Below are 47,727 nucleotides of genomic sequence, written 5' to 3'. Positions count from 1 at the left end.
AAGCTAAGAACATCGGGAGCCGTGTACACGGAAACGGGTACGCACGGATCTAACTGAGAGGTGCGCGGGATAATACCCGCCATCGACTCAACCCATCTTAAAAGCACCAAAGTTGAAAAGACCCAGCGAATGGATGACCCAAATTCCCGATTTGGGCGCACTACCCGATAATGAACTCAAAATTTCTGTCGCTGCTAAGTCTACAAAATCTTCTGTCCAGAAGAAGCCTAAACCTACCGAGCCAGAATTTGTTGACCTCAGTCAGGTCAATACCAGAGATAATCGCTTTATCTGGGTGGCGTTAATTGCCATTGGTTTAACCATCTCGTACTTGCTTTGGTTGAGTTTTTCAGGAAACCCTGGCTGATATCAATTTTGGATTTTGCGAAAAGTTGCGTGCGGGGGTTCCCCCCGTTGAGCAAACTTTTTAAGACGGATTTTAGATTAAAATTCTTTACCAAAACGGTGTTCTAGGAATCTAAAACAATACTAATAAGTCAAGATTGGTTAGAAAGTTTGACTTTTGGGGAGACTTATGGTTTTAACTTCTTCAATTTTCGGAAAGATTTTCTTGTGGTTAATCAGACCATTTAGTTTTGTGTTGCCAAAAAGGAAATTTCTCTCGCCACTGATTAGTCGAAATCGAATGAACCGCCTCTTTCCCATCCGAAATCCGATTCTGTGGGTAGTGCTGTTAACATCCCTGCTACTGTCTGGCTGTGTGAAGTACGATGTGGGGATTAATTTTAATAATTCAAATAGTGGTGAACTAGTACAGCATATTAAGTTGGGAGAACGGCTAACCAGTTTTAGTGGCGATTATGTGTACGAATGGTTGAATACCATAGAACGCCGTGCCCGTCAAATTGAGGGTAAAGCGCAACGAGTTTCCCAAGAAGAAATCATCGTCACAATTCCTTTTAGCAGTGGTAGGGAATTGCAAGAAAAGTTCAACGGATTTTTTAACTCCCGTGCGAATCAATCCTCTGAGACTGTGCAGAGCGAATCTGATTCAGAACTGCCGAAAATTGAATCAAACGTCCTCTTGGAGCAGAACAATTTTTTACTTTTAGTCCGAAATCGGTTGATTTATGATTTGGATTTGCGATCGCTCTCTTTAATTGCTAGCAAAGGTAACGTCCTAGCTAATGCTGGTTCAATTCTCGACTTGGAATTTAGCTTGAAAACTCCTTGGGGAGCCAAAAACATTCAACAAACTGAAACTGGAATACAGCCAGAAAAAAATGGCAATCAACTAGTGTGGAAACTCCAGCCTGGTGAGCTAAACCACATAGAAGCTGTTTTCTGGCTTCCTAGTCCACTTGGTATTGGTGGGTTGTTAATTATCCTGTTTGTCTGGGGAGGATTGTACTTGAGATACAATTTCATGCCAGATCCCAGAATTCAGTTTCCTGCTAAAGTAGCCGCGATTCAGCAACAGTAGACTATAGCGCTTCTCGTTTGATTGCGATAGACTTTGACCTCACTTCCATTCCTCTCTCCTAAAAGAATACTGTTGGCGAATTGATAGGGGGTCTAACCCATCAGCCCCAATCCATCTTAATTTCTTTAATTTCAGTGCGTTTCAACGTACTTTAGCTATTAGCCCGCAATTTATTGCAGGGCGGGAAAGCAACGCAAAGCCGAGGTTTTAGGGCTGGGGGGTTTAACCCCTCAGATATTCGCCAACAGTATCGCGCTCCAAAGGAATCCCAAATTTTCTCACCTAGAGATGCTTTTAACCCATTCTTCAGTTGCAAAATCTCACCTGTATAGTGATCTAGATAAATCTGGCTGTAGCCAAACTTCCAGCTTTCCTGGAGTAGTTTTTTGCCCACTGCGATCGCATCTTCCGGTTTTATTGCTAGCAAAACGTAAGTTGTAACTTCATCTGGTAATGCCGCATCTGCTTTTTGCAGCAGTTGTGTTACATTAAGTGGCGATTTACCAGTAATGTTTTGGGAAACAAGGTTAGATGGATTGGGAGTAGAGGTGAGTGCATAAATTATAGATTGTGTGAAATCATAAAAATTCCAACAGAAGCCGGTGAAGCTAATTAATCCCAAAAAAACAGCTACTATAATCCCTGAGACTTTATGGATGTCAAAGTTGACTCGTCGTGGATGTGCATTCCATTTAATTTTGAAGCCAGAAATCACCAAACACAGCCAAATATTAGACGACAACTCTTGAATCCTCACAATAATTCCCCACACTCCAGTAACTAAAACCCTCTTTGTTGAGAGAATTTCTGAATAAACTCAAAATTGAGATTAGAGGAATTAGATGAGTCGCGTCTACCCCAATACAGAACTAATTATCGCCAAGCGTATATCCTTTGCCCAGTTGCTTGGGTACTTGACAATAGGATTCAAATGGCTCTGACAAGTTTTGCTGGCTATTTTGTCTAGCTTCTGCCCAAAGCTCTCTTTCCTGTTACGGCGTTAGGGTAATTGTCATAGCTGGCGATTGGTAGATGCTTCTAAATTAATGACAGTGATTATCAATAAATTTACCACGATTTATTCGTAACTATTGTTTGTTTTGAAGACAAAAAAAAGAGTATAGAACTGAAAAAATAGCAGAAGGGGTTAATATTGCAGAAAAAAAATTGTCTGTCATTGAAGACGTTATTACAACAGGTGGTTAGGTTGTAAAAAGTACAGAAGCGCTGCGGAATGCGGGAGCGATCGCGGACTTCGTAATTTGCGTCATCTGGCGTGGAAGTAAACAAGACAACAGTCTTGAAAAAGCTGGGATTCAAAAACTTCCTCTGTTTGACATGGAAGAACTTTCGGCATGGATGGAACTATCTTGAAGCCCACAGTTACAATATTTTTGAACAACGACCCTAAAAATACTTAGCTAATCAGGAGATATTTGGTGGTAAACATTCTACATATTGATTCCAGCCCCCGTGCTGAACGATCGCACTCAAGAGAACTATCTAAGGAATTCGTCAGTAGTTGGAAAGCAGCGCACCCTGAAGATGCGATCGCCTATCGAGATTTAGGGCATCACCCAGCTCCTCACGTTGATGAAGCTTGGATTGCAGCTGCATTTTCACCACCAGAAACCCATACTCCAGAATTAACTGAGGCAATCAGGATTTCTGAGGAGTTGGTAGATGAATTTTTAGCTGCCGATCGCTACGTCTTTGGAGTGCCAATGTATAACTTTAATATACCTTCCACTTTCAAGGCTTACATCGACCAAATCGTTCGTATTAACCGGACTGTTGCAATAGAAGCTCAAGGTTTTAGAGGGTTAGTCGAGGGTAAAAAGGCAGTTATCATTACAGCTAGCGGCGGTGACTATAGTGCAACATCCCCTGCTGCTGCCTATAACTTTCAAGAACCATACCTGCGGGCGATTTTCGGGTTTATTGGGCTTACAGATATTCAATTTATTAACGCTAATAGCCTGAATGAAGGTGATGCCCGTACCCAATCTCTATCAGAAGCACGGGCAGCAATTCAAGATGCGATCGCTCAGTGGTAAGAGGCAGAGGGGCAGGGGGAGATGAGGGAGCAGGGGAAGTAAATTCTTCCTCATCTCCCTCATCCCCCTCATCCCCCTCATCCCTTCAAGGTGACAACCGCTCAATTTTCCAAGTGCCATTATCTAAACGGCTATAGAGCAAGCGATCGTGCAGACGGCTAGAGCGTCCTTGCCAAAACTCAATTTTTGTGGGGATCACTCGTAAGCCTCCCCAATGAGGCGGTCGAGGAATCTCCTCATTTTCATATTTACTGTGAAACTCCTGCAAGCGTCGCTCCAAAACTTCTCGGCTTTCTATCACCTCGCTTTGATTAGATACCCACGCACCCAGGCGACTGTTGGCAGGGCGAGTGTGAAAATACTCGTCAGACTCAGTTTCGGAAACTTTCTCCACATACCCACTAATTCGGACTTGACGCTCCAGTTCTGCCCACCAGAAGACTAAAGCCGCCTGGGGATTTTCTGCAAGTTCTTGTCCTTTGTGACTGTTGTAGTTGGTGAAAAAGGCAAAGCCCCGTTGATCAAAATCCTTGAGTAACACCATTCTGGCTAAGGGCTTACCGTCTGGTGTAGCAGTAGCAATGGTCATGGCATTGGGTTCAGGAAGTTGCGCTGCTAGAGCCTGATCGAACCATTTTTTAAATTGGATAAAAGGATTGAGGTCAACTTCGAGTTCGCTCAAACCTTCCAAGGTATAGTCTTTGCGAAGGTCAGCTACAGTTTTGTCCATTGTGATTTTGTTCCTTATTATCAGATACGCTTATACTTGTCTTTGTTAAAAATATCTATGATGATGATCAACGCCATCAAGAATTTTTAAAATTCTCTCAAGGTATATCTAAAATAGGTTGCATAAGATGCGCCGTTCGGCCTCCCTTCAACGCCTGTTAATTTATGGTCTGAGCGGTCCCATTATCGCTCTCAATGTCTGGCTGCTGTCTGTGCTTTTTCGCTATTTCCAGCATCCCATTACCATCTTGAGCATTGCGGCGATTCTGGCTTTTCTGCTAAATTACGCGGTTAAGTTCTTTGAACGTGCTCGGATCACCCACACTCAGGCGGTGATCATAGTTTTACTTGCAACGTTAACCCTCTTTGGGATTCTGGGCATTACCCTAGTGCCGTTGATCATTGACCAAACAATCCAACTCTTAAATAAGATCCCTGATTGGTTAACCACCAGTCAAGCAAATCTAAAGCAATTTGAGATGCTGGCAGAGAAACGACATTTGCGAATTGATCTGAGTGTTGTGAGCAGTCAAATCAATGCCAACATTCAGAATGTGGTGCAACAGCTAGCTTCTGGTGCAGTGGGATTTGCTGGAACACTGCTGTCAGGATTACTTGACGTAGTGTTAGTTATCGTGCTTGCATTTTATATGCTTTTATATGGCGATCGCGTCTGGTATGGTCTAATCAATCTTTTGCCCTCTAATATTGGAGATCCTCTCGGCAGATCCTTGCGCCTAAATTTCCAAAACTTCTTCCTCAGCCAGTTGTTGCTAGGACTGTTCATGGTGCTAACCCTGACGCCAATTTTCTTAGTGATCAAGGTGCCCTTTGCCCTGTTGTTTGCCATGTTAATTGGTATTTCAGAACTCATTCCCTTTATCGGCGCGTCTCTAGGTATTGGTCTGGTGACGATTTTAGTACTTCTGCAAAATTGGTGGTTGGCAGTTCAAGTTGCGATCGCGGCAATTCTCATGCAGCAGCTTAAAGATAACCTGTTAGCGCCCAGGTTACTCGGCAACTTTATCGGACTGAATCCGATCTGGATTTTTGTGGCTATTTTGATGGGATTTGAGATTGCTGGGTTGTTGGGGACGCTTGTTGCTGTTCCCATTGCTGGTACTATTAAAGGCACTTTCGATGCGATCAAGAGCGGCAAGCCGAGTGACTTTGTATCAACTGTCACTGTTGCCCATGACCCGCCCCCCGATTAAGGAGCAGGGGGAGATGAGGGGGATGAGGGAGATGAGGGGGACAAGGAAGAATTATTGAACAAGTTTCTTCCTTAATGCCCAATGCCCCATGCCCAATGCCCCATGCCCAATCCCCAATCCCCAATCCCCAAGTCAAAAGTTGCACAATCTGATCTGACAATTCACAATGGTGATTGATTACAAATTTCAGAGGATACTGCTAGCAGGCGATTCCTGATCAAGCAAATGTATAAAGTACACGCTTTGCCAATAGTCAATGAGTTTAGTGTTGAATTTACGGTCTTCTGATTCTGATTAATTAACTTAAAACCCGTTGATGGAAGCTTCCGAGCTATTAGAAACAATCACACTCTTGATTTATCAAGCCCAGCAGGGGGAAATTGATCCTTGGGATGTCCAAGTGATTGAGGTGATTGACCGTTACTTAGAACTGATGGCACCGGAGGCAATAGGAAGAGGCTATGAAGCGGACTTGTCTCAATCTGGACAGGCATTTTTGTCAGCATCAATGCTGGTATTATTCAAAGCTAATACCTTGATGCAATTGTCAACAGTAGGAGATGCAGAAGATGGTGTAGTAGATGATGCTCTGTTATTGGGAGAAGACGGTGTATCACATCAGGGTCATCGTCTACCATTAGAACGGCAATTGCGTCGTCGTCCATCGGCAATGCCGCCACCAAAGCGCCGGGTGACTCTGCAAGAGTTAATCGAGCAATTGCAGATTATGGCGAACCAACTGAAACTGGTAGAAAAAGTCAGCAAACCTATCCGTCCCAGACGTCAGCCTAGCGTCCAAAGTATGCGGGAGGCGCTGGAGTTAGCTCACCAGGAAAATCTGACTGAAGTCGCCAGGGAACTAGAGCAGGTGTTGAATTTGTCAGCAACAGAGTTAAGTTTAGAAAAAAATTGGCTGAATTTAGAACAACTTGTAGAATTGTGGACTCAGACAAAGCTTCCCAATCAAAATGCGTCTGGACATGAGTCTAAATACAGTAATCTAGTTAGCGTTTTCTGGGCGCTACTACTACTCTCGGCTCAATCGAAAGTAGAGCTATTTCAAGAGGAGTTTTACCATGAGATTAAAATTCGCTTACTTAGAGATTCAGCGAATACCTGTGAACCTCTTGAACACCCGATGAACTAAGGAAGCCAAAAGTAGCTAGCCCTACAGATAATTTACAGATTTTTGATTCAGCCCCAAAATCCGAGTAAATTGAAATGATAAGCGATCGCTTATCATCTAAGTATAGTTATGGTTGCAATAACCACTAAATTACTGTTATCCCTGTTTTGAGAGATAACTTAGAGCAGAAATAAAAACTGATGATTAGCTTATCACTTGATAAAAGTAAACTGGCTTGTGGTTGAGGAATAAATTTTTATGAAAGCGATGATTCTCGCGGCTGGTAAAGGTACTCGCGTGCGCCCGATTACCTATACAATTCCCAAACCGATGATTCCCATCCTGCAAAAGCCAGTGATGGAGTTCTTGCTGGAACTGTTACGCAAACATGGATTTGACCAAATTATGGTCAACGTTAGTCATTTGGCTGAGGAAATAGAAAACTATTTTCGTGATGGTCAACGGTTTGGCGTGCAGATTGCCTATTCCTTTGAAGGGAAAATTGATGACGACGGTAAACTAGAAGGGGAAGCTATCGGTTCAGCTGGAGGAATGCGCCGCATCCAAGACTTCTCACCGTTTTTTGATGATACTTTTGTGGTTTTATGCGGTGATGCTTTGATTGACTTGGATTTAACTGCGGCGGTTAAATGGCATAGAGCTAAAGGAGCGATCGCTACTATTATTACGAAATCTGTCCCCAAGGAAGAAGTTTCTAGCTACGGTGTAGTTGTGACTGACGAAGACGGTCGCATCAAAGCTTTCCAAGAAAAACCTTCAATTGAAGAAGCCCTCAGCACCAACATCAACACAGGTATTTACATCTTTGAGCCAGAGGTTTTTAACTATATTCCCTCTGGTATAGAATATGACATTGGTAGCCAATTATTTCCCAAATTGGTAGAAATCAAAGCCCCTTTCTACGCCATCCCTATGGACTTTGAATGGGTAGATATTGGTAAAGTCCCAGACTATTGGCGGGCGATTCGCGGTGTACTGCTGGGTGAAATCAAAAATGTGCAAATCCCCGGTCATGAAGTCGCCCCTGGCATCTACACTGGCTTAAATGTCGCCGTAAATTGGGACAAAGTGGATATCACAGGCCCAGTTTACATTGGTGGTATGACGAGAATCGAAGACGGAGCTAAAATTGTCGGGCCAGCGATGATTGGCCCCAATTGTTGGATATGTAGTGGCGCAACAGTCGAAAACAGCGTGATTTTTGAATGGTCACGCCTGGGTCCAGGAGTCCGGTTAGTCGATAAGCTGGTGTTTGGACGTTATTGCGTGGATAAAACTGGGGCTGCGATCGATGTTCAAGCGGCTGCTTTAGACTGGCTGATTACCGACGCTCGTCAGACAGTACCATCACATACCCCTGTTGAGCGACAAGCGATAGAGGAATTGTTGGGGACAAATGTAAATTAGGGAATGGGGCATGGGGCATGGGGCATGGGGAATAGAGAGACAAGAGAGACAAGGGAGAGTGAGAATTTTAGATTTTAGATTTTGGATTAAAGAATTGAAATTTAATCCAAAATCGTCAATCCCTTCTCCCAAGGGGAGCCACTGCGGTGGACGGGTTCCCCGGCATAAAGGAGCCAGCGCGTTGGGCGGCTCTGCCGACTTGTAGCGACTGGCGTCAAGTGGCGTGGAAACCCCCTGTTCCCGCGCTGCTTCACCAAAATCCAAAATTGAATTGCCCAATGCCCAATGCCCAATGCCCCATGCCCAATCCCCAATGCCCAATTCTAACTATTTAGATACGTGTATCTTCTGAGACTCTGCTCGTAGGTTTGTAGCAGTCGCTGAGATTCCGCTAAGGTGATGCGCTTTTCTTCTAATGCTTTCTCGCAACGCTGGCGAATGTTTTCCACCATGTCTTCCGAGTCATACTGGACGTAGCTCACAACTTCGCTCATGGTGTCGCCTTTGACAACGTGTTCAATTTGGTAGCCTTTGGGTGTCAATTGGATGTGAACGGCGTTGGTGTCGCCAAATAGGTTGTGCAAATTGCCCATGATTTCTTGGTAAGCTCCATTCAAGAACATCCCCAAATAATAGGGTTCTCCAGGCTTGTAGGTGTGCAACTCTAAAACCGACTTGACATCGCGTAGGTCAATAAAGCGGTCGATTTTACCATCACTGTCGCAGGTGAGGTCTGCTAAAATTCCTCGGCGCGTTGGTTCTTCATCCAAGCGATGTATCGGCATAATTGGGAATAGCTGATCGATCGCCCAGCAATCTGGTGCTGATTGAAACACTGACATATTCACGTAGTAGATGGAAGCCATAATTTTCTCTAGGTCTTCCAGTTCATCGGGTACGTATTCTTGCTGTCTAGTAATGTTAAGAATTTTCTGACAACAAGCCCAGTAGAGGCGTTCGGCTTTGGCTCGTTCTCTGAGGCGTAAAATTCCTAAGTTGAAGCGGCTGATGGCTTCTTCTTTGAATTGGGCAGCGTCGTGATACAACTCTTGGTAATTCTCTTGGTTGATGGATTGGTAGCTTTCCCAAAGATAATTAATAATTGGGGATTCTCCCTCTTGTGGAGGTTCTGGCGCGTCGAGGGGGACATCGCTAGTACTGAGAACATCAAAAATCAGTAGCGATTGATGGGAAGCGAGCGCTCGTCCACTTTCACTAATCAGTGTTGGTACGGTAATTTGCCGTTCAGCACAGGTATCTTTTAACTCTGCCACGATGTCGTTGGCATAGTTCTGCATATTGTAATTTTTCGATGCATAGAAGTTGGTTTGGGAGCCGTCGTAATCTACGCCCAAGCCACCACCAACATCAAGGTATTTCATATCCGCCCCCAGCATCGACAATTCTACATAAATGCGGCTGGCTTCTTGAATGGCATCTTTAATTACATTAATGGCAGAGATTTGTGAGCCGATGTGGAAGTGCATCAACTGCAAAGAATCGAGGAGGTTAGCTTCCCGTAACTTGTCAACAGCCTCGATGATCTCAGGCATTGTCAAACCAAATTTAGCGCGATCGCCACTAGAGGCTCCCCAACGTCCCATGCCTTGGGTACTGAGTTTAGCACGAACACCTAATATCGGCTTAATACCTAACTGGCGATTGGCATCAATCACCAAATCAACCTCTTCAATCTGTTCTATGACGATGATTGGTGTTTGCCCTAGTCTTTGGGCTAACATTGCCGTTTCGATGTATTCTCGGTCTTTGTAGCCGTTGCAAACTAACAATGCTCCTGGTGTATCCAAGACAGCCAGAGCAATCATTAATTCTGGCTTGGAACCGGCTTCTAAACCAAATTGATGGGGCTTGCCAAATTTCACTAAATCCTCAATCAAATGCCGCTCTTGGTTGCACTTGACGGGAAACACACCACGGTAGATACCAGGGTAGTTGTAGCGGGCGATCGCTTTATTAAAACAAGCATTCAACCGCTCAATCCGATCTTCCAAAATATCGGAAAAGCGAATTAACATGGGAAGTCCCAAGTTGCGCTGTTTCATGGCGTTGACCAATTCAAACAAGTCTAGAGAACCCCCGCGATCGCCCTTGGGTGCAACGGTGACGTGACCAGCAGCGCTAATGGAAAAATAAGGTTGTCCCCAACCTTCAATCCGGTATAACGCTTCGCTATCCTCAATTTTCCAGGAGCGAGGTAAATCTCCTGTGGTAGGACTAGGTGGTAACAGTTTTTTGTGCTTATGATTTTTCACTTCAGATTTCTGTCCATTGGACGGTAGTACCACCTCGTCAGATGTAGCAGTTGATTCAACACCCATTTACTTCCTAACCTCTGTTTTTCACCCACAAATTAACAATTTAGCGCATTCATCTGGGAACGTATATGCACCTAAAGATAATTTCTGAGATAAACTCTGATTGGTCATTAGTCATTGGTCATTGGTCATTAGTCATTGGTCATTAGTACAAAACCCTTGGACTCTTGACAGAGGACGAAGAACAAATGACAAATAACAAAGAGAGTAGTCTGAGATAAGACTTCCTTAGCTCAGAACTTCGGGGACAATTGACTAAATAAAAAATTCATTAAGTTTTTGGAGATCGCTTTGGAACGCACATTCTTAGCAATTAAGCCTGATGGAGTACAGCGTGGATTGGTGGGGGAAATTATCCGTCGCTTTGAAACTAAAGGTTTTACCCTAGTTGGTTTAAAGTTCCTGAAAGTCAGTCGGGAATTGGCCGAACAACACTATGGTGTTCACCGAGAACGTCCCTTTTTTGGTGGTCTAGTGGAATTTATCACTTCTAGCCCAGTGGTGGCGATGGTATGGGAAGGTGATGGCGTCATTGCATCTGCCAGAAAGATTATTGGTGCGACAAACCCCTTAACAGCAGAGCCGGGAACGATTCGCGGTGATTTTGGCCTGAATATTGGTCGCAACTTGATCCACGGTTCTGATGCTCAAGAAACCGCGCAAGTGGAAATAGCCCTATGGTTTAAGGATGAAGAATTAGTTAATTGGCAACCACACTTAACGCCTTGGTTGCACGAGTAAAACATTAGGGAGTGGGGAGTGGGGAAGGTGGGGCCCCCTCTGGGGATAAGGGGTAATGGGGAATGGAGGGAGTAAATAAACAATTATTATTCTCCCTCATCTCCTTCATCTCCCTCATCTCCCTCATCTCCCTCATCTCCCTCATCTCCCTCATCTCCCTCATCTCCCTCATCTCCCTCATCTCACTTCGAGACTTCGCTCTTTTCTGGTTCTACTTGGGGTAATTGGGTGCCAATACGCTTGGAAAATCCCCAGCCTAAAATTAGGAAGATGGCAGGAATCATGATCCATTCTGGTGGAACTAAATCATCGTTCACCACTTTCAACAACAATCGCAAGCCCACTAACGCTACAGTTACATAGCCTGCATCTTCTAGGTTTTCAAATTCGTCTAGCCAACGGATAAACAATCCCGCCATGAATCGCAGCGTAATAATACCAACTGTTGCACCCGTCAGCACCAACCATTTTTCTTGAGAAACTGCGATCGCAGTTGTCACACTATCCAAAGAAAATGCCAAATCTGTAAATGCAATCACGGGTATCGCTTGCAACAACGAACTAAAACGCGGCTCGTGATGGCCATCGTCTTCACTTTCTTGAGAGGTAAAGTGTTGGAATACCAACCACAGCAGGTAAGCAGCGCCCAATAATTCAAATTGCCAAAATTGTTGCACCCAGGTGGCGGTAAGAATTAGGGTGATTCGCAGCACATAGGCAACGACTAAACCAAAGTTGAGGGCCTTACGCTCAAGTTCTTTGTCTTCTAGCCCTTGAGCGATCGCAGCCAGGGCGATCGCATTATCGGCAGATAACACCGCCTCTAAAAATATCAGGATCAGCAGAACTATCGGGGCTTCAACGCTGAAATGAAAGTTGAGGTAATCAAAAATTTGGTCTAGCATTCCGGGTTTCTCAAGCAGAAAAAATTAAAATTTGACAAGAACAGAGATTTTCATGTTAAGAAGCGCAATAAATTGCTACTCTAATTCAGCTTAACGTGGTTGTGGTGCATTTTGAAGGGGGTTGAATGTGTGCGATCGCAGTGCTACTAGAGGATCTTAAGTGTTATTTGATACATAAAACTTTTTAATATTTAGCTGAATGCGATCGTAATGGACTGCCGTCATTTCGCATCTAGAATTAGAATATGAGAACAAACATATCGTCATAATTTATGAATATTTCTTTATGAATGACACACTTCTACAACGCATTACTCATAATCCAGATATCTGCCACGGCAAACCCTGTATTCGAGGACTTCGTTATCCAGTTGAGTTTATTTTGGAACTGCTCAGTTCTGGTATGACTACTGAGGAAATATTGAAAGATTATGACGATTTAGAATTTAAAGATATTTTGGCTGTCTTCTTATTTACTGCGGCTCTAGCTTCCCGTTCCAGATATTCAATTTCTCTTTTCCACTGCTCAAGCCTGTTTTTTCGCAGTTGCAATTGATCTGCTGTAGGGTTTCTGGAAGGCTGGGTATTTGGATTAGGCAGAATTCCATAATTTTTAAGCCAAGTGGGGGTAAATTCCTGCACCTGCCAAAGATAAACATGATCGTGCTTATCACCACCTAGACAGCGAATACGTTTGACTGAAAGGGTGGATTCACCAAAAAGGATTTGCTCATTTGTGGAATTTTTAGGAAACAGGCGCGTCTCACCACCTCTTCCACGAAAGAATTCGACTACAAACCACTCACCAAAATCGAATATACAAACCTCTGTTGGGTCGCTACCATCATCCTCTAACAGATCAACATCATCTTGGATTTGATACCCTATGGCAATTTGTGATGTCTTGGGTAACAAGATGCGAAGCCGTTCAAAGCGGTTACTATAATTAGCCCAAAAGTCTCTGCGACTACGTAGCCGATTTGACTCGAAGTCTGGTAAATCGAGCTTGTTCAATATTAGATTTACTAACTTTTGGAAATCACCATAATTGATACCTCCAATCCACTCTCGAAGTCGTTGCCTTGCTGGATCTGAGAGTTTATACCAATTGTCACCATTTCTATAGTTATTTCGCAACCAATCAACCAGTAAAGAATGATTGTTTGCTATATCATTGGAAACATTAGTGAGCAAATGATTAACAGCTTTTATTTGCTGGCTATCTGACATTTCATCCAAACAACTTAACAGCCATTTTACCTGCTGCTGATTTGTAGAGCGAATTGTAGTAAAATAGGGAGTTATATCTTCTGTGAATTTGCTGAATAATGGAATCCAAACAGGTAAATCTTCTCTGATTGTGTTTAGTAATTCAGCTCGATTAACACGCTGTTCACAAGCAATTTTTGCTAATTCTCTACCTGCTTGTTTACTGCAAAGCGCCCGAATAATTTTAACTGATAGCAGGTGACTAACTAAGTCAGAATTAGCAAAGACATCAAAAGATTCAGCTAGAGACTCTGCTAACGCCTGTTCTTGCTGATCACCATAATAAAGAGCTAAACGCCACAATAGCTGATGTTGCAACCATAAATTAGAAATTGCTACCTTCCAAATAGCTGCTGATGTTTTCCTGCATCGGTCAAGATTTTGCTGATCCCACTGTGCTTTAGCATGGATGCAGTAAATCCAGTCCAACTGACTTACTTGATCAGCTTTAACCTGTTCAATAGCTTCCAATATTTTATCAACATTTGGTATTGATATTGTTGCATCTGGTAACTTACTTGCAAGCTGAATAAGTTGATTAGGGCTACACTGAGGAGTTTCAGGTAGGGAAGGAATGGAAAACTGAGAATTCAAGGTGTTTCTCCTTTAAAGAGAGGTTTTCAGGATATCTTTCTTTAACTCATCACTGCGAAACTGAAAGCGGAAAACTACCTTGCGATCGCCTGGATTATCACGTTTCTTGTCAGATTCAATTTCTCCACGACCAGCAGCTAATATTTTCTGACTTAAAGGTGCTTTGGTAGAGAAACTCATATCATAAAAAATGTATGTGTAAACTGATGATGCTCGCAACAAACTTAGTTGTAGATTGGTTTTGTCGTCTCCATCTGAGCTAGTATGACCTTCTATAACTACCCGGCTAATTTCCTGAGCAAATTCTGGTTTGGAGAAAATAACACCACTGTAAACAGGAATAAAGCGGCGTAGAAAGGCTTTACCTTCTGCTTTAAGTTCTGTACTTCCCTTGGCAAAAAGAATTGATTCTTGGATACTGACATCCCCATTATCGGGGTTGACTTTGACATTGATATTGTTGCTTTTCATCTGTCCCACAACATTACCAATTACTACCCGTTTTGGTACATCCTTTTCTGCAAGCTGGAGTAGTGCAGTGATAAACAGCAAAGCAAAAAACATTAGTAAACTAGACATCAGATCGGCAATAGACAAATAGATACTAGAGTCATCATCCTCTATAATTTCTGCATCAACTTCACTTCTGATAAAATCATCCATGATTGCTTCCTGCATTACGAAATTGGCGGTTATCATTTGCAGCAGCCAGGACTTTTGCTGTCTCTAGTAAATCTCCGCAAACTCTAGCCATAGAAGTATCTGCTTGTTGGAAAAAGTTTACCTGTGAATCAACACTCCTTTGCATAGAAACTTCAAGATGACTCTGCCAAGACTGAAGGCTATGGTCAAATTTTTGATTCAAATCCCTGTATGAATTGTCTACTATTTGCACTTGCTGACCAATACCACGAGCAAGATTTTCTAGTTGCATTAGTCGTTGTGCATCATTTAATCCAGCTGCACTAACTAATCTGTTAATTTGTTCGACAGACCTCTGAATGTTAATCATACTTTCGTCTATTTCTCGAGTCAATTCACTACGTCTTTGAAATTCCTCTCTGAAGACTTGATCAAGATTGTTCACAACCCCAGATAATCCTTCCTGTTGTCTGCCTAGTGTCCCCTCAAGTAAGTTGTTTTGTTCTTGAAAAAACATCTGTAAATTCGCTTGATATTCTTGCCGGAATGTTGTCAAATCTTCCTCTACTGTTTGGCGGGTGGCTGTCAGTGTTGCGTCGATATTTCCTAAAGTAGCCAGAAGATTATCCTTCGCATCATTCATCAATCCAGAGGCTTGATTACCCACTGTTTGTAGAGTATTAGTTTGCTCATGAAAGGTTCTATTTGCTTGGGTAAGAATTTGGATAATTCCAGTCTGAGTAGCTTGAAGCATTTGCTTTTCTACTGTTGCGCGTTCTTGTAGCGCTGTCTGAAGTTCCTCTCGAATTCCTCGGAAAGTAGCAGCAGCTTGCACTGCACTGGCTTCAAAAGCGCTTCGCTGGGCTGTCATTCCCTGGATACTCTGATCTACAGCTCGATTAATTTCGTGAGATGTTTGTTGTAGAATTCCGGTAGTTTCAGTTTGGAATTGACTCAAAGTTTGTCCCATATTGTTAGCAAATCCTTGAAGCATTTGCTTTTCTACTGCTGCGCGTTCTTGTAGCGCTGTCTGAAGTTCCTCTCGAATTCCTCGGAAGGTAGCAGCAGCTTGCACTGCACTGGCTTCAAAAGCGCTTCGCTGGGCTGTCATTCCCTGGATACTCTGATCTACAGCTCGATTAATTTCGTCGGCTGTTTGTTGTAAAACACCTTTTGTATCTGTTTGAAATTGATTTAGAGTGTTTCCCAAATTGTTAGCAAATCCCTGGAGTTCTACCAAAGTCTCTTTTTGAAAGTTCTGAATTGTCAAGATGGAACTTGCCAAATTTTGAGAGATACCACCGAGTTCCTTATGCAGGGTCAACACCGCGCTGGAAGCTTGCTGGGTTAACTCTGCACTTTTATCTAGTCGATCTGCAATGGGTTCGAGTACCTGAATTCGTAAATCTTTGATGAGTTCTTCTAAAACTCTCTGTCCCTGGTTTTCTTGAATTTCTCGGAGTTTTTTCTGTTCTTTGAACATTTCTCCCAAGGCTGGCTTAATCTGCTGACCTATAGCTTGACCTATAGCTTGGGCTGACAACTGATTTAAACCTGCAAACTGTTCTGCAATACTTCTACCTACAGATTGACCAATGGCTTCAGCACTCGGTTGATTTAAGCCTGAGAATTTATCTCCTACACGGATAAATGCCTCAACTAGATCACTATTGTTATTGTCTGTTGTTTTTAAGGTTGCGATCGCCTTCAATTTTTGACGCAAACTATCACGTCGTTCCTGCCGTACTGAATCACACCCAAACAAAACTAGAAGAAATAAGCTACCAGAACCAAGCCCCATCATGGAAGTAGAGAAAGCTGTTTTCATTCCCCCCAGTAGCTCTTTACTGGCAGTCATTAGTTGTTTGGGATCGTCTGTAGATAAATTGATTCCTTGGAGTCCCAGTTGTATACCATAAAAGGTTCCTAAAAGACCAATTGCAGTACACAAGGTTGTCACGAAGCGTAGGGAACTACGAGGTATTGCTTGGGCTAACACAGATGGATACTTTATCAGTACGAACTTGCCATCTTGTTGTCTGAATCTACTAGAGTCATCAGTTCCTAGATGGTCTTTTAACCAACGACTATCCTTTTCTAAAAGCTTGACATTTTTACCATTTTTACCATTTTTCAAATTACTCAAAAATTTAATCGGGGTTTCAGTTGTGCCACACTCTGAGCGCCAATACTGCCATAATGTACAAAGTTCGATAATAATTGCAATTATTAACACAAAAGCAATTGTCCAATGAAAAGGTTCGTTATGCCAAATAATTTTCCAAACTTTTGCTATTTCCATAGATTACCTTCTCTGATTTATGTTGATTAAACATTTTTGAATTGGACTAATTCTTTATCCGTAAGAACTTTTTGAGCTATCCGTATTGGCAGATGTTCTGCATATAGGCGGGTTCCTATAGGTTCCCGGAGGCATAAGCTATAAAGTCGCTCACCCTCTGCCTTTTTGTCTTCAATTAGATAAACCTGTTCTGGTGCATAGCTTCGCAACAAACGTACTTGCAAACAGGTTTTTAAATCCTGCGAAGAAGTAGATAGGGGTGAATCATGTCCAAATAATTCACAAGCTACTTTCCAAGCGTGGTTAATCGCCACAATCTCATTAACCAATTTCTCCACAGAGGGGTACAAAAGTTCCGCAGTTTCATCAATCAATGCTTTTGACCTACTTGCCTGAGATTCGATAGGTTTATTGTTCCCAAAGATGGAAGCTTATTTAACTTTTTTTGCTAAAGTTATAAAGTAATTTTTGATGTCAAACTGCTCTTTAGGCGGTGAAAAGGTGTATGATATATGATGGCTTTCGTCAGGCACAGAAAACCTGAAATAATGCGTTACGCTAATGCGGTAACACACTCTACACCTATAGCGGTTTTATACTTAATATTTTCCAGGTTATGCCAGAGAAAAAGCAAACAAAGCCTGCGTAAGTAGGCTTTGTTTATAAACTATTGATTTTTAGTCTAGAGGAAGACCAAAAACTAAATTCTCCATTAAAAGATAGGGTTATTAGCCTAGAAATACGGTACTATGATTTTCATATTAAAAAGCGCAATAAATTGCTACTCTAATCCAGCTTAACGTGGTTGTGGTGCATTTTGAATGGGGTTGAATGTATGCGATCTCAGTATCCGTAGGATATTTGTAGTATTATTGTATATAGTGAAAATTTGAACATCTTACTTAATGCGATCGTAATGGACTGCTGTCAGTTCGCATCTATAATTAGAATATGAGAACAAAAATATGGTAAGAGTTTATGGATAACACACTTCTACAAAGCATTACTCATAATCCAAATATCTGCCACGGTAAACCCTGTATTCGAGGACTTCGTTATCCAGTTGAGTTTATTTTGGAACTGCTCAGTTCTGGTATGAGTACTGAAGAAATATTGAAAGATTATGACGATTTAGAATCTGAAGATATTTTGGCTGTTTTGTTATTTGCTGCTCGACTGAGCCAAGTCAAAAGCATTGATCGAATTGCCTGATGAAATTTCTTGTCGATGCTCAGTTACCAGTTCGTCTTGCCCGTTTTCTCAAAACTTTAGGTTATGACACGCTCCACACCAGAGACTTACCAGGAGAAAATGCTACGCCAGATAATGAGATAAATGCCGTATCAATTCAACAGAATCGAATTTTAATTACTAAAGATGTGGATTTTGTCAACTCTTTTTTAACAGTTCAGCAACCTTATAAACTACTTTTAATCACGACAGGTAATATCAATAATTCAAATTCCTATAATCTCTCATCTTTACCAGAGATAGTGCGGATGTGTTTATTACAGTGGATCGGAATCTGCCATTTCAACAAAATTTGGCAGTTCTAGATTTAGCTGTTTTAGTGTTGCAAGCACCGTCGAATCGATTAGCAGATATGAGCGTGCTGATTCCTAAAATTTAGGCAATTGTTGACACAGCACCAAAGGGTACAGCTACAGTGGTGAGTGAATAAAATATCATCTAGGTATTGAGCCGACACCGAAATCAAGATTGTGAAATTGACTCGGAACCAACAAAGACCGTTGGAATGGCCATCACCATCAACATTACTAAGTTAGCAACCCAAAACAACACAACAACGCCAAAACCCACCAATGTCAAATAGGAAAATGTTAATTGCGTGAATCCATCCAGCAGTTGCCACAACCGAAAAGCTGTGTAGAAAAAACCAATGGGTACAACAATACTTGGCACCAGCCAGCGACTAAAGACACCTTCGCTCAGGAGTTGCACGGCTACTATCAATAGGTAACTCCCCCAGAATACCCATGAAGATGGTTGCCTCCAAGCCGGAACTAACAAGCATATAGGTAACAAAACTCCAGCAACCAAGGCTAACTTGACCCACCATCGCAGAAATTGCCATTGCTTCTCACTAAACCCAATTTCTGCCGTAAAGGGTAAACGTCGAGCTTTAACGCCAAAACCATAGTCAATAGCTAGCAGGGTTGTAATCAGAATAGAAAGGGTAAGAATCAATCCATTATTAACTGCCATCTGCTCTTAGACCTAATACAGTCAACTAAAAATTTCACAAAATATCTGCCAACTTTACCAGCAGAGTATTTGCTAAATCAAATAACCTGATGTCATCTGTATCAACACTATTTCCTTCACTAGCTAACAAGTTTCTCACAGAAGATAACCTGTCATTGGTTTCAGAAATTCTCCAATGTTCTTCTAAGTTTACTGCGAAATCAAACAGCGATCGCTCTCCTAAATGCTGTCTTACCTTCACAGCTACACTATCATTACTTACCAAAAATTCTTTAATAGCATCTAATCGATAATTACCTAATATTTCGTCATGTCCCCACGTTTCCAGCCAGTCTCCATCGACATCTTCAACGTAAAAATTGACAAAATCAACCCCGTAAGTTAGCCAGCTTTGCTGCATTTGTCGGGCTGTTTCTAAAGCTTCCGCAAATGTATCTACTTGATTGTTGCAGCTGTGAATTTCTCTTTGATTAACCATAAAAGCTGTAATTAGCAGGTAAGGATCTAGGCTATAATCCAAATCTGGAATATCCAATTCCAGAAAATTCACGAAAATTTTAAATATTTGCCACCACAAAGGTAATCACTGTTATACAGTGCCACGTTGACTAACTGATTGACAAAATTAGCGTCCTTGGGATTGTAACTTAAGAATAGTCCTCTCTCGATTTCCCACGATCGCAGTGTATTTTGCCAAGCTTGGTACTTTTGTTGATTAAGTTCTTCAGAGACACTGGTGATTTGAATGCACAGTGGTTGATTGTTCCGACTAACAATTAAATCTGTTGCCATAGAAAGGTCGGCAATATAACGCTGCCAAAAACTACCTTCTCGACTGACAATATCTTGAGCGATTAATTTAATGATATCATCATCAAGCTGATTAAATTCGCCTGCCATTAATTTTTGTTTCCAAATATAAAACTTGGAGTCACTTGCATTGAACCATCTGGGAAAGAGATAAGCATACCAATATCTCTCAATGGGCGTCATTTGCTCGAACTTTGCTTTTTGTTCTTCTTCTGAAGGTAAGGATTTGATTATCAGCCAAATTGTAGAATCCGTAATCACCTCTAGCAGAAAGGCAATGACAAAAGGTTTTGCAGTCAGGGAACCTGGCTTAATATTCTTTACCCAACGATTAATTTCATCTAATCTTCTCGCTAAATTATGATCTATCGAGGAGGCTTGCTCGATAAGGGACTTTAGCTTCTCCTTAATCTCTTTAGCTTGCAAACGATGCCCTACTTTCAGAAGATAACGCTTTTTTCACACATTTATAACTAAATTTTAACTTGAAAATGTCTTTACTTAATTTCCTGATGTCATTAAATATTCTCTAGGTCGATGCCCTGTATACGTAAGACCTCCCGCAGTCGAGCAATTTCTTGTTCTGCTTGTTGGGCGCGTTCTTCTGCTTGTTGGGCGCGTTCGTCTGCTTGTTGGGCCAGTTCTTCAGATGATAGTATTAATTGATTTTCAGTAGTGAAGAATCTTAATTTATTTTCATAAACTCCCAAATAAAGTTCTAGCTGCTGACTCCACAAACGTCCATCAGTGGTAGGTTGAATTTCTTGATACTTACCATCTACTAAATGAAATCCCTGAAGTTCCACTGTTACAGGATGAAACCAGAAATAATCTGGTGTACGGAAAGTATCCTGATAAACTTGTTTTTTTAAGCCTTTATCAACTGCTGCCGTTGAATTCCACAAAATCTCGATAATTAAATTTGGATACTTGCCGTCTTCTTGCCAAACTACCCAACTCTTACGGTCTTTTTTCTGGGTTCCCAAAACTACAAAAAAGTCTGGCCCGCGGAAATCTTCTGATTTCTTTTGGTTAGGACTGTAGTAAATCGTCAAATTGCCAGAAGCATAGAAATCTTGCCTCTGTCGCCACCATAATTTAAGTATGCGAATCAGCAGATCGATTTGGTCACGATGCAGGTCACTTTCCAAGGGTGGTTCGTCACTAAATATATCGCCAGGAGGAAAAATCACTTCGTCCTCTGAAGTATCATCAGAGACAAATTCTATGGTAGCAGGTTCAGACATCAGCGATCGCTCCGCGATTTACATTCATTTTACTGAAAATTCGGTAACTTGCAGATAGCTTTGCAAACTTGTAATAACTCGATTGCACCTGGGGATTCATTCAGACTTAATAATGGCATTAACTGATAAGTTGGCTGCTGTTGATGTCTTAAACAAACAAATTGATAACGCAGTCCGTTAGTTACCAGTCCCCAAACTGATGGTTGCTGTTCTAAACTTTTAAAAGCATAAGTGAGTAATTGAGGCAAACCCTCACCCACTTCGACCGCACTGTTTTTCGTTTCAATCACTACAACCCAAAAAGGCGGTGCAATATTAGTTTGAGGACTGTTGATTGCTAAAATATCCATCCGTCCGGTAATTCTTCTGTCTTCATCTTCGACTGCGATCGCAATGCTATCTTCCATTGTCAACCGAATCGGCACATCGTAAAACCCAGCTAACCGCATTAATGGTGCGATCGTTAAAAATTTAACTAAACCTTCAGAAATTTTACCAAGCCTGAGATAACGATGGAAGTCATTTCTAATTCGCAATAAATCCTGCTGTTCAAACTCTGTCAACGGTTCTAAATTTAAGAAGTCTGTGAATGAACCAGTTGAAAGCTCTTCCAGTTTGAGAAAGCGATGAACATCGTTGAGAGATAGGCTGCTAGCTTCGACCGTGAGTGTCATAGTTTCAGGCTTTGTTTGTGAAGAGTACTTACATATTGCAACATTCCCGATAGATAGGTTACAAAACCTCTTTACATTTCTTGATCGCTTGCTTTTGGTAGATGAAAATAAATGTAAACTAAATAACTCGGCAATTTCTACCCAGCTTCAGGAAAATCTAAACACTGTATAGCATAACTGGGCTAAGAATAGTTTTTAGTAACAATAGCGATCGCACTCATAACCAACTATGTCTCAACCAACTATAGAATCAATCCTGCAAGAGAACCGCTTATTTCATCCTGCCTCGGAATTCTCGCAGAAAGCCCATATCAAAAGCCTGGATGAGTATCAGCGTCTCTACGCTAAAGCTAAAGCCGATCCACAGCAATTTTGGGCAGATTTGGCTGGAACCGAATTAGAATGGTTCCAAAAATGGGATACAGTATTAGATTGGCAACCGCCTTTTGCTAAGTGGTTTGTTGGTGGTAAGATTAATATTTCTTACAACTGCCTTGACAGACATCTCACTACTTGGCGTAAAAATAAAGCAGCATTGATTTGGGAAGGAGAACCAGGTGATTCGCGTACCCTTACCTATGCCCAACTGCACCGGGAAGTTTGCCAGTTCGCCAATGTATTGAAGCAACTAGGTGTACAAAAAGGCGATCGCGTTGGAATCTATCTGCCGATGATTCCCGAAGCGGCGATCGCTATGTTAGCCTGTGCCAGAATCGGCGCACCCCACACTGTAGTATTTGGCGGTTTTAGTGCCGAAGCTTTGCGCGATCGCTTAATTGATGTCACAGCTAAACTGTTAATCACGGCTGATGGTGGTTGGCGCAAAGATGCGATCGTTCCTCTCAAGGAACAGGTAGATAAAGCCTTAGCTGATGGTGCTGTTCCCAGTGTCGAAAATGTCCTAGTTGTCAAGCGCACCGGACAAGAAACTGATATGCAGTTGGGGGGACGCGATCATTGGTGGCATGATTTACAAAAAGGTGTATCAGCCGATTGTCCCGCCGAACCGATGGACAGTGAAGATATGCTATTTGTCCTCTACACTTCTGGCAGCACGGGCAAACCGAAGGGTATAGTGCATACAACTGCTGGTTATAATTTGTATTCCCATATAACCACCAAGTGGATATTCGACCTGCAAGACACAGATGTATATTGGTGTACTGCCGATGTAGGTTGGATTACAGGACACAGCTACATTGTCTACGGCCCCCTATCCAACGGTGCAACAACGTTGATGTATGAAGGTGCGCCCCGTGCTTCTAATCCTGGTTGTACATGGGATGTAATTGAAAAACACGGCGTTAATATTTTTTATACTGCACCTACGGCAATTCGCGCATTTATTAAGATGGGTGAACAACATCCGAATGCGCGAAACCTATCTTCATTGCGTTTGCTGGGAACCGTCGGCGAACCGATTAACCCCGAAGCTTGGATGTGGTATCAGAAAGTAATTGGTGGCGATCGCTGTCCAATTGTTGATACCTGGTGGCAAACGGAAACTGGCGGTATCATGATTACACCGCTACCAGGGGCAATTCCCACCAAACCAGGTTCGGCAACTCTTCCCTTCCCAGGAATTATCGCAGATGTGGTGGATTTAGAAGGAAACACCGTACCCAATAATGAAGGCGGTTATCTGGCGGTGCGACATCCTTGGCCAGGAATGATGCGGACAGTCTACGGCGATCCAGAACGCTTCCGCCGCACCTATTGGGAACACATTCCCCCCAAAGATGGTAATTATACTTACTTTGCTGGTGATGGCGCTAGACTTGATGAAGATGGTTACTTCTGGGTAATGGGTCGTGTAGATGACGTATTGAATGTATCAGGACACCGACTCGGTACAATGGAAGTAGAATCAGCCTTAGTTTCTCACCCAGCAGTTGCAGAAGCGGCGGTAGTGGGTAAGCCGGATGAACTTAAGGGTGAAGAAGTAGTTGCTTTTGTGACTTTAGAAGGCACTTATCAGGGAAGTGAAGAACTGATTAAAGAACTCAAACAGCACGTTGTCAAAGAAATTGGTGCGATCGCACGTCCGGCAGAAATTCGCTTTACAGATGCTTTGCCGAAAACGCGATCGGGTAAGATTATGCGCCGATTGCTGCGGAATCTAGCTGCTGGAGAAGAAGTATCTGGGGATACTTCGACATTGGAAGATCGGAGTGTGTTGGATAAATTGCGGGAAGGGGCGTAGCAATTTTAGATTATGGAAAGGCATTTCCTATATTAGACATCTCCGAAAATGAATGTAGAGACGTAGCACTGCTACGTCTCTACAAGGGTTCTGGGTAACGCATATTTAATTTCTGGAGATGTCTATTGGAGATGCCTTTCATAACGCTTGAAATATCGTGCGTTATGCATTAATACGGTTTAGTTAAGGCTAGCACTCTTTGTCAAAGTCATTTTTTTACGAACCGCAGAGGACACAGAGAGAGAAAAAGAGAAGGAAAAAATTTCTTAACTGAACTGTATTGCGTTATGCGTGGCTATCAAACATATCCTACTATTAACTTACTTTTGATTAATTAATGCCACCAAGAGATAGCATTCACAATGAGCGAAAACTATATTTAGCAATTACAGATATTATACTATAGCAATATTTTCAATGAACCAATTGGCGAACTAGTAATTACAGAAATGCCACTGAAATTAATTATCATCAATTTACAAACAGTAGAGGTCAGACAATGGAAACCAGCACGACCTATCGAGAAATAGTCAAACAGGTAATTATACAATATGGTAAACTTCGTCCCTCGCATGGAGATATTCGACTCGACCCAATCTTTGATGAAATGCATGATAGGTATGCTTTGATGCAAGTGGGTTGGGATAGAGGACGGCGAGTTAGAGGAAATCTAATTTATATAACACTACAAAATGGTAAGGTTTATATTGAATATGATGGGATAGAACACGGCATAACCCAAGATTTGATCGCGATGGGGGTTTCTCTACCAGATATCGTTTTAGCTTTTCTGCCTGAATCAGAGCTAGCTGCTAGTACAGCGTGGCATCAATAAGCGTGCGTGTCAACTTAGAGCCAGGGCGAATAGAATAGAGCCTCCGGCACGCTGACTCGTAGCTTGCTTCTCCGTAGGAGTACGCGGCTACACAAACTCTCGTCCACCTCCGTGGACTAATACAAAATCAAGGATTCTTAACCCACGGAGGTGGGTAAAGCTTCGTGTAGACGCGGTTTCTAACCGCCCTTTTAAGGTTAAGTTGACACCCATGATCAATAAGCCACCCATTCCAAATAAATGAAAAGCGATCGCGGCTACATTTTATCATGGAGATAAGAAGATTATTGAGGCATTGAGGACGATGAAGCTGAAGAGCAAACCCAAATCAGCATTTGTTCAATCTTTTAGCGGCATGACGCTGAGTATCATCACTATAATTGGTCTATCACCATTAGTGTTAGCGGTTCCTGCAAAAGTTTCTTTGCATTCGCCTGAGGAGTCTGTTGAGAGACAACCGCAGAAAATAGCACAGTTTTCAGGCGCAGATACACCAGAGCGATCGCAGCTCCTGCAAGAAGCCAATGCTTTATACAATCAAGGAGACTTGACAGGTGCAGAGGAAAATTTACGCAAATTCATTAAAAAATCCCCAGAAGATGCCTTCGCACACTTTCAACTGGGAAACGTGCTTTTTCGGCAAAAGAAACCAGAAGAAGCAATTACCTCTTATCGAGAAGCCATTCGCCTCGAACCAAAATACGCTCTAGCTTACAATGGGGTCGGTATGGTTTATGCTAGCCAAAGTCGCTGGGAAGAAGCTATTACTGAATATCAAAAAGCTCTCGAAATTAATCCTAATTATGGCGAAGCCCTAACTAATTTTGCACTAGCATTGTGGCAAACAAATAAACGAGATGAGGCACTATCTTCTTTAGAAAAAGCTTTAAATATTTTCAAATCACAGAATAGAGGTGAAAAAGTTAAACAAGTCGAACGAATCTTGCGAGAGATCAAAACTGCTGATCAGCCTAGTGTTTCATGAAAATCATATTATTCACAATCCACCAAACAACGAATGGGCAAACAAAGCGGCTTGAGTGCGATCGCGTAAATTCAACCGACTCAGAATATTGGTAACATAATTCTTAACAGTGTTTTCGGAAAGAAACAGTGATTCGGCAATTTCCCGGTTATTGGCTCCACAAGCAATTAACCGCAATACATCTAATTCTCTGGGTGTGAGTTGCGCCAATTCTGGACGGGGTTCTACTGACGGGACAGGTGCGGCAATCGGCATGAGTGCTTTCTCAAACAATCCCGGGCCGAGTAGGGTTTGTCCCTTGTAGACGGATAGAATTGCCAACATTAATTCATCTGGTTCGGTGTCCTTGAGCAAATAGCCCTTTGCACCCAGCCGCATCGCCTGGAAAACATACTCATCATCATCGAAGGTGGTGAGGACGAGAACCTTAATCTCAGGATATTGTTGAGCGATCGCCTTTGTTGCAGCAACGCCATCCATTACCGGCATTCGGATATCCATTAGCACAATATCGGGTTGTAGTACAGCAATCACCTCGAGTGCGCGTTGCCCATTTTCCGCCTCACCGATTACCTGCATCTGGGCATTGGACTCAAGCATACTCTTAAGTCCCTGGCGAATCAGATGCTGATCGTCAACTAATAAAATCCGAATCATAGCTAAAACACCAATAGCTTTGATAGTGGCAAAGAAACAGAAATACAACAACCTGTTCCTAATTGACTGTGGAGATTCAACTGACCGCCCAGTGCAACCGCTCGTTCTCGCATCCCTTGTAGCCCAAACCCGGTTGTATTTTGAGTGGGGTTAAACCCTTTTCCATTATCTTCGATTGACAGATGAATCATCCCAGCGTGAGCCAGTAGTCCAACGGTGACACTCGTCGCCTGAGCGTGTTTGCAAATATTTGTCAACGATTCTTGCACAATGCGATAAAGAGCCGTGTTTACTTCTGTTGGTAAAGTGTAAGGTACATCAATTTTACAGGACGGTTCAATACCTGTGGTTTGCTGAAAATCTGTCAGCAGCTTTTCAATAGCTGATTTGAGAGTTTGCCCTTGCAAAGGATTGGAACGCAAAACAGAAAGCGATCGCCGAATTTCTAGCAGCGCCTCAGCCCCCTGTTGCTTTGCCTGTTTGAGAAATGTCAATGCTTTATCATTATTTGATTGCCAGAACAACAAAGTGTTATTAATCTGAATGGTTTGGGCGGCGAGAGTGTGTCCCAACCCATCATGAATTTCGCGGGCAATTCGGTTGCGTTCCTGCAAAGTTGCCTGATCTTCAATCCGTAGCGCATACTGGCACAGTTGTTGATTGATCATCTCTAATTGCTGATGGGCAATTTCTAACTGCTCTCGACTTTGGCGTTCTGCAAGCAGGGCATTAATTAACAATAAAGCGAATACTAACGTTAAGCTAAACAATAAAATATTACTTAATCGCCAATCCCAGGACATAGCGATCAGCTTCTCTGGCATAAAATTCTCAGGTACAATCGGTCTTGATAAAAGCAGTGTTCCATAACAAAGCAAAGATAAACCTAAGACAACCAACTGTCCCGATTGCTTAAATATCAGACAACTCCGCATCACCAGTACCAGACACAGCAGGAAAACGGAGCGAGTAGATAAAATATGTTGAGTCGCTGGCAGCACAATTAAAAGGAATTCCAGGGCTGTATAAAGTAATTTTGTTTCCAGCTTAAGCATTGGTAGTCTCAAGCCCATTAAACTGAAAGTTGCGATCGCCAGAACTCCTAGCAGCAACGACCAGGACAACTGAAACGGCAGCAGAACTTCCATGAATACTGCCGTGGCTAATAACAGCCATTCTAGGTAAAGCAACAGACGAAAGGATGGGTAGGTCAAGCGAACCATAGAACTGTTCCAACTCAATGGCCTTTCTGACAAAACCATAGGTATTTTCACAATTTTAGAGGGAAATAGTTGAAGAAGTCGGATATCTGGGCGCTGTGAATGATGCTGACTTTTCATGGGATCTGGAAAACCTCTCTCCTTTTAGGCTACGTGTACACACAAGTCGAAAATTCCCAATCCAAATTGACTCTACAACCCACAAACCTCACCCTCGCTTTACCCAAGGGTAAATCTGTCCCTCTCCTTAACAAGGAGAGAGACAGGTTTTGCGTAGCAGAACCAGGGTGAGGTTTTTCAAGATTTTTGGGTAATTCGATGACTTGTGTGTACACCGTAACTCCTAAAAGAAGAGAGACTTTGAATTTTCCCCCTTCCTGCATCGGGAAGTGGGTTAGGTTTTTTCACATGACGTGATAAGTCAGGTGAATGATGAAACTCTTCTCTTCTTCCTATATAACGAATCTGTCTCTAGTCTCGCTAGACCCGTTCCGACTGATTAACTATTTCTAAATTAGGAAAAAAGTCACAATGACTTGAGTACTTTTTTACTGCTTAGGTTAGGAATTCTAGCTCATGCACAAACCCATCCCAACTTTTAAGATTAACTGGTGTGAGAAAAGTAGCAACTTTTCAAACATCTTCTAAACAGTCGTAAACCGAAATTGAGTCAGAACACTCGTATTACTTACAACAAAAACAAGAGAAGTAAATGATCAAAAAACAAATAATTTTACCAACCCTTCTCCTTGCAACTATTCTGATTGGAGGAATGACAGGTTGCACCAGTTCTAAGTCTCCAGATGTGTCTCAAGGGGGCGACTCTGGGACAAAGGTATCTGATACCACAAACTCTCCGGCATCGAATACGGCGGATCGCGCCGAGAAGCGCGATGCAGTTCGCAAGCAAGTTGAGGCAGTTCTGACCCCAGATCAGGTAAAGCAATTGTCAACGAAATTGCAAAATGGTGAAAAAATGCGTAAAGCAGTGTTGAGTCTGAATCTCACTGCTGAACAGAAGACTAAAATCCAGGATATTTTTAAGACTGCCTATCCCCACCGTAAAGGGCAATCCTAAGATAATTCCTAGTAGTTTTATAAGAAGAATTCAGAATTCAGTCGTCAGAATTCAGCATGAATTATGTACGACTGAGGGTATTCAGTCTTTCACTGATTGCATTCTGAATTCTGGATTCTGGATTGTGTATTCTGTATTCTTCTTCAATAGTTAAAGTTATGTTCAAGCAAAAATTGATCGTCAAGATAGAACTCGCCGTTATAGCCGTAATCCTGACAGGAAGTAGTTTATACGCTTCAACCGCTCTAGGTAAAGCCCAACCTAGCCCCAAACAAATGGTGGATGAGGTCTGGCAAATCCTCGATAAAAATTATGTTGATGTCAGCTTTAATCATCAAGATTGGAAAGCAATTCGACAGCAGTATATTAGCCGTTCCTATAGTTCCAAGAAACAGGCTTATGGGGCGATTCAAGAAATGGTGGCTAAATTAGGCGATCGCTACACGGAGTTTTTCGACCCCCAGGAATACCAAGCCCTAAATAATGACCTTTCTGGCAATCTCAGTGGTGTCGGGCTGGAACTGGCACAGAATGAAAAAACCAAAGCCTTAACCGTTGTCGCTCCAATTGAAGGAACGCCTGCTTTTAAAGCGGGTATTTTACCCGAAGATGTAATTGTCCAAATTAACGGTCAAATAACTCAAGGAATGAAAATTGAGGATGCCGTGAAGCGGATTATCGGCCCAGTGGGAACCAAGGTAGTACTCACGATTCAACGGGGTAGCCAATCGCAAACTTTCAAACTTACCCGCGCCAATATTGCGATCCATCCTGTAACTTACAACACGCAAACAACGGCAGTGGGTAAGATTGGTTACATTCGTTTGCCAGAGTTTACGCAAACTGCGGCAGCAGAGATGCATCGGGCAATTCAAGCATTAGAAAAACAGCAGGTGCAGGGCTACGTTTTGGATCTGCGTTCCGATCCAGGTGGACTGCTGGATGCGAGTTTGCAAATTGCCAGTATGTGGTTGAAGCAAGGAGCGATCGTGTCTTTGGTAAATCGAGATCAAGTTAAAGATAGCTACAAGGCGTCGGGACATCCTCTCACCGACAAACCCTTAGTCATACTGGTCGATAAGGGATCTGCTAGCGCCAGCGAAATTCTGTCGGGAGCGCTGCAAGATGACAATCGCGCCAGGTTAGTAGGGACACGCACCTTTGGTAAAGGTTTAGTTCAATCCGTAGAGCCACTGGAGGATGGTTCAGCACTGAAACTAACGATCGCCAAATACTACACGCCGAAAGGTCGAGATATCAATCATGTCGGCATTGCACCAGATATTACTGTGGCGTTAACCGAGGCACAACAGCAAGCATTATTGCAAAACCGAACCTTGGGGACATTAGCTGATCCTCAGTACGCTAGCGCCGTTGCTGACCTGAGCAAATCGATTCAGTCCGAGGCTAATCATGTAAGTTTACAGCGTGGGCAATAAGTATACGGATACTTTTGACAATATCTAGTATCATCACTTTCAATCATGTCAACCCGCCAAGCCCAACGACTTCAAATTTGTGAACCAGTCCCAGGTCTGCAAATCCTGGTTCAACTCAGTAACACTCCCCTAGTGCGGAAAGTCATATTTACTGTTACCCGCCATCAGCTAGCGATCGTCGGGGTTGTATTTGTTGCCACCTTGGTTTTTGCTATGCGGGAAAATTCTCCCTGGCTGACAGTGCCTAAACAGGTGGCGATTGAATTCTTTTCTGCTGTATCCCAATCCCTAGCGGCTTTATTGGGGGTGTTAATTGTTTTCCTCACGTTTAATAGTCAGTTGATCGCTCAAAGGCGGCATGAAGACTACTATACACTTCAGATTCAGATTGACCAACTCATTCGTCTAACTCAGTCTCTTCCCCCCGAACTCAGTAATTTTGATCAAACTCTGATCGCGCTGATTAACTATTTAGTTCCCTTGCATTTAAAGGATTTACCAATCTGGGCAACTAGCTCCCAAGTGCTACCTTTGGACAAGCTTTTAGATAATTTCAAGAATGAACATGAATGGGCGCAAGTGCAGCAACAATCCTCCTTAGCTACCCATTTGCACCGACAACAAATTTTACTTGTCATCAATAACATGGAAGAAATCCTAGAGGGATTTTCCCGGCTTTACAATCGCATCCTAGAGATGAGCCGTTTCATTCTGGCGATCGTCAAATTGTCCTTTCTCTTGGGAGTTTCACTGCTGTTTTTGCTGTTATTTGGGATTATCGATTTGCAAAGGAAGTTTCCCGATCTCAGCCTACCTGTAACTGTTTCTCTAGCAATTTGGGTGTTGATTGCTCTTTTAGAGCTAGTGCTTGATACCTGGTTTTTATATAAAAACCTTTATGGATCGTCGAGTCACTATCTCCGGTTTTTCGCTAATACAAAATACCCTATTTAATAGGCGGAGGCTAACTTACTATGAGTAACTTAACATTCCCAGATACCAAAGCTAGTAACACAACCAAAGCATCTCAATCTCCAACTGATACAGTACGTAGCTATCTTCAACAAATTGGACGGATACCTCTATTAAACCACGAGCAAGAAATTCTTTTTGCCCAACAAATTCAGCAGATGATCACAATACTTGCTGAATCAAAAAAACTGGCTGTGAAATTAAAGCGTACACCCACACTATCAGAATGGGCTAACCAGATGCAGTTAAGTGAACAGGAACTACTTCAGCAGCTAAATCAAGGGAAAAAAGCCAAGCAGAAAATGATCGCGGCTAATCTTCGGTTGGTGGTATCAATTGCCAAGCAATATCAGAGACGTAACTTAGAGTTTATGGACTTAATTCAAGAAGGTACTTTGGGTTTGGAGAGAGGGGTTGAGAAATTCAATCCGGCTCTAGGATACAAGTTTTCAACCTACGCTTACTGGTGGATTCGTCAAGGAATTACCAGAGCGATCGCCGAGCAAGGGCGCGTGATTCGATTACCCATTCACATCAATGAAAAGTTAAACAAAATTAAGCGTGTTCAGCGAGAATTATCTCAAAAACTGGGTCGCATTCCCACCAGTGCAGAAATTGCTCATGCACTTTCTTTAGAGCCTAGTCAGATTCGAGAATTTCTGCTTTTGGCTCGTCAAACTCTCTCCCTCGATATTCGAGTTGGGCCAGAAAAAGATACAGAATTACAAGATTTAATCAGAGATTACAGATATTCTGATAATGGCTATACCACCGAGGAATCTCTCAATCAGGACGTTGAAAATTTATTGTCAAATCTGCCTATACAACAACAAGAAATATTAAGGTTGCATTTTGGTTTGACTGACGGTAACGAACTTTCTCTAGAACAGATTGCTCAACGTATGGGTATTAGTCGGGAACGAGTCCGGCAGATAGAAAAACAAGCTCTCAAACTTTTACATCGGCAGCTAAGTAAGTCTTGAAGAAGAATTCAGAAGTCAGAATTCAGGAGCAAAGCCGGAAACGCTCCTCGGCTTGGCGTCAGAATCAATCAGTAGGGGATTCAGACCCGCCACTGATAGCGCAGAGGTAGTCAGTCCGCGAGCGTCTTGAAGACCACCAAATTTTCAATTTGGTGGGGGTCTTAAATCCGGTTATTCATCCGCCAGTCGTATAGAATACCCAACTGAATTCTGACTCCTGACTCCTGTTTCGATAATAATTCAAAATTAAAAAGAGTTACATAAGAAGAGCAGCGCCTTGCGGGGGTTCCCTCCGTTGTGGCGACTGCGGGGGATTTCAACCCCCCACTAAAATCCACTGGAGGTTCTAATGAACCATGAAATTTCTAACGAGAGTTTGACTGAGAACAGGATAAAACCGAAGTTACCGCGATCGCCAAGAAAGATTATTTTGGTAATTTTGGGCGTGATGGTGCTGGCTGGGCTGGTTATTTTGGGTATCCATGCGGGTGCAGCCAAGACAGAGAAAACGGGAAAATCTGCCCGTAATAAGCAGCAAGTGACACCTGTAACTGTGGCAATGGTGACACAAAAAACGGTTCCGATCCAATTGCAGGCGATCGGCAATGTGCAATCGGGTTCTACGGTATCGATTACGCCCGAAGCCAGTGGACGGATCATTGGAGTTTATTTCAAGAAAGGTCAAGATGTGAAAAAGGGACAACTTTTGTTTACCCTGGATGACCGATCGCAAGCTGCTGCAATCCAGCAAGCTCAAGGAACTGTCGCCAAAGACCAAGCTTCGGTACAACAAGCAAGAGCTGGATTAACTAGAGACTTGGGTCAGGTAGACCAAGCTAGGGCGACTTTAATCAAAGACCTAGCCTTAGTGCGACAAGCCCAGGCGACTTTGGCCAAGGATCAAGCACAAGCAGATTTTGCTCAGGGACAGAGCGATCGCTATGGTGCATTGTATAAGAAGGGCGCGATCAGTTTAGATCAAGCACAGCAATACGTTTCCAACAGTAAATCGGCTACAGCAACCCTGCAAGCAGATCGAGAAGCGATCGCTAATGCTCAGGCTGTTTTGAAAAGCGATCAAGTGGCGCTGACTAATGCTCAAGCTGTTGTCAAGGGCGATCAAGCTGCGATCGCTAATGCTCAAGCTGTTGTCAGTTCTGACCAGGGAGCATTAGACAATACCAAAGTGCAATTATCTTACGCCAAAATTTATGCGCCGATTGATGGTCGCGCAGGCAATATTTTGGTGACTCAGGGCAATGTGGTACAAGCTAACAGCACGACTCCACTTGTTACCCTGACTCAAATTCGCCCGATTCAAGTTGCTTTTTCCATTCCCGAAACAAATCTGCCCCAGGTACAAAAGTATATGCAGAATGGCAAGCTGAAGGTAGATGTGACGTTCCCTGATAATCAAGCTCATCCCATACCAGGTAATTTGACATTTGTCAATAATACGGTCGATAACACCACAGGGACAATTCAACTGATTGGCGACTTTGACAACACTCAGGGACATTTGTTTCCCGGTCAATTTGTGAATGCAACGCTGACGCTGACCGAAGAACCGAATGCAACGGTTGTTCCCTCGCAAGCCGTACAGAATGGCCCGGATGGACAGTTTGTTTTTGTAGTTAAGCCAGATATGACGGTGGAAAATGTTCCAGTTACAGTTAGTAGTAGCATTGATGGGCTAGATGTGGTTCAGAAAGGACCGCAACCAGGCGATAAAATTGTCACCGATGGTCAAGCTAATCTCGTTTCGGGTAGCAAAATCCGCATCAAAACAGCCGGCAATAACTCAAATGTAGAGAAGTCAAAAAGAAATAATTCCCCGAAGTCAGGCGGAGGTGAATCATGAACCTCTCAGAACCATTTATCCGCCGCCCGATCATGACGACTCTGGTAATGGCGGCGATTTTGATCTTCGGTTTCATGAGTTATCGTTTGCTGCCAATCAGCGATTTACCAAGTGTGGATTATCCCACAATTCAGGTAAGTGCCGCCCGACCGGGAGCCAGCCCCGAAACGATGGCAGCATCAGTTGCCCGTCCCCTAGAGAAGCAATTTTCAACTATTGCTGGACTCGATTCGCTCAACTCAACTAGCACTTTGGGACAGACTCAAATTACGCTGCAATTTAACCTGAGTCGGAATATTGATGACGCGGCGCAGGATGTGCAAGCAGCGATATCGGGAGCATCGGGGCAAATAGCGACGGATTTACCCAATCCTCCCACTTACAGCAAGGTTAACCCCGCCGATCAACCGATTCTCTACCTTTACTTGGATTCTCCGACTCTGCCGCTTTCTCAGGTAGACAATTATGCTGAGACTTATTTGGCGCAAAAGCTATCTACAATCAATGGAGTAGCACAAGTAGCTGTCTACGGTTCCCAAAAGTATGCGGCTCGAATTCAACTCGATCCGCAGCAATTGGCAACGCGGCAAATCGGGCTAGATCAGGTGGCGACGGCGATTCAACAGGGTAACGTCGATTTACCTACCGGTAGTCTTTCGGGAAATCACAAGAATTTTACAGTCCAAACTAACGGGCAACTCCAGGATGCGGCTGCTTATCGTCAGTTGATTGTGTCTTACAAAGATGGAATGCCCATCTATCTCAATCAACTGGGGCGGATTATTGACAGTGTAGAAAATGACAAGCTAGCAAGTTGGTACAACAACACCCGCGCGATTATTCTTACCATTCAAAGACAGCCCGGAACCAATACGGTGCAAGTCGTAGACACGATTAAAAAATTGCTTCCGAATTTGCGAGAGCAGATTCCGGCATCCGTGGAAATTGGGATTCTCTATGATGCATCTCAGTCAATTCGAGATTCAGTAGATGATGTCAGATTTACCTTGATTCTGACGATCGCTCTAGTTATCTTAGTAATCTTCCTCTTTTTGCGGAACCTCTCGGCGACGGTGATTCCCAGTTTGGCGTTACCCGTTTCGCTGATTGGTACCTTTGCTGTAATGTATTTGCTGCAATACTCACTAGATAACCTGTCGCTGATGGCGTTGACCCTTTCCGTGGGCTTCGTCGTGGATGATGCGATCGTCATGCTGGAAAATATCGTCCGTCACATGGAAATGGGGGAACGTCCGCTAGAAGCGGCGTTGAATGGGTCGAGAGAAATTGGTTTCACAATTCTGTCGATGACCCTTTCCTTAGTTGCAGTCTTCATCCCGATGTTGTTCATGAGTGGAGTCCTGGGACGATTATTTCATGAATTTGCGGTGACGATCGCAGTGGCAATTCTCGTATCTGGTTTTGTGTCTTTGAGTCTGACTCCGATGTTGTGCAGTCGTTTTCTGCGTCCGGCGGATCATGCCCATCAAAGTCGGTTATATCAAGCTTCCGAATATGTCTTCGATCGCTTCCTCGGTTTGTACGATTGGAGTCTCAAAAAAGTCTTAAAATATCACCGCACCACGATGATTTTATCTGGCTTTCTATTGCTGGTGACAGTTGGGCTGTTGGTGATCGTTCCCAAAGGCTTTATTCCTAGCGAAGATACCGGACAAATTACAGGCATTACCCAAGCAGCCCAGGATGCATCCTTTGATAATCTTGTCCAGCATCAGCAGACAGTTGCTAACCTGATCCGCCAAGACCCGAACGTGGATGCAGTCAACTCCAATATTGGGGCGGGAGCGAGTGGAAGTGGCGGTGGGGCAGCAGTTGCAGCCAATTCTGGTAGTTTGTTTATTCGGTTAAAACCGCGATCGCAGCGCCAGCTTAGTGCCGACGAAATCGTGCAAAATTTGCGAACCAAACTCGCCACTGTTCCCGGCATCCAAGTATTCTTACAAAATCCCCCAGCGATTCCCATTGGCGCTCAACAAAGCACAGGACTTTATCAATTAGCACTCCAGAGTTCAGATGTCAAACCCTTACAGGAGTATGTTCCTCAACTTGTGATCAAGATGAAGACCTTGACAGAACTCCAGGATGTGAACAGCGATTTACAGTTTGCTTCTAAGATTCAAATTGACATTGACCGCGATAAAGCCTCAACTTATGGGATCACGGCCGATCAAATCGAAAGTACCTTGAGAAGTGCCTACGGTTCCTACCAAGTGTCAACCATCTATGCAGCGACCAATGAATATCAAGTGATTCTGGAATTAGCGCCCCAATATCAGGAGGATATCAATGCTTTGTTGACACTATACATTAACTCCAGCACAGGAGTAGCAGTTCCTCTGAAGACATTCGCCAAACTATCTCAGGGAGTCAGCCCGTTAATGGTCAATCATAACGGTCGGATGAACGCCGCCACGATTTCCTTTAACCTCGCCCCCGGTGTGTCCTTGGGAAATGCCAACGAAGAGATTGAAAAACTGATTAATCAGGTGATTCCTGCCAGCATTACCACAAACTTTCAGGGCGCAAGTCAGGTATTTCAAAGTTCACTGCCGAGTTTGGGTTTATTGTTAGCGATCGCAGTCTTAGTAATTTATCTGATCCTGGGTGTTCTCTATGAGGATTTCATTCACCCGATTACGATTCTTTCCGGTTTGCCTTCAGCAGGTTTTGGCGCATTGTTAACGCTGATAATATTCCATGTCGAACTGAATGTTTACTCCTTCATCGGCATAATTCTTTTGGTGGGCATCGTTAAGAAAAACGGGATTATGATGGTGGATTTTGCCATTGAAGCCCAGCGAAATGAAGGGAAAAAACCCTCTGAGGCGATTTATCAAGCCTGCTTGGTGCGCTTCCGCCCGATTATGATGACGACGATGGCAGCCCTAATGGGAACTTTACCGATTGCGATCGGATTTGGGGCTGGTTCGGAATCCCGCCGTCCTCTGGGTATTGCAGTTGTGGGCGGACTGGTGTTTTCTCAGATATTGACCCTGTATTTAACTCCTGTGTTCTTTATATATATGGAATCATGGCGGAAAAAGCTCAGTCAAGTTAAGTTCCGTCGGGTATTTTCATTTTCAGGCGGGCGATCGTGATGTTCAACAAGCAATAGCAGTTTACAACTGACTGAGTTAGAGAATCTATCGCAATCCTAAATGAGTTGTAAAAATTAATTATTTTTTAAACGAACCGCAGAGGCGCAGAGGACACAGAGAGTTAAGAGATTTAAATGTAGTTACGCTTTCAGTTAACGCACCGTCAATAATTCAAGGTGCGTTAGCCTACGGCATAACACACCCTAATTCTGATTTTCTCAATTACGAATTAAACACTTATGTCAGATATTAAAGATGCATTAGACCGAATTAATTACTGGTTTCAAGAAAATCATCCAGTAAAGATTGCATCATTGGCATCAGGTTTAAGTCCATTGGAAATAGATAGTGTGTTGAGTACTCTATCTTTTAAAGTATCCCAAGAAGTTCGGGAAATTTATGAATGGTCAAATGGATATCCCAAATATGATTGTGCAGATGATTGGATATTTTATTATATGTTTCTTCTAAGTTTAGAGTCAGCAGTGCAAGAGGCTCAAGCTTGGGTAGAAGAACATGAAGAAATAGCCCTGATGTATAAGTATGCAGGTAAACCTGTCTTGCCAGTCTACATGTCGGATATCGAGTTTTTAGCAGTTGTCGCAATGGATGAGGAACAAACAACTTCTCCTGTAATTCATATCTCTGAAATTGCCGAAATTTCACTGCAATATACAAATTTAACAGCTATGATGTTGACTCTGGCAGAATCTTACGAGACTGGGGGATTGTTCATCGATCGTAAAGGTTATATAGAGAAAGATGAGAAAAAGTATGCTGCTGCATATCGAAAATACAACTCAGGAATTACAGACTTAGCTCTCGAAAGATTTCTGAAAACATTTCCTGAAGATTCCTCTTGGCAAACCGTACAACTACTTCATAACGACCTATATATGAGCAATACCTATCAAATAGAAATTCCACCAAGTAATCTGAAAACTAAAGTAGTTAATACTCTTGTTAATCTGCTGCAAGACGAAAAATATGATTCCGGCTTTTCTGTAGTACTAGTACTCGAAGAACTTCGAGCAGTCGAGGCATTAATTCAAGGACTTCAACACCCTAGCAAATGGGTTCGGAGTCGGGCAGCGTTTGCTTTAGGAAAAATCAAAGCGTTTGAGGCTGTGGAGTTTGTATCCCAGCTTTTAGAAGATCCAGATCCGGTTGTTCAAGAAGCAGTGAAGGAGGCGTTAGAGATGTTTAGAAATCAGAGATAGAGCCGTTGCACCCATCACACATTTATCAAACTCACGTTGAAATTATATATATTTCAACACAGTTCAGTTAAATATTTCTTCCTTCTCTTCCTTTGCGCCCTCTGCGCCTCTGCGGTAGCCTGCGGCAAGCCGCTCCGCGTCTACGTTTAAAAAAATTGACTTTGAGAAAGAGTTAAGTCTTAACCCAAGCGTATTGCTATTTAGCGATCGCATCCCCATCACATTTCTGGGAGAACAAAACCCATGAACCTTTCAGAACTCTTCATCCGTCGTCCAGTCATGACCACCTTGGTAATGATGGGTATCCTCATCTTCGGTCTGATGAGTTATCTACTATTACCCATCAGTGCGCTGCCCAACGTTGAATATCCTTTTATATCTGTCTCTGCTAGTCTCCCTGGTGCCACGCCCGAAACAATGGCATCTTCGGTCGCCGCCCCCCTAGAAAGACAGTTTACCGAAATTGCCGGACTCAATTCATTCAATTCCACCAGTTCAACTGGCAGCACCAACATCTCCCTACAATTTGACTTTAGCCGCAGAGTGGAAGATGCCGCCAAAGATGTGCAGGGGGCTATCTCAGCAGCAGCAGGACAACTGCCCGCCGGAATGCCTCACCCGCCCACCTACCGCAAAGTCAACCCGTCTGTCTCACCAGTTCTCTACCTCTATATGTATTCTGAGACACAGCCAATCTCGACAGTAGATGAATACGCAGAGGTAACAGTTGGTCAGCCAATCTCGATGATTGATGGTGTTGCTCAGGTACAGGTCTATGGTCAACAGCAATATGCAGTCCGCGTCCAGCTTGATCCGCGAGAGTTGGCATCGCGGGGAATTGGTCTAACTCAGGTAAAAACTGCAATTCAACAGGGAAATGTTGATTTGCCAACCGGCAGTCTCTCTGACGCTTACAAAAATTATACGATTCAGGCGAATGGTCAACTCACCGATGCTGCCGGCTATCGCCAGCTAATTGTCACTTACGCCAATGGTGCGCCCGTGCGACTCCAGGATTTGGGGCAGGTGATTGACAGTGAACAAAACGTCAAAGTCTCGAATTTGTATAGCGATCGCAAGGTGACAAACCGCCATTCTGTTGTTCTCGCTGTGCAGCCGCAACCGGGTGCCAACACTGTAAATATCGTTGATGCCATCAATGAACTTTTACCTACGCTCCGCGAACAAGTTCCCAAATCCATTGAGATGGGGATTATGTACGATCGCTCCCAAACCATCCGCGCCTCTGTCAACGACGTAAAGTTTACCTTGGTTCTCTCGATTTGTCTAGTTGTCTTGGTGATTTTCTTATTCTTGCGTGATGTCACTGCGACGCTGATTCCCAGTTTGGCGCTACCTGTAGCGATCATTGGCACTTTTGCCGTGATGTATTTGTCGGGCTTCTCCCTAGACAACATCTCACTGATGGCGTTGACCCTCTCCGTGGGCTTTGTCGTGGATGATGCGATCGTGGTATTGGAAAATGTCGTCCGTTATCGGGAAATGGGCGAATCTCCCTTAGACGCAGCATTGAAGGGATCAAAAGAAATCAGCTTCACCATTTTGTCAATGACCCTTTCCCTAGTGGCGGTGTTCATCCCGATCATGTTTATGAGTGGAATAATCGGTAAATTATTTCATGAATTTGCCGTAACGATCGCAGTGGCAATTTTGGTTTCGGGTTTTGTTTCCCTCAGTCTCACCCCCATGTTGTGCAGTCGTTTCTTAAGTTCATCCCATCAGCAAAGACCAAATCGGCTCTATCAAGTCTTAGAAGGGGGATTTGATTTCCTACTGCGGGGATATGATTGGACGCTCAAGCCGGTTTTAAAATTCCGCCTGATGACGCTGATTGGTTCTGGTATTCTGTTGCTAATGACCATCTATCTGTTCGTCATCGTTCCCAAAGGATTTATTCCTACGGAAGACACTGGACAATTAATGGCGAACACGAAAGCCGCGCAAGATATTTCTTTTGATGATATGCGGCGTCACCAGCAAACGGTTGTTGATATCATTCGTAAAGACCCCAACATTGATGCAGTTGACTCGATTGTGGGTGCAAGTGGCCCGAACGGTTCAGTCAACGGCGGGCGAATTACCATTCGGCTAAAACCACGCGATCAACGTCAACTCAGTGCTGACCAAATCATTCAAGAGCTAACCCCGAAGTTGAGACGTACAACTGGGATTAAGACATTCCTCCGCTCTCCGCCAGCTATTCCCATCGGTGGGCAACAAACTAATTCTACTTATCAGTTCACGTTGCAGAGCTTAAATTTGCAAGACCTGCGCCAATACGTTCCTAAACTTGTAGAAAAAGTCAAAACCCTACCAGGACTTCAGAACGTTGACAGCGATTTACAACTCAGCACTCCCCAAATCCAAGTCCAATTTGACCACAACAAAGCCGCAACTCTGGGGATTACCGCCCAACAAGTTGAAGAAACCCTCAGCGCCGCTTATGGTTCTAGCCAAGTTTCTACTATTTATACCCCAAATGACCAATTTTATGTAATCTTAGAAGTGAAACCAGAGTTTCAGCGAGATCCCAGCGCCCTATCGCTACTATATGTGCAATCGAGTACTGGAAAACTGGTTCCTTTGAGTGCGATCGCTACTATCACCCAGAATGTCGGACCACTTACCGTTGCTCACGTTGCTCAACTCCCCTCTTCGACTATCTCTTTTGACACCCTACCAGGAACGTCTCTAAGTCAGGCTACAGATGCCATCAAGCAAGCAGCCAGTGAGATACTACCCTCAACAATTACCACCAGTTTTCAGGGTTCAGCCCAGACTTTTCAACAGTCTTTCAACGATTTAGGTGCGCTGTTGTTGGTGTCTATTGTAGTAATCTATCTGATTCTCGGTATCCTTTATGAGGATTTCATTCACCCGATCACCATTCTTTCCGGTCTGCCTTCGGCGGGTTTTGGCGCATTACTAACGCTGCTGATTTTCCAGGTTGATTTAAATCTTTACTCTTTTATCGGCATCATTCTGCTAGTGGGCATTGTCAAGAAAAATGGTATTATGCTGGTGGACTTTGCCATTGAAGCGCAGCGAAAGGAAGGGAAAAATTCCTTTGATGCCATCTATGCCGCTTGTTTAACTCGTTTCCGCCCGATTATGATGACGACGATGGCAGCTTTAATTGGCACATTGCCCATTGCTTTGGGGACGGGGGTAGGTTCAGAAGCGCGTCGTCCTTTGGGGATTGCGATCGTTGGTGGATTGTTGTTTTCTCAGATATTGACTCTCTATCTGACTCCAGTGTTTTACATTTACATGGAGGGATTGCGGAAAAACCTTGGCCAACCTAAGTTTAAGTTTTCCCGCTTTTTCTTCAAAAAACCCAAGGTTCGCGGAGAATACTGATTTTCAAAATCGCCTACAACCTACTTCAAGAATCGAGGTTTCATATCATGTCCGCCAAATTACCCATAATAAAAGAACCCCACCCCCAACCCCTCCCCGCAGGCGGGGAGGGGAGATAAAGCACAGCTTTGGCTCTTTGGGGTTCTCCGGGTTTAATAAGTGATCAAGCGGACATAATATTAGTCCCCGTGAGGGGATTTTGTTAATAGAAACCTAATTGGGTGAGTTGGCAGTTAAACAAGTCATGGTTGGGGTTTCAGTCCCCATGAGGGGATTTTGTTAATGGAAACCTTGAAAGACTGGCACAATTACGAATTATTTAATGGGATTAGTGGATTTTTGGAAGCTCCCATACTCTAATACTTTGAGGCTTACGGGACGATGTATCGCTTGTTGCTTGGCAACGTATCCAAAATTAGCAAAGTCAGTAAAATAGCCATCTATTCCTAACTTAATGAACTGTTCAAACTCACGAAGCGGTTGCCCGTGGTAGTCAGGGGACAGAAAATATGAATCGCTGCGGAAGGTGTAAGGATGGAGTAGCAAGCCAGCATTATGAGCATCACTAACTAAGGAAGTTGGCTGTCCGAGGAACTTATCAGCATCGCTAATCTGCCCATCTCCATTAATATCAATCGGTTGACCTTGGTTATTCAATCGTGCAGAGGCAGGGACAATTAGCCGTTTGTCAGGGCCAATTCCAGTTGCGTAAGTTTTAACTTGGGTCAATCCTTTAGGAGTGATCAGATCAGCGTAGGTTTGAGCAACCTTGTGGTAAACAAAGTCATAAGGAGCGCCACTGCTATCAATTAACTGAATCAGAGGAATATCGACTCCAGCAGCAGGCATGATCTTATTTTTTAATTCTTTCAGATTAGAGACTTCAAAAGATTGAATAAAAATGCGATCGCGATTAGTGTAGCCGTTGGCAACCAAGCGATCAATTAGAAGTTGTGAAGTATTGACATGGATAGGAGTGCCATCTAAATATTTGCCAGCTTCTGCAAAATATGTTGGGTGCTTGGTTTCGGGATAGATACCAATTTTCCGACCAGTTTTTGCTTCGCTGCGTTTGGCAAGGTTGATAACTTCATCAAAAGTAGGGATTTGAAACACACCATTATACTTAGTATTCTGAGGACGAATATTGGGCAGGCGCTCGATTGCCCGCAGTTTCTTAATCTCAGCTAAAGTAAAGTCTTCTGCAAACCAACCTGTAACACGATTCCCGTCAAGGACTTTGGTTGTTAGACGTTTAGCAAATTCCGAAACATCGGCAACGTTTGTTGTCGCTTCTTGGATAGTAGGTTTCCCATGAGCATCGTAAACAATCTTGCCATTGTTATCTGTTTTCACTGTTGCCAATAGAGGTTCGTGGCGAACAATGAGGACTCCATCTTTGGTTACTACCAAATCAGGTTCAATGTAGTCTGCACCAAATTCAATTCCTAAGTTGTGAGAACCAATCACATCGCGCCCAAAATCTCCCACCGTATGTTCTGGACGATAACCAGTTCCACCGCCGCGATGACCGATTACTATCGGAGCTTGTCCGTATAGAGTATTTAGCTTGGGAAGCTTTGGGTTGCGGCTGTCAATAGCCTGAACAAAATTCATACTCCCTAGAATGACTGAAACAGATAATGCTAAAAAAAAGCAGAGAAATAATATATAACCTTTGAGCCGAAGCATATCTCAAACCTCGCAAATCTATGCTTTATAGTTTGAGAGTTCGAGGTTAAAACAAGGTTTACGAGAGTTTAACAAATTTTATAAGAAGAATTCAGAACTCAGGAGTCAGAATTCAGAATTGAATTGGAGTCCGACACAACGACCGGCTCAGTGCATCGCTGGGTAATGAATATTGGTTTAAAACCAAGCCGAATTATGAGCGAAAAAAATTAAAATATTCTCGCCTTAAAACTCTATTCCTGTCTTACAAAGTTCAGATCGGCGGAAGCCGCCGCTCCGACGCCAGTTGCTTCAAGTCGGGAAACCCGCCCAACGCACTGGCTCGACTTTGCGCTTTATGGGTACAGTATTCTGAATTCTGAATTCTGTATTCTGACTCCTGTTTTAGATTTTAAATTTTGGATAATGGAATTGAAGATTTAAAATCCAAAATCCAAAATCCAAAATTGTCTGACTTCCCTCTCCGCTATGCCTAATGGCAGGCTGACGCCAACGGAGAGGGTTTGGAGGTGAGGTTATGCCGGATAAATCCGCAATCTTCTATTTGGTTCTTCGCCAAAACTATGCGACTTGAGGCGATAATGTTCTACCAACTCATGTTGCATTTTGCGGACTTGGGGAGAACGCGGCAATAATTCCACTGGCTGTCCTTTCGGAATCACAATTTGCTCAACAGCAAGTCTAGCTTCTTCCAAGGCATCCATCTCATCATCGCTACCATTGTGCAAAAACAGTTGCAATTCTCGGTCGTCGGCCATCTCCGGGTCGTCGATGTTCAGCAGCCGCCGCAAACCACGGGTAATTTGGGGAATCGTGCTGGACTTAATCATGTGGATAGGTACATGACGGGCTTTGGCCATTTGGCGTAATTTGGCGTGGTTTTTGACGTGCGATCGCAGTGCTAAAATTGCATCTGCACTATCTATGTCTTTTGTCAATACCACGGGTAAAGTTAGCACACTAATTACCTGTTCAAGTTGGTGGCGGCTAACGCCATAGGGGTAAACGTGCAGTGGCAAATCTTCACCATTTGGCCCTGGCTGTCTGGTAGCAGCATCTAAATCAATGCTCTCAGAATAATTGAAGGATTCATCCAGCAAGCGATCGAACTCACTGCGTCCAGTCACCCGCTCTACTGGCAATTGCGGCAGTGCTACCATTTGTCCAGATGAACGCCAACCGTTAGAGCCATTAGAGGGTCGCGCCGGTGCGAAAGATTCTTCCACTGTCGCTAAGTGTCCACCGCGACCGTTGACAACAGCTAACTGCCTTGTAACAGCGACTTTGCCGTGATCATCAACGGTTCTCGTTTGTGGAGTAGCCTGACGCCCCCGCAGCAGATTATCTACTGAGTCAGCAACACTTTCGTGTACTGTCCAGCGTTGGCGTTCCAACATTTCCACCGCAATTTCAAAGGTCGGAGGGGCTTTACGCTCCAAAACTGTTTTTTGACTGCCCCGCCGTCTAGCTTCGTCGTCTCCCAGCGTCACAGCTTGGATACCCCCAACTAAATCAGCCAGGGTGGGGTTTTTAATCAGATTTTCGAGCTGATTCCCGTGGGCAGTACCCACCAACTGTACACCCCGTTCCGCAATGGTACGAGCCGCTAAAGCTTCCAATTCCGTGCCAATTTCATCAATGACAATGACTTCTGGCATATGGTTTTCCACTGCCTCAATCATCACCTGATGCTGTTGATTTGGATGAGCCACTTGCATCCGCCGAGCGCGACCAATGGCGGGGTGAGCAACATCACCATCCCCAGCGATTTCGTTGGAGGTGTCAATAATTACCACTCGTTTATGCAGATCATCCGCTAAAACACGGGCAATTTCCCGTAAGGCAGTAGTTTTGCCCACGCCTGGACGCCCCAGCATGAGAATCGATTTACCAGTTTCTACCAAATCGCGGATCATGCCAATGGTTCCGAATACCGCCCGACCAACGCGACAGGTCAAGCCAATAACCTTACCCGTGCGGTTGCGAATGGCGCTGATCCGATGCAAAGTTTGCTCAATTCCTGCCCGATTATCTCCGCCAAAGATTCCGACTCGTTGAATGCAATCATCTATCTGTTCTTGAGTAACGGGTACTTCGCTCAGATACTCAGCTTGATTGGGAAAGCGAGCCTCTGGGCGACGCCCCAAATCCAAGACCACTTCTACTAAACTATCTCGTTTGGGATGACTCTCTAGTGCTTGTCGCAGGTCTTGGGGCAAAATGTCTAATAACTTTTGGAGATCGTCTGTAATCGTCATGCTTTCTATGGTGACGTTTTTAGAGATAGCGAGGACATTTACGTGCAGGAGAATCCGCCGTGGGTAATTTTCCGTAACGAGCGATTAACGCTCCTGCTGTGACTTGATCTGGGAAACGAGAGAATGGGCAAGTTCTACAGCTTGCCAAAGTAATGTATCATTTTCTTCTAGGCGAACAGTCGCCTTTACATTGGTGTTACTTACCTCCTTATTCTCTAACTGTTCAAGAATTGGTGACAGCAGTACACGGGCGTAGCTACCGTAGGCGACACCAGAAATAGATGAGGGGGATGAGGGGGATGAGGGGGATGAGGAAGATTTTGCTCCCTCATCTCCCCCTGCTCCCTCTGCTCTCTTCAGCAGTCCCATTGTCTTTAACTTAGCAACGGTATAGCTATTAGTGCCGCCTGCTAACTGCACATATCCCGGTAACTTAGCTGCCAAAACTTTTTGCCCTAATTTCACCGCCGCCAAAGTAGTGCCATCGCCAATATCACCACTCATCGGACGACCGTCGGTTTGCCAAATTAAAGCACTGTTGAGCGGGGTAATCAAGTCATATACTGCTCTCAGGTAGTCAGTCATCCCCTCGCCATCGGGACAACTGATAGCTAGTAACTTTAGTTGATCGGCCCACGGTGAAATTGCTTGCCATAATTGCTCAAATTCTGCCAACCGCCCGACTTTTGTATGGATTTCTACGGCATCTACTCCCGTTGACATTACCAATGGCGCGATCGCTCCCGGCGTTGACATATATGAACTTGTATAAATTATATCATATGGACAAACTGGTATACAACGACCGCAGCCATAGCACTTTTGTGATAATACTCCCGAAAAGTCTTCTTTTATACTGTTAAACACGATTGCTTGTGCCGGACAAATCCGTTCACAGGGTCTAGGGCAGTCTGTAGGACACTCAGTAGGATTAAATTCTGCTTTCCGAAAATGTGGGTCTTCTCCATCGTTCAGGCTGACCATCAAAAAGGGTGAGTTGCCTTTGTAGTCAAAGCCTCGTTTTTGGGCTTCCCTAGCAAGAGTTCTGGCTACTTGTAGCGCTGCTTGCGCTGCTGCGATCACTGCTGGATCAGCTGCGACATCTATGCAGTCAGCGCCCGCCAAAGTATAGGCTAACGTTAAACTTCTGACTGCCGGCAAATGCTGGAAGCTGGCTCCGCAAATGAGCTTGAACCAGTGACCTTGTTTGAGAGATTGTAAAGGGGCGAACAAATCAGTCACTATTCTATTATGCGTTTATGCGACTAAAAATAGTAGTCTGTAATCAAGAAAAAATCCTGATTTCCTAATTAAGGGACTTCCAAGTAAAAAAATATCCAATTTTGGGATGCACACTGGTAGACAATTTTACCTGAAACTCAAGAGGAATTAACACAAGCGATCGCTCCTGCTGCTCAAGGGGAGTTTGTCCGTTAGGAAAATTCAACAGTAATTTATGCAGGCGTTGGACATTTTCCATGATGTAGTAAAACACGCTTTAGAGAAAGATGGTTGGCTGATCACCAATGACCCTCTCTTCCGACGTTTTGGTGAATTGGATATGTACATAGACCTTGGTGCAGAGAAAATTCTAGCAGCCGAACCAGACGAAGAAAAAATTGCTGTTCAAGTCAAAAGTTTTGTTAGTTGAAGAAGATCAACCCCAGACTCTTATATTTAGCAGTTCATTTTGATACACATCGTTCCTTTTTCACTTTAGAACTGCCGCGTCGTTCTTTTTTTTTACTAAGTGCATCCTTATGGAGAATTGATAGAAGAATAATAAATCCAATATCTGACGTTATTTATACTGAATAAATTATAGTGACTTCACATATTTTGACGAAAACAATACTCTTTAAAAAAACTATTTAGTTAGAGTATAAATAATAATTGATTATTCTCATGAATAAAAATTTTATTTATATAATAAGCTTTATTGCTTTATTGTTAATCATACTTATTGTTTTATATAACAACCTAAGGTATCCGCTCAAAATTTCGGGGTAGAGATTTATTCAGGTAGCCAGGACCAACCAAATGGGTTAGAAGAAGACAACTCTAGAATAATGTTACCCAA

39 protein-coding genes and 2 pseudogenes are annotated in these 47,727 nt (G+C 43.4%); 23 read left to right on the top strand and 18 right to left on the bottom strand.

Annotated elements, in window-relative coordinates; translation table 11 throughout:
- Positions 1–94 precede the first annotated feature (94 nt).
- Positions 95–367 (top strand): annotated as a pseudogene (locus tag V7L05_RS33125) (hypothetical protein); the annotation flags it as partial.
- A 168-nt stretch (positions 368–535) separates the two neighbouring features.
- Positions 536–1,444, top strand: a complete 909-nt coding sequence (locus V7L05_RS33120; protein WP_442937069.1) for a DUF3153 domain-containing protein — start codon at positions 536–538, stop codon at positions 1,442–1,444.
- A 151-nt stretch (positions 1,445–1,595) separates the two neighbouring features.
- Here V7L05_RS33120 and V7L05_RS33115 read toward each other — a convergent pair whose 3' ends face one another.
- On the bottom strand, positions 1,596–2,216 hold the full coding sequence (locus V7L05_RS33115; RefSeq protein WP_335170515.1) for a PepSY-associated TM helix domain-containing protein: 621 nt from the start codon (positions 2,214–2,216) through the stop codon (positions 1,596–1,598).
- Between the two features lie 667 nt (positions 2,217–2,883).
- On the opposite strand from V7L05_RS33115, the gene V7L05_RS33110 reads away from it, so the two are divergent.
- Positions 2,884–3,501 (top strand): FMN-dependent NADH-azoreductase, encoded by a 618-nt coding sequence (locus tag V7L05_RS33110; RefSeq protein WP_335170514.1) that lies wholly within the window; start codon positions 2,884–2,886, stop codon positions 3,499–3,501.
- Positions 3,502–3,586: 85 nt separating this feature from the next.
- Here V7L05_RS33110 and pdxH read toward each other — a convergent pair whose 3' ends face one another.
- The gene (gene pdxH / locus V7L05_RS33105) at positions 3,587–4,231 is read right to left on the bottom strand and encodes a pyridoxamine 5'-phosphate oxidase (protein WP_335170513.1); all 645 of its coding nucleotides are present in this window, start codon (positions 4,229–4,231) and stop codon (positions 3,587–3,589) included.
- Between the two features lie 127 nt (positions 4,232–4,358).
- Here pdxH and V7L05_RS33100 point away from each other — a divergent pair, with 127 nt between their 5' ends.
- The 4 genes from V7L05_RS33100 (at position 4,359) to V7L05_RS33085 (ending at position 8,333) form a co-directional block, all read left to right on the top strand.
- Entirely contained in the window at positions 4,359–5,444 is a 1,086-nt protein-coding gene (locus tag V7L05_RS33100; RefSeq protein ID WP_335170512.1) for an AI-2E family transporter, read from the top strand.
- Positions 5,445–5,760: 316 nt separating this feature from the next.
- Positions 5,761–6,591: a ScpA family protein gene (locus V7L05_RS33095; RefSeq protein WP_335170511.1), complete on the top strand. Its 831-nt coding sequence runs from the start codon at positions 5,761–5,763 to the stop codon at positions 6,589–6,591.
- 237 nt (positions 6,592–6,828) lie between these two features.
- On the top strand, positions 6,829–7,998 hold the full coding sequence (locus tag V7L05_RS33090) for an NDP-sugar synthase (protein WP_335170510.1): 1,170 nt from the start codon (positions 6,829–6,831) through the stop codon (positions 7,996–7,998).
- A 146-nt stretch (positions 7,999–8,144) separates the two neighbouring features.
- A complete protein-coding gene (locus tag V7L05_RS33085; protein ID WP_335170509.1) occupies positions 8,145–8,333 on the top strand; it encodes a hypothetical protein in 189 nt (62 codons plus the stop codon).
- On the opposite strand, the gene speA is transcribed toward V7L05_RS33085, so the two are convergent.
- Positions 8,322–10,337: a biosynthetic arginine decarboxylase gene (gene speA, locus V7L05_RS33080; protein ID WP_335170508.1), complete on the bottom strand. Its 2,016-nt coding sequence runs from the start codon at positions 10,335–10,337 to the stop codon at positions 8,322–8,324. The two genes, V7L05_RS33085 and speA, sit on opposite strands and share 12 nt — an antisense overlap.
- Positions 10,338–10,625: 288 nt before the next feature.
- Here speA and ndk point away from each other — a divergent pair, with 288 nt between their 5' ends.
- Positions 10,626–11,075 carry a nucleoside-diphosphate kinase gene (gene ndk / locus V7L05_RS33075; RefSeq protein WP_335170507.1) on the top strand — a complete coding sequence of 150 codons (450 nt, stop codon included), beginning with the start codon at positions 10,626–10,628 and terminating at the stop codon, positions 11,073–11,075.
- A gap of 182 nt (positions 11,076–11,257) precedes the next feature.
- On the opposite strand, the gene V7L05_RS33070 is transcribed toward ndk, so the two are convergent.
- The gene (locus V7L05_RS33070; RefSeq protein WP_334944517.1) at positions 11,258–11,980 is read right to left on the bottom strand and encodes a TerC family protein; all 723 of its coding nucleotides are present in this window, start codon (positions 11,978–11,980) and stop codon (positions 11,258–11,260) included.
- 286 nt (positions 11,981–12,266) lie between these two features.
- Here V7L05_RS33070 and V7L05_RS34940 point away from each other — a divergent pair.
- Positions 12,267–12,395 (top strand): annotated as a pseudogene (locus V7L05_RS34940) (DUF433 domain-containing protein); the annotation flags it as partial.
- Between the two features lie 14 nt (positions 12,396–12,409).
- Here V7L05_RS34940 and V7L05_RS33060 read toward each other — a convergent pair.
- The 4 genes from V7L05_RS33060 to V7L05_RS33045 are packed head-to-tail and all read right to left on the bottom strand — an operon-like array spanning position 12,410 to position 17,125.
- Positions 12,410–13,843, bottom strand: coding sequence for an EH signature domain-containing protein (locus V7L05_RS33060; protein WP_442936966.1), 1,434 nt, complete (start codon positions 13,841–13,843; stop codon positions 12,410–12,412).
- A 12-nt stretch (positions 13,844–13,855) separates the two neighbouring features.
- Entirely contained in the window at positions 13,856–14,521 is a 666-nt protein-coding gene (locus V7L05_RS33055) for an OmpA/MotB family protein (RefSeq protein WP_335170505.1), read from the bottom strand.
- Positions 14,499–16,787, bottom strand: a complete 2,289-nt coding sequence (locus tag V7L05_RS33050; RefSeq protein ID WP_335170504.1) for a hypothetical protein — start codon at positions 16,785–16,787, stop codon at positions 14,499–14,501. The genes V7L05_RS33055 and V7L05_RS33050 overlap by 23 nt, the downstream gene beginning before the upstream one ends.
- A gap of 26 nt (positions 16,788–16,813) precedes the next feature.
- On the bottom strand, positions 16,814–17,125 hold the full coding sequence (locus tag V7L05_RS33045; protein ID WP_335170518.1) for a hypothetical protein: 312 nt from the start codon (positions 17,123–17,125) through the stop codon (positions 16,814–16,816).
- Positions 17,126–17,765: 640 nt separating this feature from the next.
- Here V7L05_RS33045 and V7L05_RS33040 point away from each other — a divergent pair.
- Together V7L05_RS33040 and V7L05_RS33035 are read left to right on the top strand one after the other, a co-directional pair.
- Positions 17,766–17,999: a DUF433 domain-containing protein gene (locus V7L05_RS33040; RefSeq protein WP_335170503.1), complete on the top strand. Its 234-nt coding sequence runs from the start codon at positions 17,766–17,768 to the stop codon at positions 17,997–17,999.
- Positions 17,999–18,343: a DUF5615 family PIN-like protein gene (locus V7L05_RS33035; protein ID WP_335170502.1), complete on the top strand. Its 345-nt coding sequence runs from the start codon at positions 17,999–18,001 to the stop codon at positions 18,341–18,343. Before V7L05_RS33040 ends, V7L05_RS33035 begins: the two co-directional genes overlap by 1 nt.
- A gap of 157 nt (positions 18,344–18,500) precedes the next feature.
- Here the strand turns inward: V7L05_RS33035 and V7L05_RS33030 are convergent, their stop codons facing one another.
- The 5 genes from V7L05_RS33030 to V7L05_RS33010 form a co-directional block, all read right to left on the bottom strand.
- Positions 18,501–19,013 (bottom strand): hypothetical protein, encoded by a 513-nt coding sequence (locus tag V7L05_RS33030; RefSeq protein WP_335170501.1) that lies wholly within the window; start codon positions 19,011–19,013, stop codon positions 18,501–18,503.
- Positions 19,014–19,047: 34 nt separating this feature from the next.
- Positions 19,048–19,491, bottom strand: a complete 444-nt coding sequence (locus V7L05_RS33025; protein ID WP_335170517.1) for a hypothetical protein — start codon at positions 19,489–19,491, stop codon at positions 19,048–19,050.
- A gap of 68 nt (positions 19,492–19,559) precedes the next feature.
- Positions 19,560–20,249 (bottom strand): hypothetical protein, encoded by a 690-nt coding sequence (locus V7L05_RS33020; protein ID WP_335170500.1) that lies wholly within the window; start codon positions 20,247–20,249, stop codon positions 19,560–19,562.
- A gap of 92 nt (positions 20,250–20,341) precedes the next feature.
- Positions 20,342–21,070 carry a Uma2 family endonuclease gene (locus V7L05_RS33015; RefSeq protein ID WP_335170499.1) on the bottom strand — a complete coding sequence of 243 codons (729 nt, stop codon included), beginning with the start codon at positions 21,068–21,070 and terminating at the stop codon, positions 20,342–20,344.
- Positions 21,071–21,099: 29 nt separating this feature from the next.
- A complete protein-coding gene (locus tag V7L05_RS33010) occupies positions 21,100–21,744 on the bottom strand; it encodes a restriction endonuclease subunit R (RefSeq protein ID WP_335170498.1) in 645 nt (214 codons plus the stop codon).
- A 229-nt stretch (positions 21,745–21,973) separates the two neighbouring features.
- Between V7L05_RS33010 and acs the strand changes: the two genes are divergently transcribed.
- From acs to V7L05_RS32995, 3 genes are all read left to right on the top strand, one after another.
- Positions 21,974–23,947, top strand: a complete 1,974-nt coding sequence (gene acs, locus V7L05_RS33005; RefSeq protein WP_335170497.1) for an acetate--CoA ligase — start codon at positions 21,974–21,976, stop codon at positions 23,945–23,947.
- A 499-nt stretch (positions 23,948–24,446) separates the two neighbouring features.
- Positions 24,447–24,782, top strand: coding sequence for a XisI protein (locus tag V7L05_RS33000; RefSeq protein ID WP_335170496.1), 336 nt, complete (start codon positions 24,447–24,449; stop codon positions 24,780–24,782).
- Between the two features lie 304 nt (positions 24,783–25,086).
- Positions 25,087–25,767 (top strand): tetratricopeptide repeat protein, encoded by a 681-nt coding sequence (locus tag V7L05_RS32995; RefSeq protein ID WP_335170494.1) that lies wholly within the window; start codon positions 25,087–25,089, stop codon positions 25,765–25,767.
- 12 nt (positions 25,768–25,779) lie between these two features.
- Here V7L05_RS32995 and V7L05_RS32990 read toward each other — a convergent pair whose 3' ends face one another.
- Positions 25,780–26,424: a response regulator transcription factor gene (locus V7L05_RS32990; protein ID WP_335170493.1), complete on the bottom strand. Its 645-nt coding sequence runs from the start codon at positions 26,422–26,424 to the stop codon at positions 25,780–25,782.
- Positions 26,425–26,426: 2 nt separating this feature from the next.
- Positions 26,427–27,647, bottom strand: coding sequence for a sensor histidine kinase (locus V7L05_RS32985; protein WP_335170492.1), 1,221 nt, complete (start codon positions 27,645–27,647; stop codon positions 26,427–26,429).
- A gap of 709 nt (positions 27,648–28,356) precedes the next feature.
- Between V7L05_RS32985 and V7L05_RS32980 the strand changes: the two genes are divergently transcribed.
- From V7L05_RS32980 to V7L05_RS32945, 8 genes are all read left to right on the top strand, one after another.
- A complete protein-coding gene (locus V7L05_RS32980) occupies positions 28,357–28,722 on the top strand; it encodes a hypothetical protein (protein WP_335170491.1) in 366 nt (121 codons plus the stop codon).
- A 158-nt stretch (positions 28,723–28,880) separates the two neighbouring features.
- A complete protein-coding gene (locus V7L05_RS32975) occupies positions 28,881–30,161 on the top strand; it encodes a S41 family peptidase (RefSeq protein WP_335170490.1) in 1,281 nt (426 codons plus the stop codon).
- Between the two features lie 45 nt (positions 30,162–30,206).
- A complete protein-coding gene (locus V7L05_RS32970) occupies positions 30,207–31,115 on the top strand; it encodes a hypothetical protein (protein ID WP_335170489.1) in 909 nt (302 codons plus the stop codon).
- Between the two features lie 20 nt (positions 31,116–31,135).
- The gene (locus V7L05_RS32965) at positions 31,136–32,116 is read left to right on the top strand and encodes an RpoD/SigA family RNA polymerase sigma factor (RefSeq protein WP_335170488.1); all 981 of its coding nucleotides are present in this window, start codon (positions 31,136–31,138) and stop codon (positions 32,114–32,116) included.
- A gap of 349 nt (positions 32,117–32,465) precedes the next feature.
- On the top strand, positions 32,466–33,977 hold the full coding sequence (locus V7L05_RS32960; protein ID WP_335170487.1) for an efflux RND transporter periplasmic adaptor subunit: 1,512 nt from the start codon (positions 32,466–32,468) through the stop codon (positions 33,975–33,977).
- Positions 33,974–37,096, top strand: a complete 3,123-nt coding sequence (locus V7L05_RS32955) for an efflux RND transporter permease subunit (protein WP_335170486.1) — start codon at positions 33,974–33,976, stop codon at positions 37,094–37,096. The genes V7L05_RS32960 and V7L05_RS32955 overlap by 4 nt, the downstream gene beginning before the upstream one ends.
- A gap of 239 nt (positions 37,097–37,335) precedes the next feature.
- Positions 37,336–38,316, top strand: coding sequence for a HEAT repeat domain-containing protein (locus V7L05_RS32950; protein WP_335170485.1), 981 nt, complete (start codon positions 37,336–37,338; stop codon positions 38,314–38,316).
- 243 nt (positions 38,317–38,559) lie between these two features.
- Positions 38,560–41,697: an efflux RND transporter permease subunit gene (locus tag V7L05_RS32945; protein WP_335170484.1), complete on the top strand. Its 3,138-nt coding sequence runs from the start codon at positions 38,560–38,562 to the stop codon at positions 41,695–41,697.
- Positions 41,698–42,012: 315 nt separating this feature from the next.
- On the opposite strand, the gene V7L05_RS32940 is transcribed toward V7L05_RS32945, so the two are convergent.
- The 3 genes from V7L05_RS32940 to ldpA all read right to left on the bottom strand — a co-directional run bounded on the left by V7L05_RS32940 (position 42,013) and on the right by ldpA (position 46,889).
- Positions 42,013–43,314 (bottom strand): glycerophosphodiester phosphodiesterase, encoded by a 1,302-nt coding sequence (locus V7L05_RS32940; RefSeq protein ID WP_335170483.1) that lies wholly within the window; start codon positions 43,312–43,314, stop codon positions 42,013–42,015.
- A gap of 590 nt (positions 43,315–43,904) precedes the next feature.
- Entirely contained in the window at positions 43,905–45,647 is a 1,743-nt protein-coding gene (locus V7L05_RS32935; protein ID WP_335170482.1) for a R3H domain-containing nucleic acid-binding protein, read from the bottom strand.
- A gap of 84 nt (positions 45,648–45,731) precedes the next feature.
- Positions 45,732–46,889 carry a circadian clock protein LdpA gene (gene ldpA, locus V7L05_RS32930; RefSeq protein WP_335170481.1) on the bottom strand — a complete coding sequence of 386 codons (1,158 nt, stop codon included), beginning with the start codon at positions 46,887–46,889 and terminating at the stop codon, positions 45,732–45,734.
- Between the two features lie 214 nt (positions 46,890–47,103).
- On the opposite strand from ldpA, the gene V7L05_RS32925 reads away from it, so the two are divergent.
- Entirely contained in the window at positions 47,104–47,298 is a 195-nt protein-coding gene (locus V7L05_RS32925) for an element excision factor XisH family protein (RefSeq protein ID WP_335170480.1), read from the top strand.
- Positions 47,299–47,727: the final 429 nt, after the last annotated feature.

Source organism: Nostoc sp., assembly GCF_036917755.1.
Classification (GTDB): Bacteria; Cyanobacteriota; Cyanobacteriia; order Cyanobacteriales; family Nostocaceae; genus Nostoc.
This window is presented reverse-complemented; position numbering and strand designations above follow the sequence as displayed.

Excerpts from the sequence above, each read along its gene's own strand:
- V7L05_RS33030 (WP_335170501.1), bottom strand. The coding sequence starts at position 19,013 with ATGGCAGTTAATAATGGATTGATTCTTACCCTTTCTATTCTGATTACA.
- pdxH (WP_335170513.1), bottom strand. The coding sequence starts at position 4,231 with ATGGACAAAACTGTAGCTGACCTTCGCAAAGACTATACCTTGGAAGGT.
- V7L05_RS32950 (WP_335170485.1), top strand. The coding sequence starts at position 37,336 with ATGTCAGATATTAAAGATGCATTAGACCGAATTAATTACTGGTTTCAA.
- V7L05_RS33055 (WP_335170505.1), bottom strand. The coding sequence starts at position 14,521 with ATGCAGGAAGCAATCATGGATGATTTTATCAGAAGTGAAGTTGATGCA.
- V7L05_RS33025 (WP_335170517.1), bottom strand. The coding sequence starts at position 19,491 with ATGGTTAATCAAAGAGAAATTCACAGCTGCAACAATCAAGTAGATACA.
- V7L05_RS32980 (WP_335170491.1), top strand. The coding sequence starts at position 28,357 with ATGATCAAAAAACAAATAATTTTACCAACCCTTCTCCTTGCAACTATT.
- V7L05_RS33070 (WP_334944517.1), bottom strand. The coding sequence starts at position 11,980 with ATGCTAGACCAAATTTTTGATTACCTCAACTTTCATTTCAGCGTTGAA.
- V7L05_RS32965 (WP_335170488.1), top strand. The coding sequence starts at position 31,136 with ATGAGTAACTTAACATTCCCAGATACCAAAGCTAGTAACACAACCAAA.
- V7L05_RS32970 (WP_335170489.1), top strand. The coding sequence starts at position 30,207 with ATGTCAACCCGCCAAGCCCAACGACTTCAAATTTGTGAACCAGTCCCA.
- V7L05_RS33035 (WP_335170502.1), top strand. The coding sequence starts at position 17,999 with ATGAAATTTCTTGTCGATGCTCAGTTACCAGTTCGTCTTGCCCGTTTT.
- V7L05_RS32945 (WP_335170484.1), top strand. The coding sequence starts at position 38,560 with ATGAACCTTTCAGAACTCTTCATCCGTCGTCCAGTCATGACCACCTTG.
- V7L05_RS32935 (WP_335170482.1), bottom strand. The coding sequence starts at position 45,647 with ATGACGATTACAGACGATCTCCAAAAGTTATTAGACATTTTGCCCCAA.
- V7L05_RS33100 (WP_335170512.1), top strand. The coding sequence starts at position 4,359 with ATGCGCCGTTCGGCCTCCCTTCAACGCCTGTTAATTTATGGTCTGAGC.
- V7L05_RS33015 (WP_335170499.1), bottom strand. The coding sequence starts at position 21,070 with ATGTCTGAACCTGCTACCATAGAATTTGTCTCTGATGATACTTCAGAG.
- V7L05_RS32940 (WP_335170483.1), bottom strand. The coding sequence starts at position 43,314 with ATGAATTTTGTTCAGGCTATTGACAGCCGCAACCCAAAGCTTCCCAAG.
- V7L05_RS33050 (WP_335170504.1), bottom strand. The coding sequence starts at position 16,787 with ATGGAAATAGCAAAAGTTTGGAAAATTATTTGGCATAACGAACCTTTT.
- V7L05_RS32960 (WP_335170487.1), top strand. The coding sequence starts at position 32,466 with ATGAACCATGAAATTTCTAACGAGAGTTTGACTGAGAACAGGATAAAA.
- V7L05_RS33090 (WP_335170510.1), top strand. The coding sequence starts at position 6,829 with ATGAAAGCGATGATTCTCGCGGCTGGTAAAGGTACTCGCGTGCGCCCG.
- V7L05_RS32925 (WP_335170480.1), top strand. The coding sequence starts at position 47,104 with ATGCAGGCGTTGGACATTTTCCATGATGTAGTAAAACACGCTTTAGAG.
- V7L05_RS32985 (WP_335170492.1), bottom strand. The coding sequence starts at position 27,647 with ATGGTTCGCTTGACCTACCCATCCTTTCGTCTGTTGCTTTACCTAGAA.
- acs (WP_335170497.1), top strand. The coding sequence starts at position 21,974 with ATGTCTCAACCAACTATAGAATCAATCCTGCAAGAGAACCGCTTATTT.
- V7L05_RS32975 (WP_335170490.1), top strand. The coding sequence starts at position 28,881 with ATGTTCAAGCAAAAATTGATCGTCAAGATAGAACTCGCCGTTATAGCC.
- V7L05_RS33040 (WP_335170503.1), top strand. The coding sequence starts at position 17,766 with ATGGATAACACACTTCTACAAAGCATTACTCATAATCCAAATATCTGC.
- V7L05_RS33000 (WP_335170496.1), top strand. The coding sequence starts at position 24,447 with ATGGAAACCAGCACGACCTATCGAGAAATAGTCAAACAGGTAATTATA.
- V7L05_RS32990 (WP_335170493.1), bottom strand. The coding sequence starts at position 26,424 with ATGATTCGGATTTTATTAGTTGACGATCAGCATCTGATTCGCCAGGGA.
- V7L05_RS33120 (WP_442937069.1), top strand. The coding sequence starts at position 536 with ATGGTTTTAACTTCTTCAATTTTCGGAAAGATTTTCTTGTGGTTAATC.
- V7L05_RS32995 (WP_335170494.1), top strand. The coding sequence starts at position 25,087 with ATGAAGCTGAAGAGCAAACCCAAATCAGCATTTGTTCAATCTTTTAGC.
- speA (WP_335170508.1), bottom strand. The coding sequence starts at position 10,337 with ATGGGTGTTGAATCAACTGCTACATCTGACGAGGTGGTACTACCGTCC.
- V7L05_RS32955 (WP_335170486.1), top strand. The coding sequence starts at position 33,974 with ATGAACCTCTCAGAACCATTTATCCGCCGCCCGATCATGACGACTCTG.
- V7L05_RS33095 (WP_335170511.1), top strand. The coding sequence starts at position 5,761 with ATGGAAGCTTCCGAGCTATTAGAAACAATCACACTCTTGATTTATCAA.
- V7L05_RS33010 (WP_335170498.1), bottom strand. The coding sequence starts at position 21,744 with ATGACACTCACGGTCGAAGCTAGCAGCCTATCTCTCAACGATGTTCAT.